The 57671-nt window shown below is 58.8% G+C and carries 52 protein-coding genes and 1 pseudogene; 23 read left to right on the forward strand and 30 right to left on the reverse strand.

Features of this window, described 5'->3' with window-relative positions:
- The 6 genes from EFD55_RS17820 to EFD55_RS17845 form a co-directional block, all read right to left on the reverse strand.
- On the reverse strand, positions 1-186 hold a 186-nt coding region (locus EFD55_RS17820), incomplete at its 3' end, for an acetyl-coenzyme A synthetase N-terminal domain-containing protein (RefSeq protein ID WP_148102907.1).
- Positions 187-345: 159 nt separating this feature from the next.
- Positions 346-1680, reverse strand: a complete 1335-nt coding sequence (locus tag EFD55_RS17825; protein WP_125846384.1) for an NAD(P)/FAD-dependent oxidoreductase — start codon at positions 1678-1680, stop codon at positions 346-348.
- Between the two features lie 184 nt (positions 1681-1864).
- The gene (locus tag EFD55_RS17830; RefSeq protein ID WP_125846385.1) at positions 1865-2743 is read right to left on the reverse strand and encodes an ABC transporter permease; all 879 of its coding nucleotides are present in this window, start codon (positions 2741-2743) and stop codon (positions 1865-1867) included.
- 32 nt (positions 2744-2775) lie between these two features.
- Positions 2776-3726: an ABC transporter permease gene (locus tag EFD55_RS17835; protein WP_125846386.1), complete on the reverse strand. Its 951-nt coding sequence runs from the start codon at positions 3724-3726 to the stop codon at positions 2776-2778.
- 72 nt (positions 3727-3798) lie between these two features.
- Complete coding sequence (locus tag EFD55_RS17840; protein WP_125846387.1) at positions 3799-5469, reverse strand: peptide ABC transporter substrate-binding protein; 1671 nt, start codon at positions 5467-5469, stop codon at positions 3799-3801.
- A gap of 57 nt (positions 5470-5526) precedes the next feature.
- The gene (locus tag EFD55_RS17845) at positions 5527-7170 is read right to left on the reverse strand and encodes an ABC transporter ATP-binding protein (RefSeq protein ID WP_125846388.1); all 1644 of its coding nucleotides are present in this window, start codon (positions 7168-7170) and stop codon (positions 5527-5529) included.
- Between the two features lie 204 nt (positions 7171-7374).
- Here EFD55_RS17845 and EFD55_RS17850 point away from each other — a divergent pair, with 204 nt between their 5' ends.
- Positions 7375-8043, forward strand: coding sequence for a FadR/GntR family transcriptional regulator (locus EFD55_RS17850; RefSeq protein ID WP_125846389.1), 669 nt, complete (start codon positions 7375-7377; stop codon positions 8041-8043).
- Positions 8044-8167: 124 nt separating this feature from the next.
- Here EFD55_RS17850 and EFD55_RS17855 read toward each other — a convergent pair whose 3' ends face one another.
- Positions 8168-9142 (reverse strand): LysR substrate-binding domain-containing protein, encoded by a 975-nt coding sequence (locus EFD55_RS17855; protein ID WP_245438486.1) that lies wholly within the window; start codon positions 9140-9142, stop codon positions 8168-8170.
- Here EFD55_RS17855 and EFD55_RS17860 point away from each other — a divergent pair.
- The 6 genes from EFD55_RS17860 (at position 9136) to EFD55_RS17885 (ending at position 15091) form a co-directional block, all read left to right on the forward strand.
- A complete protein-coding gene (locus EFD55_RS17860; protein WP_245438487.1) occupies positions 9136-10356 on the forward strand; it encodes a four-carbon acid sugar kinase family protein in 1221 nt (406 codons plus the stop codon). The two genes, EFD55_RS17855 and EFD55_RS17860, sit on opposite strands and share 7 nt — an antisense overlap.
- Positions 10353-11327, forward strand: coding sequence for a 4-hydroxythreonine-4-phosphate dehydrogenase PdxA (gene pdxA, locus EFD55_RS17865; RefSeq protein WP_125846391.1), 975 nt, complete (start codon positions 10353-10355; stop codon positions 11325-11327). The genes EFD55_RS17860 and pdxA overlap by 4 nt, the downstream gene beginning before the upstream one ends.
- An 11-nt stretch (positions 11328-11338) precedes the next feature.
- Positions 11339-12067, forward strand: a complete 729-nt coding sequence (locus tag EFD55_RS17870; protein WP_125846392.1) for a nitronate monooxygenase family protein — start codon at positions 11339-11341, stop codon at positions 12065-12067.
- A 78-nt stretch (positions 12068-12145) separates the two neighbouring features.
- Entirely contained in the window at positions 12146-13324 is a 1179-nt protein-coding gene (locus EFD55_RS17875) for an alanine racemase (protein ID WP_125846393.1), read from the forward strand.
- Positions 13324-13749, forward strand: a complete 426-nt coding sequence (locus EFD55_RS17880; RefSeq protein ID WP_125846394.1) for a RidA family protein — start codon at positions 13324-13326, stop codon at positions 13747-13749. Before EFD55_RS17875 ends, EFD55_RS17880 begins: the two co-directional genes overlap by 1 nt.
- A 19-nt stretch (positions 13750-13768) precedes the next feature.
- Positions 13769-15091, forward strand: coding sequence for an NAD(P)/FAD-dependent oxidoreductase (locus EFD55_RS17885; RefSeq protein ID WP_125846395.1), 1323 nt, complete (start codon positions 13769-13771; stop codon positions 15089-15091).
- A gap of 35 nt (positions 15092-15126) precedes the next feature.
- On the opposite strand, the pseudogene EFD55_RS17890 reads toward EFD55_RS17885, so the two are convergent.
- A pseudogene (locus EFD55_RS17890) lies at positions 15127-15525 on the reverse strand (NAD(P)/FAD-dependent oxidoreductase); the annotation flags it as partial.
- Between the two features lie 82 nt (positions 15526-15607).
- A complete protein-coding gene (locus tag EFD55_RS17895) occupies positions 15608-16276 on the reverse strand; it encodes a haloacid dehalogenase type II (RefSeq protein WP_125846396.1) in 669 nt (222 codons plus the stop codon).
- Between the two features lie 459 nt (positions 16277-16735).
- Between EFD55_RS17895 and EFD55_RS17900 the strand changes: the two genes are divergently transcribed.
- The 3 genes from EFD55_RS17900 (at position 16736) to EFD55_RS17910 (ending at position 20288) form a co-directional block, all read left to right on the forward strand.
- Entirely contained in the window at positions 16736-17731 is a 996-nt protein-coding gene (locus tag EFD55_RS17900) for an ornithine cyclodeaminase family protein (RefSeq protein ID WP_125846397.1), read from the forward strand.
- A 2-nt stretch (positions 17732-17733) separates the two neighbouring features.
- Positions 17734-18705 carry a threonine/serine dehydratase family protein gene (locus EFD55_RS17905; RefSeq protein WP_125846398.1) on the forward strand — a complete coding sequence of 324 codons (972 nt, stop codon included), beginning with the start codon at positions 17734-17736 and terminating at the stop codon, positions 18703-18705.
- Positions 18706-18860: 155 nt separating this feature from the next.
- Positions 18861-20288 (forward strand): aldehyde dehydrogenase family protein, encoded by a 1428-nt coding sequence (locus EFD55_RS17910; protein ID WP_125846399.1) that lies wholly within the window; start codon positions 18861-18863, stop codon positions 20286-20288.
- A gap of 633 nt (positions 20289-20921) precedes the next feature.
- Here EFD55_RS17910 and EFD55_RS17920 read toward each other — a convergent pair.
- Positions 20922-21611: a haloacid dehalogenase type II gene (locus tag EFD55_RS17920; protein ID WP_125846400.1), complete on the reverse strand. Its 690-nt coding sequence runs from the start codon at positions 21609-21611 to the stop codon at positions 20922-20924.
- A gap of 483 nt (positions 21612-22094) precedes the next feature.
- Here EFD55_RS17920 and EFD55_RS17925 point away from each other — a divergent pair, with 483 nt between their 5' ends.
- The 5 genes from EFD55_RS17925 to EFD55_RS17945 all read left to right on the forward strand — a co-directional run bounded on the left by EFD55_RS17925 (position 22095) and on the right by EFD55_RS17945 (position 27210).
- Positions 22095-23171 carry a phosphotransferase gene (locus EFD55_RS17925; protein ID WP_165504872.1) on the forward strand — a complete coding sequence of 359 codons (1077 nt, stop codon included), beginning with the start codon at positions 22095-22097 and terminating at the stop codon, positions 23169-23171.
- Between the two features lie 8 nt (positions 23172-23179).
- Positions 23180-24550 carry an aspartate aminotransferase family protein gene (locus tag EFD55_RS17930; protein WP_125846401.1) on the forward strand — a complete coding sequence of 457 codons (1371 nt, stop codon included), beginning with the start codon at positions 23180-23182 and terminating at the stop codon, positions 24548-24550.
- A gap of 104 nt (positions 24551-24654) precedes the next feature.
- Complete coding sequence (locus EFD55_RS17935) at positions 24655-25338, forward strand: GntR family transcriptional regulator (protein ID WP_125846402.1); 684 nt, start codon at positions 24655-24657, stop codon at positions 25336-25338.
- 235 nt (positions 25339-25573) lie between these two features.
- The gene (locus EFD55_RS17940; protein WP_125846403.1) at positions 25574-26647 is read left to right on the forward strand and encodes a tartrate dehydrogenase; all 1074 of its coding nucleotides are present in this window, start codon (positions 25574-25576) and stop codon (positions 26645-26647) included.
- 86 nt (positions 26648-26733) lie between these two features.
- Complete coding sequence (locus tag EFD55_RS17945; RefSeq protein ID WP_125846404.1) at positions 26734-27210, forward strand: Lrp/AsnC family transcriptional regulator; 477 nt, start codon at positions 26734-26736, stop codon at positions 27208-27210.
- A gap of 334 nt (positions 27211-27544) precedes the next feature.
- On the opposite strand, the gene EFD55_RS17950 is transcribed toward EFD55_RS17945, so the two are convergent.
- The 10 genes from EFD55_RS17950 to EFD55_RS17995 form a co-directional block, all read right to left on the reverse strand.
- The gene (locus tag EFD55_RS17950; protein WP_125846405.1) at positions 27545-28393 is read right to left on the reverse strand and encodes a GNAT family N-acetyltransferase; all 849 of its coding nucleotides are present in this window, start codon (positions 28391-28393) and stop codon (positions 27545-27547) included.
- A 238-nt stretch (positions 28394-28631) separates the two neighbouring features.
- A complete protein-coding gene (locus EFD55_RS17955) occupies positions 28632-28985 on the reverse strand; it encodes a cupin domain-containing protein (RefSeq protein WP_125846406.1) in 354 nt (117 codons plus the stop codon).
- A gap of 110 nt (positions 28986-29095) precedes the next feature.
- Positions 29096-30598 (reverse strand): NAD-dependent succinate-semialdehyde dehydrogenase, encoded by a 1503-nt coding sequence (locus EFD55_RS17960; RefSeq protein WP_125846407.1) that lies wholly within the window; start codon positions 30596-30598, stop codon positions 29096-29098.
- A gap of 423 nt (positions 30599-31021) precedes the next feature.
- Positions 31022-32341, reverse strand: a complete 1320-nt coding sequence (locus EFD55_RS17965) for an NAD(P)/FAD-dependent oxidoreductase (RefSeq protein ID WP_165504871.1) — start codon at positions 32339-32341, stop codon at positions 31022-31024.
- A 42-nt stretch (positions 32342-32383) separates the two neighbouring features.
- Positions 32384-32737: a cupin domain-containing protein gene (locus tag EFD55_RS17970; protein WP_125846408.1), complete on the reverse strand. Its 354-nt coding sequence runs from the start codon at positions 32735-32737 to the stop codon at positions 32384-32386.
- A gap of 23 nt (positions 32738-32760) precedes the next feature.
- Positions 32761-33441 carry an ABC transporter permease gene (locus tag EFD55_RS17975; protein ID WP_125846571.1) on the reverse strand — a complete coding sequence of 227 codons (681 nt, stop codon included), beginning with the start codon at positions 33439-33441 and terminating at the stop codon, positions 32761-32763.
- 1 nt (position 33442) lies between these two features.
- Positions 33443-34156 carry an ABC transporter permease subunit gene (locus EFD55_RS17980; RefSeq protein WP_125846409.1) on the reverse strand — a complete coding sequence of 238 codons (714 nt, stop codon included), beginning with the start codon at positions 34154-34156 and terminating at the stop codon, positions 33443-33445.
- A gap of 60 nt (positions 34157-34216) precedes the next feature.
- Positions 34217-35035, reverse strand: a complete 819-nt coding sequence (locus tag EFD55_RS17985) for a transporter substrate-binding domain-containing protein (RefSeq protein ID WP_125846410.1) — start codon at positions 35033-35035, stop codon at positions 34217-34219.
- Between the two features lie 37 nt (positions 35036-35072).
- Positions 35073-35849: an amino acid ABC transporter ATP-binding protein gene (locus tag EFD55_RS17990; protein ID WP_125846411.1), complete on the reverse strand. Its 777-nt coding sequence runs from the start codon at positions 35847-35849 to the stop codon at positions 35073-35075.
- Between the two features lie 29 nt (positions 35850-35878).
- On the reverse strand, positions 35879-37279 hold the full coding sequence (locus EFD55_RS17995) for an aspartate aminotransferase family protein (RefSeq protein ID WP_125846412.1): 1401 nt from the start codon (positions 37277-37279) through the stop codon (positions 35879-35881).
- A gap of 172 nt (positions 37280-37451) precedes the next feature.
- Between EFD55_RS17995 and EFD55_RS18000 the strand changes: the two genes are divergently transcribed.
- From EFD55_RS18000 to EFD55_RS18030, 7 genes are all read left to right on the forward strand, one after another.
- Entirely contained in the window at positions 37452-37928 is a 477-nt protein-coding gene (locus tag EFD55_RS18000; protein ID WP_125846413.1) for an Lrp/AsnC family transcriptional regulator, read from the forward strand.
- Positions 37929-38177: 249 nt separating this feature from the next.
- On the forward strand, positions 38178-39239 hold the full coding sequence (locus tag EFD55_RS18005; RefSeq protein ID WP_125846414.1) for a homoserine dehydrogenase: 1062 nt from the start codon (positions 38178-38180) through the stop codon (positions 39237-39239).
- The gene (locus tag EFD55_RS18010; protein ID WP_125846415.1) at positions 39239-40651 is read left to right on the forward strand and encodes an aldehyde dehydrogenase family protein; all 1413 of its coding nucleotides are present in this window, start codon (positions 39239-39241) and stop codon (positions 40649-40651) included. Before EFD55_RS18005 ends, EFD55_RS18010 begins: the two co-directional genes overlap by 1 nt.
- A gap of 50 nt (positions 40652-40701) precedes the next feature.
- Positions 40702-41580, forward strand: coding sequence for a 4-hydroxy-tetrahydrodipicolinate synthase (gene dapA, locus EFD55_RS18015; RefSeq protein ID WP_125846416.1), 879 nt, complete (start codon positions 40702-40704; stop codon positions 41578-41580).
- Positions 41581-41592: 12 nt separating this feature from the next.
- A complete protein-coding gene (locus EFD55_RS18020) occupies positions 41593-42990 on the forward strand; it encodes an aspartate ammonia-lyase (protein ID WP_125846417.1) in 1398 nt (465 codons plus the stop codon).
- Between the two features lie 29 nt (positions 42991-43019).
- Positions 43020-43805 carry a homoserine kinase gene (locus EFD55_RS18025; protein WP_125846418.1) on the forward strand — a complete coding sequence of 262 codons (786 nt, stop codon included), beginning with the start codon at positions 43020-43022 and terminating at the stop codon, positions 43803-43805.
- 19 nt (positions 43806-43824) lie between these two features.
- Positions 43825-44268, forward strand: a complete 444-nt coding sequence (locus tag EFD55_RS18030; RefSeq protein ID WP_125846419.1) for an Lrp/AsnC family transcriptional regulator — start codon at positions 43825-43827, stop codon at positions 44266-44268.
- A gap of 391 nt (positions 44269-44659) precedes the next feature.
- Here the strand turns inward: EFD55_RS18030 and EFD55_RS18035 are convergent, their stop codons facing one another.
- The 3 genes from EFD55_RS18035 to argE are packed head-to-tail and all read right to left on the reverse strand — an operon-like array spanning position 44660 to position 47100.
- Positions 44660-45013, reverse strand: coding sequence for a cupin domain-containing protein (locus tag EFD55_RS18035; protein WP_125846420.1), 354 nt, complete (start codon positions 45011-45013; stop codon positions 44660-44662).
- 29 nt (positions 45014-45042) lie between these two features.
- Positions 45043-45966, reverse strand: coding sequence for a 2-hydroxyacid dehydrogenase (locus tag EFD55_RS18040; protein ID WP_125846421.1), 924 nt, complete (start codon positions 45964-45966; stop codon positions 45043-45045).
- 9 nt (positions 45967-45975) lie between these two features.
- Positions 45976-47100, reverse strand: coding sequence for an acetylornithine deacetylase (gene argE, locus EFD55_RS18045; protein WP_125846572.1), 1125 nt, complete (start codon positions 47098-47100; stop codon positions 45976-45978).
- Between the two features lie 299 nt (positions 47101-47399).
- Between argE and EFD55_RS18050 the strand changes: the two genes are divergently transcribed.
- Positions 47400-48329, forward strand: a complete 930-nt coding sequence (locus EFD55_RS18050; RefSeq protein WP_125846422.1) for a LysR family transcriptional regulator — start codon at positions 47400-47402, stop codon at positions 48327-48329.
- Here EFD55_RS18050 and EFD55_RS18055 read toward each other — a convergent pair.
- The 7 genes from EFD55_RS18055 to EFD55_RS18085 all read right to left on the reverse strand — a co-directional run bounded on the left by EFD55_RS18055 (position 48323) and on the right by EFD55_RS18085 (position 57611).
- Entirely contained in the window at positions 48323-49750 is a 1428-nt protein-coding gene (locus EFD55_RS18055; protein ID WP_125846423.1) for an aldehyde dehydrogenase family protein, read from the reverse strand. The genes EFD55_RS18050 and EFD55_RS18055 overlap by 7 nt on opposite strands.
- Before the next feature lie 309 nt (positions 49751-50059).
- A complete protein-coding gene (locus tag EFD55_RS18060) occupies positions 50060-51031 on the reverse strand; it encodes an acetylxylan esterase (protein WP_125846424.1) in 972 nt (323 codons plus the stop codon).
- Between the two features lie 62 nt (positions 51032-51093).
- On the reverse strand, positions 51094-53508 hold the full coding sequence (locus EFD55_RS18065) for an aminotransferase class III-fold pyridoxal phosphate-dependent enzyme (RefSeq protein ID WP_125846425.1): 2415 nt from the start codon (positions 53506-53508) through the stop codon (positions 51094-51096).
- Positions 53509-53708: 200 nt separating this feature from the next.
- Positions 53709-54512 carry an ABC transporter permease gene (locus EFD55_RS18070; RefSeq protein WP_125846426.1) on the reverse strand — a complete coding sequence of 268 codons (804 nt, stop codon included), beginning with the start codon at positions 54510-54512 and terminating at the stop codon, positions 53709-53711.
- Positions 54513-54514: 2 nt separating this feature from the next.
- The gene (locus tag EFD55_RS18075; protein WP_125846427.1) at positions 54515-55405 is read right to left on the reverse strand and encodes an ABC transporter permease; all 891 of its coding nucleotides are present in this window, start codon (positions 55403-55405) and stop codon (positions 54515-54517) included.
- 5 nt (positions 55406-55410) lie between these two features.
- Positions 55411-56481 carry an ABC transporter ATP-binding protein gene (locus EFD55_RS18080; protein WP_125846428.1) on the reverse strand — a complete coding sequence of 357 codons (1071 nt, stop codon included), beginning with the start codon at positions 56479-56481 and terminating at the stop codon, positions 55411-55413.
- Positions 56482-56507: 26 nt separating this feature from the next.
- Positions 56508-57611: a polyamine ABC transporter substrate-binding protein gene (locus tag EFD55_RS18085; protein ID WP_125846429.1), complete on the reverse strand. Its 1104-nt coding sequence runs from the start codon at positions 57609-57611 to the stop codon at positions 56508-56510.
- Between the last annotated feature and the right edge of the window lie 60 nt (positions 57612-57671).

A 57671-nucleotide genomic window follows, 5' to 3' on the forward strand; every position in this document is an offset into this window, starting at 1 on the left:
CTTGCCGGTAAAGGAGGTATTCTTGACTTTGGTATAGGGCTTGAACCAGTCGATCCGCTTGCCGTGCTTGCCCCAGAACTTGTCCGGGTTTTCGACGCTTTCCTCGTACCATTTCAGGTACTTCTCCCGGTCTATGAATGCTTGTTCGCGGATGAGACGCGGCACGGTGTAGCGATCGAGGACCACTGATTAGCTCCCTGTGATTGGCTCCTGAAAATCGATCCCGCTCGACGAGAATCTTGAAGCCAGTTCCGTCTGATTGATGTCCCAACCCATTTGTCGGTCTGAGGCCGGTATATAGGCACACTGACAGCAGCATCTTGGACTGCAAACTTGCGTCGACCGTTACATCATTTCCGGCCGTCTGATTGCCGAACCGTCGCTGAAGCGGCTCAGCCTGTAGGGTGAGATGTCTGTGATCGGGGTCTCGTTCATCACAATCTCGCTGACCAACCGTCCGGCACCCGGTCCAATGGCAAAGCCGTGTCCGCTGAACCCCGCCGCTATCACGTAACCAGGCAGGTGCTCCACTCTCGAAATGACAGGGACGAGATCTGGCGAAGTATCGATGAGTCCTCCCCACGCGCGCTCGACCCCGATTCCCTTGAGCGCCGGGTATTCGCGTTCGAGGTTCTTCAATGCGAGCTTCACGAGCTTCCGGTCGGGCGCAGGATCCAGAATGCGGTTCTTTTCGAACGGCGAGACTTCATCGTTTTCCCAGCTGCTGATAGCATCAGGCCCATTCCAGAAGCTGCTGTTCAGACGGTACTTCAACTTCTTGCCGATCTTGCTGCGGTACATCTGGTAGAATTTCACCGCATATCGCATCCCCTGCGGCGTGATGTCGAGCGTGCCACGTCCCGGTACGGCGATCGTGTAGGCGCCGTCTGTCCGGCGCCGCAACACGAAGTTTGACGCCGAGAGACATCCTGCTTGAATGATCTCGGGCGCGGGAGTCGTCTTAATTGCAGTCCCGGAGATGTTTGCGACGGGAAGCTCAATGCCGTATCGATGAGAAAACCGGGAAGCCCATGCCCCGCCGGCGCAAACAACGGTACCGGCTTTCACGAGTCCCCGCTCTGTCCACACGCCTGTTACCCGGCCGTTGCTAATGTCGAGGCCTCGAACGGCGCAGTTTTGATGGAGCGATACGCCGTTTTCCTTCGCGGCCTCAGCGATGGCCGGTACGGCAAGGCTGGGCTCCGCTCGCCCATCCGTCGGAGACCAAACGCCGCCAATCCATGAGGACGTACCGCCCGACGCTCGCTGATTGGCCTCGGAAGCACTGAGGATCTGGCTGTGAAATCCTTGAAGGCGCGCAGCCTGGCCCCACTTCCCCCAGCGGGCTAAATCGGCTTCGTTTTTGGTGCAGTAAAGAATCCCGGTTCGGCGGAAGCCGAGATCGCGACCCGTCTCAGTGCTCAGTTCCTCCCAGCGCCGCAGACTGTACATGGCTAGCGCAAGTTCATAGAGATCGCGGTTTTGCTGGCGAACCCATCCCCAGTTGCGGCTCGACTGCTCTCCCCCGACGATGCCTTTTTCGAGCAAAGCAACCGATACTCCTTTGCGGGCGAGCTCATAGGCCGTGCAGGTACCGACGATCCCCGCCCCGATGACGACGACGTCGACCTCGGTTGGAAAAGACGCGCTATCACTTACCTTCTGAACCTGTACTGGCATAGTCTCTATTCCTCTGGCATCGTGCTCCTGTCATCTCCGACAGGAACGATAAAGCTCACTAATTGGTCGTCGCGAGCACCGAACTTTCCCGACGCTCGGCGGCGGCGATGACGCCGAGCTTGTTCCGCCGACCACGTGCGCATCAGCTGACGTCTTTTTTCGTCGCGCCCGAGACGGAATTTTCTCAGCTGTGATCACCGCGGACATCGAACGCATCGCGCAGCCCGTCGCCGATGAAATTGAAGCTTGTGACAGCGATCGTTATGGCCGCGCCGGGAATGATCGCCAGCCAAGGTGCCGTCCCAAGATATTGCTGTGCGCCGTTCAGCATATTGCCCCAGCTGGGCAGCGGCGGCTGAATTCCATAGCCGAGGAAGCTGATATAAGCCTCCATCAGGATCGCCCGGGCGACGGTAAGGGTGGCCGCTACGATGATCGGACCTATGGCATTGGGAAGGATCTCGCGGAACATGATGTGCGTTGCGCTCAGTCCAAGCATGCGGCCGGCCAGCACGAATTCACGCTCGCGCAGGGAACGGACCTCGGCCTCGACGATGCGGGCGACTTCCATCCAGCTCGTGGCGGCGATGACGACGGTGATCATGATCGGGCTTGGCTTCAGTGCAGCGGCAAGAGCAAGCACGAGGAAGATGGACGGGAAGGAAAGGAAGCCATCCACGGCACGCATCAGCACCGTGCCGACCAGGCCACCCCTATATCCCGCCACCACGCCGACAAAGGTTCCGATCAGCGTCGACAAGAGCATTGCCGAGAAACCGACCAAGAGCGAAATCCGCCCCGCCATGAACAGGCGGGCGGCCAGATCTCGTCCCAGCGGGTCCGTGCCGAGATAATGCTGGCCCGTCAGGGGCGGAGCGAAGCGGGCGCGCAGGTCGATATAGAGGGAATCGTACGGCAACAAATGGGGACCCACGACGCATGCGAGCGTCAGGAGAGTGATCATCACCATACCGATGAGGGCCAGATGGTGCTTCATGAAACGGTGCGCAGTTCGGCTGTTCCACCAGCGCTCCCGGGGCGAATTTGCTGCAATGGCAGTCATGATGGCTGACTCCTGATGAGCGTTCATGGCGCTTAACTCAGACGGATACGGGGATCGATGATGGCGACAACGATGTCGGCGGCGAGGTTGCTCACCACGACAAGGATCGCGGAGAACATGAGCAATCCCATCACCACCGGGTAGTCACTGTAGCCGAGGCTGTCGAGGAACAGGCGTCCCATGCCCGGCCAGGTAAACACCGTCTCGGTGACCAGAGCGCCGGTCAGGACGCTGGGAAGCTGCATCCCAAGAAGTGTGATCATCGGTAGGAGGGCATTGCCGATGACATGTTTCATCAGGATGCGACGCTCACTTAGTCCTTTGGCGCGGGCGGTCTTGATGAATTCCTGATTGATAACGTCGAGAGTAGCCGTTCGCATGTAGCGGCTCCAGATGGCCACATGAACGAGCGCGAGCACGACGCTGGGCAGAATAAGATGGTGGAGATAGTTCAGCACGGATTCGTCGCCGATCGTGTACATGTTGCCGGCTGGCAGCCAGCCAAGTCTGAGCGAGAAGACGTAGATCCCGATCAGGCCGAACCAGAAGGTCGGGATCGAAAGGGCCACCATCGCACCGACCGTCGCCATGTAGTCGAAAACCGAATAACGCTTTATGGCGCCGCGAACGCCGATCCACGTACCTATAGCGATCGCGATCACCGTGGACGATCCCATCAGCAGCAGCGTTGCCATGAGGTGTCGTCCAATCACCTCGAGAACCGGCGCTCCGTCGCGGAATGAGTGGCCCCAGTCTCCTCTCAACAGGCGCCAGGCCCAATCCAGATACTGCAGCCACAGAGGACGGTTTAGGCCCAACTGCTCCGCCAGTCGGTTCAAGTCGTCCTGCGTCATGCTCGCATCGAGCCCGAATTGTGCCAGGGGCCCGCCCGGAATCAGGTTGAGGACCACGAAGCCGATGACGGAAACGATCAGGAGCAGTACGAGGCTTTGAGCGAACCGGTTGATTAGAAAGCTACGCATTCAGGCTCTCCCTCTGATAGCGCCAATAGAAGTCGCCGCCGCGACGCGCGGCGGCGACGGCGGGAGGAAAACTCAGCTCTTCCAACGCCAGCCGGCAGCATGCCAGGACGCCGTGCGCGTGTTCGTATTCGGTTCCCAGCCTTCAAGGCCTTCCTTCGTGCCAACCACGTAGGTGGCGGCAAACAGTGGAAGGAATGGAAGGTCCTGACGCACGATTTCCTGAATACGGTAGTAGATTTCTCGACGGGCTTCCTGATCGAAGGTCTGTGCACCCTTCTTGAGCAGTGCATCCACTTCCGGATTCGAATACTGGCCGACGTTCGACCCCTTTCCGCCCTTCGCGGCAATCGCGCTGCTCGCCAGGCGGTTGGTTGCATCGGGGTCCGCGGCAATCAGATGCGTAACGCCCGAGATTGCCGTGTCGAATTGTGACTTCAGCCAGAACTCGCCAAACATGACGGCAGCCGGCAAATTCGAGATCGTCATCTGGACACCAATTTCGGCGAATGTCTGCTGCAGGAACTGCTGCACCTGCTCGCGGAGGTTATTGCCGGATGTCGTCGAGTTGTTGAATGCCAGCTTCACGCCGTTCTTCTCACGGATCCCGTCCGAACCCGGCACCCAGCCGGCCTCGTCGAGGAGCTTGCGTGCGGCGTCGAGATTGAATTCCTGCGCCGGAAGGTTCGGATTGAAATAATACGACTCCTTCGGCATGAAGGTTTCCGTCGTTGTCACCACGCCGAAATAGAGGGCGTCGATGATCGCCTTTCTGTCCATTGCAGCATAGAGTGCCTGACGCACCGCAAGTTCCTTGAACTGCGGCCGCTCGAGGTTGAGATAGAACGACTCGACGGATGCACCAGGCACCAGGCTCACCACACGGCCCGGCAACTTGCTGGCCTCGTCGTAGTGGTCGGGTGTGATGTACGCCTGGTCTGTGAGGTCGATGTCACCGCTCTTGAACTGGGTGTAGAGCACCGTCTGGTCAGGAATGTATTTGAATATGACCTGTTCGACATACGGACCGTCCCCAAAATAATCCGGGTTCGCCGCCAGTTCGAGATGGTCGCCGGCGACACGCTGGCTCCACTTGAAGGCGCCAGTGCCAACGGGTGCCTGATTGAAGGCTGCTGCGTTCGGATCAGCTTCCTTCTCGAGAAGGTGCTTCGGCACGATGAAGGTTTCGGTGAGAAACGACAGGTAAGGAGCGAAAACCTGCTCCATGCGCCAGGTGATTTCGGTTGGCGAGACCACCGTGAGGTCACGCACCAGCGAATGGCCGCCCGTACGCCAGGCGCGGAATTTCGGATTGGTGATCAGTTCAAGGGTGAACTTCACGTCCTCAGCGGTAAACGGCTGGCCGTCATGCCAGCGCACATCGTCACGCAAGCGAACGCGCCAGTTCAGGCCATCCGCCGAGATGCCGCCGTTCTTTTGCGTGGGCACCTCTAGCGCAAGATTGGGCTGGAGCACACCGCCCGGATCCATGCGAAAGAGGGCGTCGAAGAGTGAGAAGTGGACCGCATCATCTGTTTCGATGTGGGCCATCAGCGGATTGAAGACGGTCGGTTCCTGCGAAAGCCCGACCACGACGCGACCCGCAGGCTTCTTGTCGGCGGCCCGGGCAATGTCAGGCTTGCCGATCAGGTTGGGAGCGGCAAAGCATGCAATGCCGCCGGCTGCCATCAGGCGCAGTGCGTCGCGCCGAGAAATGTTGCTTTTGGTCCTAGACTCTTTTGTCATTTCATTCCCTCTCTTTTGCTCATTAGGAAGCCACTGCCAGGAGTTAATTGAACTTTCTCAAGTGTCTCTGCCTCGTTCTCCCGGAATTGCAGCCACAAGTTCCCGCGTGTAATCCGATTGCGGTTTCAGGAAGATCTGAGACGGCGGGCCGCGCTCGACGACCCGGCCTTTCTGCATCACTGCAATTTCGTCACAGATCTGACTGGCAACACGCAGATCATGGGTGATGAAGATCATTGACACGCCCGTCTCGCGCTGGATTTGGTCGAGCAGCTTGAGGATCTGGGCCTGGATCGACACGTCAAGCGCGGAGACTGCTTCGTCGGCAATCAGCAGCTTAGGCTTGAACATCAGCGCTCGAGCGATGCCGATGCGCTGGCGCTGACCACCCGAGAATTCGTGCGGGTAGCGGCCGAAGGCGCCTGCATCGAGGCCGACGTGGGAAAGCAACGCCCGGGCCTCTTCGCGCGCCTGTGCATAGGGCATACCATGTGCGACGGGGCCGACGGTTAGTATTTGACCGATTGTGGAGCGGGGATTGAGCGAGGCGAAAGGATCCTGGAAGATCATTTGAATTCGAGGGCGCAGGGGCCGGAACTCGGATTCAGAGAGCTTGACGATGTCCTTGCCCTCAAACAGGATCTGACCGCTGTCGCTGTCCTGAAGCTTGATCAGGAGTCGCCCCAACGACGATTTTCCGGAACCACTTTCGCCGACAATGCCAAGGGTTCGGCCTGCGGCCAAGATGAATGAGGCGTCCTGTACCGCAGGCACGACACGCTGGCTACCGAACAGTGCGCTGCCGCTGCGATAGGTTTTGCACAAGCCATTGACAGTAAGGATTGCCTCGTCGCTCGTCGGCACCTTGAGCTTTCTGTCCACGCCCGTGAGGCGCGGAACGGCGGCGATCAAGCGTTTGGTGTAGGGGTGGCTGGGGGATTTGAGAACCTGATCGGCGGTGCCCTGCTCCACAATCCGCCCTTTCTCCATAACCACGACGCTGTCGGCAATTTCTGCGACCACGCCGAAGTCGTGGGTGATGAACATGACGCTCATATCCTTGCGGCGCTGAATGTCGCGGATCAGCTTCAGGATCTGCGCCTGGGTGGTTACGTCCAGGGCTGTCGTTGGTTCGTCTGCGATCAGAACGGTCGGCTCGAGGGCCAGCGCCATCGCGATCATGACGCGTTGGCGCTGACCACCTGAAAGCCTGAACGGATACTGGTGGTACATGAGTGCCGGATCGGGAAGGCCCACCTCGGCCAGCAACTCAAGCGCGCGGTCACGCCGCGAGGCCTTGGTGCCCACTCCATGGGCCGCCATCACTTCGGTAACCTGCTCGCCGACCGTCATCAGCGGGTTAAGCGCCGAAAGCGGATCCTGAAAGATCATGGACACGACGCGGCCACGCAGCTGGCGCAACTTTTTTGCCGGCGCGCCGACGATGGCCGTTCCATCGAGATTGATCGCACCCGACGAGACTGGAATAATCTTGGGCAAGAGCCCCATGATCGTGTTTGCCGTTACCGACTTGCCCGACCCTGACTCGCCGATAATGCAAAGGATCTGGCCGCGCTTGAGCTCGAATGAGACGTTTTCGACGGCATGAACCCGTTCCATGCCTTTCGGGAGGTCGACTGTCAGGGCACGCACCGAAAGCGCTGCATCGTCCGCTGTAACGGCCTCTGTCATAACGGCCATCGGTTCATCTCCTCGTTTGAAATTTTGGCGCCGATCTATGCATGCTGCCGCATAACCTCTTCGAGCAGTGCGCAGCTTGTCACCGGCCTTGAGCACTATTCGCAACCAATCGGCACTGGTTCGATGATCAATATAAGATTGGTATTGCCATTGGTGTCAATATAGATCAAATTGGTTTCGCAAAATAATTGTTGTGGAGGTCACATGAGCGTGGTGTTGAAGGATTTCATTGAGGCGGAAGGTCTGGAACCAGGCGATCGCCTGCCTCCCGAGCGTGATTTGGCGCTGAAACTGGGGCTGCCGCGTACCGCCCTCAGAAGGATGCTCAGTTCGTTGGAGAAGGAAGGCCGCCTTATCAGGCACGTCGGCAGAGGCACCTTTATCGCCGGCAGCGGCGTAAGCTCTAGCGCGCTTCGCCGGCCGGCATCCAATGAAGGAGACACTTTGCGTACCTATCCGGCGGAAGTTTTCGAGGCGCGGCTGATCATTGAACCCAAGATCGCGGCCTTGGCAGCGTTGCGGGCGACAAGGCAGGAAGTCGAAGAAATGCAGAAATCAATAGCGCGAGGCAGCACGTCGGAAACACTGGTTGAATTCGAGAAATGGGACGCCGTCTTTCATCGCATCATCGTCCAAGCCGCTCGTAACGGTCTTCTTGCCTCGCTCTATGAAGGTATTCACGCAGTACGGGCGGGAAACCTCTGGGGGAAAATGAAAGAACAGTCGCTGACCTCTGAGCGCATGGCGACCTATATCGTCAGCCATCAGGCGATTCTCGACGCAATCAAAGACCGCGACAGCAGAGCGGCTGAGCGAAACATGTACGACCATATCATCGAAGCCAGAACCAATATCCTCGGTCCGAGCATCTGAGACTTGGTTTGACAATTGGTATTGAGGCGCAATGCGTGTCCACTGTATTGGCTGCGATCCTCGCTAAGTCGCCGATCGGGTCGATAATCCGTGTCGGCTTCGCAGTGTTGTAAAACTGCGGCCTTTAGGGACCAAACTGTCGTCGAAGCCAGGAGAGGAAATTTCGTTTTCTGGAATCGCCTTCGAAAGGAAGTCGGCTCAACAGGATGTAACTATAGCCGTTGCTGGAGAACCCCCGCGGCGCCACCAGTTGCCCGCTTTCCACAGCGTCGGCGACCAGCGGCTCTGGGCCGATCGCGGCACCTATCCCAGCGATTGCGGCCTCGATACTCAAATAGAAGTGTTCGAACACTTGGCTGCCGGGTGGATTTGGGTCTCCGATCTGGTTATCGGCGATGTAACGCGTCCACGCATCTCGACGCGTGGCCGAATGAATGCGAGGCAGGCAGAAGACTTCATCGCTGCCGGAAGCCAACAGCCGTGGCGCACATACTGGGCCGACACGTTCTTCGACGACCGTTTCCACAAACAGTTCCGGCGGCCAGCTAAAATCGCTTCTCCGTAAAGCCAAATCAATATGGCTCCTGTCGAAGCTTACGGGGCCGCCAGCGGCCAGTACGTGAACCTCAATCTCCGGATGAAGTGCATTAAATAGCGGAAGGCGTGGGATCAGCCAGCGTTGCGTGAATGTCGGTTCACACGAGAGTACAAGCGGTGCCGAACCGCCACCTTTGATTTCGTCGCAACACTCGCTGATCTGGCGAAACACTTCGCTCATCGTCACAAGCAGACGCCGTCCAGGGTCGGTTAGGAAAACGGCCCTGTTTCGTCGTTCGAAAAGGGCTACTCCCAAGTCTTCCTCAAGCAAGCGGATCTGCTTGCTGACGGCGCTGTGCGTGACGAACAATTCGTCGCCGGCACGCCCAAAATTCAAATGCCGTGCAGCTGATTCAAACGCTCGAAGCGCTGATAAAGATGGGAATCGTGTGGCCATATCTGTGAGATAAAGTGACGGATTTCGGTCAGAATTGATCGTTTTTTCGGCAAAAGCAATAGCGCTAATATCCTCGTCATCACATAAAAACCGAAAGGATGGCAATCTTGAAGGTGGGAATCCTGGCCGATGATTTGACGAGCGCGACGGATGGCGCCGGACCATTTGTGAGCATGGGGCACAGGTGCCTTGTCTTCACTGACTACCGGCGATCGTCCCCTGAAAATGTGGCGATCATCTCCGTCAACAAGGCAAGTCGGGCCGCATCCGTGAAGGATGCTGCCGATCGGGCGAGGCAGGCAGCAAAAAGCCTGGCGTCCGCGGAACTCCTTTACAATACCGTTGATTCTACCATTCGCGGCCACGTCGGAGCTGAGATAACAGCCGCGCTCGCGGCGTCTGGTCGGACCACCGCAATCGTCGCCCCGGCTTTCCCCGCCGGTGGAAGAACTACTGAAGGAGGACGTCAGCTTCTTCATGGCGTGCCATTAGAAGAAACCGAGTTTGCAAAGGACCCGCTCCACCCCATAGCGGACTCGAACCTTCGGGCTTTGTTTCGGGATATCCCAGAGGCGGAAATCCGTCACCTTGGGCTTGCGCAAATCCGTGTATTGAAGTCCGGCGAACTGATCGCGGATCAACATAAGTTGTTGATCGCCGATGCAACAACGCAGGAGGATCTGGCCCGGCTGGTGAAATCGGCGGCAGATCCGAAGTCCATCCTTTGGTGTGGGTCTCCAGGACTGGCCATCGCACTGGCAGACTATGTGGGTCGCCCCGATGACACCACATTGTTGCCCCTCGCGGCGGCGCTCAATCTCTTCGTTGTTGGGAGCGTCAACCTCCTGAGCCGCGAGCAATGCTCACGGCTGATGAGCACTGGCAACGTCCGGCAGATCGTCATCGACGCCGAGGTGGCGTCTCGCTCTGCCGACCTCGCGGCCAAAAACGCCGCTGACGAATACAGACAATCCGGAACCAGCGCTGACGTTATTCTAACCACGTCGGACCGTGGCACCTCCGCCGATCCTCGGTTCATCGCAATCGCTCTTGGCAAGACTGTCCGCGCGATTATGGAGTATCATCCGGTGACGGGACTCTTCCTGACTGGCGGTGACACCGCCGAATCCGTGCTGAGCGAACTTGAGATCGCCTCTGTGAATCTTCTCGGCGAGGTCGAGCCCGGCATCCCGGTGGGCCGCACGACCGGCCCCGATCCTGTTCACATCATCACAAAGGCGGGCGGCTTCGGCTCGTCCAATATCCTGCTGAAATCAGCCGAGGTGCTTCGGGGCCTCTGGCTTGGAGATAGGAAATGAAGAAACCTGTTGGCATAACAATGGGCGATCCCTGTGGAATCGGCCCGGAAATCATCGCCCGCGTTTTCGCGGACGGATTGCCGGAGCAAGCGGTGGTGATTGGTGACGCCAAAGTGATGGAACGCGCGGTTCGGGCCTTGGCTCTTCCTCTTCAAGTGCAGCCCATCGCGTCGGTCGACGAGGCGGTCCGAGACGCGACGCTCATACCCGTTCTCAACGTCTCGGATCTGCCGGGCGATATGCCGATCGGTCAGGTGGACGCTCGCGCTGGGCGAGCGAGCTACGACTATGTCGTGAGAGCGATCGACGAAGCGCTGGCAGGAAACATCGGGGCGATCGTTACCGCGCCGATCAATAAGGAAGCGATGAAGAAGGGCGGGCTCAATTACCCCGGCCACACCGAAATCCTTGCTGAACGGTCGGGGACCGACAAGTTCGCAATGATGCTGGCAAACGACGAGTTGCGTGTCATCCTGGTGACGATCCACGTGTCGTTGCGCGACGCAATCGACCTCGTGACGCAGCAATCTGTGCTCAGAACGATCGAATTGGCGCACAGGGCAGGCAAGGCTTATGGCATTGCTTCGCCCCGTGTTGCGGTCGCCGGCCTCAATCCCCATGCCGGTGAAAACGGCATGTTCGGACGCGAAGATCTCGACATCATCGCGCCGGCGATCATGCGCGCTCAGGAACTGGGAATAAACGCGTCCGGCCCGTGGCCCGGAGACACAATTTTTATGCGAGCCCGCATGGGCGAGTTCGATATCGTCGTTGCGCAATATCACGACCAGGGCCTCATTCCGGTCAAATATCTCGGCATCGACAACGGTGTCAATGTCACCATCGGCTTGCCCTTCATTCGAACCAGTGTCGATCACGGCACCGCATTCGACATCGCGGGCCAGGGCACGGCCGACCATTCCTCACTTCGCTACGCCTTCGATCAGGCGCTGCTTCTCAACGCAATCTAGGAGCGCTTTCTTTGCCCCAGACTTCTCCCGACTTCATATTTATGTTGACCAACCAGGATCGGACCGTTGCCGACGCGGCTGAGCGCCTCAAGGATGTGCTTGCCGCAGGCATCACGCATGTGGGGTTCAAGGATATTGGCCTCCCGTTCGGTGAACTCTTGGGCCTTGCTTCGGCAATCAAGGCGGCGGGTGCGACGCTCTATTTGGAAGTTGTTAGCCTCGACGAGGAGAGCGAGCGCCGGTCCGGGCAGGCCGCGGTCGACCTTGGCGTCGACATCCTAATGGGTGGAACCCGACCGAATGTCGTTCTGCCAATTATCGCTGGGAGGAACATCCAATACTATCCCTTCCCCGGCAAGATCGTTGGTCATCCGAGCAAGCTCGATGGGACGATCGAAACAATTGTGGACAGTGCTCGGCAATTGGCTGCGATCGACGGTGTCAGCGGTCTCGATCTGCTCGCCTATCGCTTCAACGGAGATGTCGAAGCGTTGATGACGCGCGTGTGCGAGGCCGTCGAGAAGCCTGTAGTGGTTGCCGGATCGATCGACAGTCCTGAAAGGATGGCGGCCGTCGTACGATCTGGCGCCGCAGGGTTTACCATTGGCACGGCGGCTTTCAATGGCGCATTTTCAGGCAGTTCCAATCTGCGGTTGGAGATCGAGAAGGAGATCGACGTGCTCATGCGGATTAAGGCTGACGCGGGTGATATTGCGCTTTCACCATTAACATCAGGCTGAACCGACCGTTCACAAACCATTAATTTCGATCTTTATGATTTTGCGAGAAGGTGAATTTTGAATTTGGAGATCGGATTCATGAATCTAGCGACGTTCGACCCGCCCACGCGCTTGGCGGCCACGACCACTCTTGAGGGGCTGGAAACGCCCTGTCTGGTTCTGGACGCGGACCGGATGGACCGGAATATTGCGCGGCTCAGGAACCGGCTCGATGGCCTGGGGGTGTCGCTTCGACCGCATTTGAAGACCGCGAAATCGATTGACGTGGCCCGGCGGGTCATGAGTGCGCCCGAGGGGCCGGCGACTGTCTCCACGCTGAAGGAAGCCGAGCAGTTCGCGACCGATGGCGTTCGCGACATGATCTATGCGGTCGGCATCGCGCCGGAGAAGCTCGCACGTATCGTCGAACTGCGTGCCAAGGGCGTCGATCTCGTGGTGGTAGTCGATGCCGTTGAGCAGGCGGAGGCGGTTGCCGCGGCATCCCGAAACGCCGGAATGCGGATCCCAGCCATGATCGAGATCGACTGCGATGGCCACCGCTCGGGTGTGGTGCCCATCAACCACGCCCAGTTGCTGGAGATCGGGAAGGTCCTGGCCGCAGGGGCGGAGCTGCGTGGCGTTCTGACCCATGCCGGCGACAGCTACAAAGGTGGAGGCGACGAGGCGCAGCAGCACTATGCAGAAGCGGAGCGGTTGGCGGTTGTTGGAGCCGCGCAACTTCTTCGCGGTGCAGGTCTGCCATGCCCGGTCGTCAGCGTCGGTTCGACGCCGACGGCCCATCACGCAAAGGATCTGACCGGGGTGACTGAAGTCCGCGCCGGCGTGTTCGTGTTCTTCGATCTGGTGATGGCAGGCATCGGCATTTGCCAAGTTGATGACATCGCGCTCAGCGTTCTGGCGACGGTTATCGGACACCAGCGCGAGAAGGGTTGGATCATAACTGATGGCGGATGGATGTCGCTGTCGCGCGACCGTGGAACCGGCAAGCAAGCCGTCGACCAGGGATATGGCCTCGTCTGTGATATCGACGGAAGTGCCTACGAGGACATTATCGTTGCCGATGCGAACCAGGAGCACGGTATCATCGCCGTGCGGCCCGACTCGGACGCTCGCCTGCCCGTTCTGGCGATCGGAGACCGGGTGAGGATCCTGCCGAACCACGCATGCGCGACCGCGGCGCAGCACGCAGTCTATCATGTTGTCCGTAGTGGCTCGCATGCCGTTGAAGCTTGCTGGCCGCGCTTCGGAGGCTGGTGATGTCGAACATCATAACCCTAAATACCGTTCGTGCGCCCAGCCCTGCCGGTCATTATGTCCAGGCGAAGCTGGCGGGCCAGCATCTTTACATATCAGGGCAGCTCCCGATCCGGCCGGATGGGGCGCCGCTTCCCGACGATAGGTTCGAGACGCAGGCGGGGCAGGCCATCGAGAACATGCTGGCGGTTCTGCAAGCCGCGGGCGGAACCCCGGACAATCTCGTCAGGGTGACCGCCTACATCGTTGGCGTCAGCAACTGGCCGCGCTTCAACCAGGTTTATGCAGCGCGGCTGGGAGAGGCGCGCCCGGCGCGCACCGTGGTTCCGGTATCCGAACTCCACTACGGCTATCTCGTCGAGATCGACGCGATCGCCGTGCTCGCGCAAGACACTCCCGCGCGGCAGGCAGAAAACAGCTCCGACTAATCAATTCAGGTCAGCCACGATGTCACCACTCCTCAAACGCATACGGAGCGATCAAGCGCTTCCCGCTAAGGCCGACGTCGTCGTCATTGGCGGCGGCATCGTTGGCGCGTCGGCGGCATTTTTTCTCGCGGAGCGGGGGCTCTCCGTCGCTTTGATCGAAAAGGGGTATGTCGGCGGTGAGCAGTCAAGCCGAAACTGGGGCTGGTGCCGCCGGCAAAACCGGGATGAGCGCGAACTGTCACTCTCAGGGATTTCCATGCAGGCGTGGGACCAGTTTTCTGCCAAAATCGACGAGGACGTCGGCTTCCGCCAATGCGGTCTATTCTATGCGACAGACGATCCGCTGCAGCTGGCGGAATGGGAACAATGGCTTGATCTTGCCCGGCAATTCAACGTCAATACGAAGATGCTGTCTGCCCGGGAGGCGCATGACAGAATTCCCGCGCAAGGTCGCCGCTGGCTCGGCGGCGTCCATTCAGTCGATGATGCCAAGGGTGAGCCTGCCATTGCGGCGCCAACGATCGCGAATGGTGCCCGCAAGTTCGGAGCGACTATCCACCAGGAATGCGCTGCACGAGGTCTTGATATCGTCAATGGTGCAGTTGCGGGCGTCATCACCGAAAAAGGGATCATCAGCTCGCAGGCTGTTTTGAACGCCGGCGGTGCGTGGGCCTCCCTGTTCTGTCGCCAGTACGGCGTACAGTTCCCGCAGGCAAGCGTGCGCCAGACCGCAATTCGTACACGGCCTACAACCAGTCTCGGCGAGGCGATATATACACCGGAGTGCTCGCTGACCCGCAGATTGGATGGCAGTTACACGCTTGCTATCAGCGGCAGGGCGACCTTGGATATCACGCCGCAAGGCCTCCGCTATGCGCGCTGGTTCATGCCGATGTTTCTGAAGCGACTGAAAGCGGTCCAGATCGGCATCGGGAGATCGATGTTTCACGGACCGGAAGCTTTGGCAAGCTGGAACGAGAATAGGGTTTCGCCGTTCGAGCGGATCCGCGTTCTCGATCCAAGACCGAGCCGCCGGACGATCGCGGCGATTCTGAAGGGCGTCACCGAACAGTTCCCCGCGCTAGGGGGCATTGAGATCGCCGACAGCTGGGGCGCCTATGTGGATTGCACACCGGACGCGGTACCCGTTATCTCGGCGTGCGATCATGTGAAAGGCCTCTATTTGGCCGCCGGCGGTTCCGGCCATGGCTTCGGCATCGGCCCGGGCATCGGCCGCCTGGCAGCCGACCTGGTTGCGAACGATAGGCCTTGTGTTGATCCCACACCCTTCCGCCTGTCGCGCTTCTTTGACGGTTCCAGAGTGGAGGTAGGCAGTCTCTGATCGTGCCGGAAGGGCGAATTTGGGACAATTCGCTCCTATCCGATAGGGTCTAGCATCTTGTAATACATGCCGACCAGCGGCAGGAACCAGGGCGTTCCGAAGTGCCCTGGGACCGCCGGCCATTCGAACCCCTTCATCGGATTGCGGTCCTGTCGGCCGAGGATCGCGTCGGCGACCAGCATTCCGAGATGGGTCGAAAGCTGGGCCCCATGGCCGGAGTAACCCATGGCGTGCCAGACGCCGTCATGAGAGCCTGCGCGCGGGAGCCGGTCCTTGGTTATGTCGACGAGCCCGCCCCAGCAATAGTCGATCTCGACACCGGCGAGTTGCGGGAAGATCTCCGCGAGGCTTGCCTTTAGGATCGCTCCGAACTTGGCGTCAGAACCGTGGTCGGAATTTGCCGAGAAGCGCGCGCGCCCTCCGAAATTCAGCCTCCGCCCCCCGCCCCGATCCCACGGCAAACCGAGACTGGTTGTCGGTCCGGCGAGATCGGATTTTCGGATCTATCTTCGCACCTTAAAGCCCGACGACGCCGGGCAATCCAGAGATGCCTGCGATTTCGGTGTATCCGTAATGGGGATTGGCCGGCTCGTGAGCGCGATTGACCCAAACCTTGTTCTTGATCCCGAGGTCACGTGCGGACATCAGATCGTAACGGAACGAGGAGGAGCAATGCAGTATGTCCTCCGGGCCGCAACCAAGCATATCGAGCATGTATTCGAACGCCCGGAAGTGCGGCTTGTAGGCGCCGGCCTGTTCGGCGGTGTAGACGGCGTGGAAAGGCGCGCCGAGCTTCTCGACGTTGGACATGATCTGCGAGTTCATCGCATTTGACAGAATGACCAGTGGAATTTCCTTGGCCACCTTGGCAAGACCCCCCGGGACGTCTGGATGCGGCCCCCAAGTGGGAACGCGTTCGTAGACCATCTGCGCGTCTTCGTCCTTGAAGTCGATGCCGTTGCGTTTGCAGGTCCTTGCCAGTGCGTTATGGATCACTTCCGCATAAGGCTTCCAGTCGGCCATGACTTCATCAAGGCGGTACGCAGAAAAATCGGCGATAAATTGCAGCATTTTCTGCTCGCGCATTCGGTCGCCGTAAAGATCGCGTGCGGCCTCCGCCATCTGGAAGTTGATTAGCGTGCCATGGCAGTCGAAGGTGATGTATTTCGGGCGGAAAGTGGTCATGCGCTTCGTCCTTGCTTTGGGGAGGATTGTTTAAGTCATGACCAATCATAGCCCGGCGCTCGCATCTGAATTGCCCGAAGATAGCGGAACGTCAGCACAAAATGCTGGAGGGAAACATCATTTGCCCTTGTGAGGGCTGCTGGGTCACAGCGGTCGAGGTGCCGGACGCGGGAAACTTGTCATTCGGTACCCGTGCGCGACAGCGAGTAAGATCGACTGCGTCAGCTCCCAATCATTCGCCGGTGTTAGCGTTGGAAGTGGCGGGATAGTTTCAGCACTCCGCCCAAGCTCCAAAGGACGCCGTCGGAACTCTCTGCCAAAATCGCCTTGAGACATAAAACAATCTGCCTGAGATCGCGCGAATACGGCCAATAGACTCACATTGGGCCTGATAGGATCAATGCAGGTTAGGTCGCAATGCGCCGACGCATCCGATGAGCTGAACGAGAGAGGTCACGCATGAAAACGCTGCTGCTCAAGAAGCATGACGTAGGGCGGCTCATCAGCATGGCGGAAGTCATCGGCGCGGTCGAAGAGGCTTACAAGGCCTTCAGCAGCGATCAAGTGGAACAGCCCGATTATATAGGGATTCATCTGCCCTCGCTGCGTGGCGAGATCGACTTCAAGCTTGGCTACGATAAAGTCGCTGAAATCATCTCCATGAAGGCGCATTCCGGAGGGTTCACCAACAACCCGGTAGAACACGGCGTGCCGAACAGCATGGGCACCATTCTCCTGTTCGATGCCAGAAGCTGTGCGTTGATTTGTATCATGGATGGAAGCTTGATCACTGGCCTCAGAACCGGGGCGGCGGGAGCCGTCTCCGTCAAAGCATTGGCGAGAAAGAGCGCCAGGACGATCTCGTCGATCGGCACAGGTAACCAGGCGAGGATGCAAATCCGGGCGATCAATGAGATCATGACGATCGAAGAGATCCACGCCTGGGACAGCACCTACGAAACAAGTTCCAAATACAAGGCAGATATCGAGCGCGAATTCGGCATTCCCGTCACGGTCGCAAGCTCGAAGAAGGAGGCGGTCGAGCGGGCCGACATCTTGATCACAACGACCCGAGGGAAAGGGTCGCTTGTGGAAGCGGAATGGGTGAAACCCGGTACGCACATCGTTGCAATCGGCACGGATCAGCGCGGCAAACAGGAGCTGGATCCGGAGCTTTTCCGAAACGCCAAAATCATCGTCGACTCGCTTTCACAATGCACGGAAAAGGGCGAGACCTGGCACCCGCTGGATAGAAACATCATAGCCAAAGACGACATCCACGGCGAAATCGGCGAGGTATTATTGGGGAGGAAGCCGGGACGAGAAAGTGATGACGAAATCACGATTTTCGATTCCACGGGGATGGCCATACAAGACAATACGACAGCCAACAAAATTTATCAGAACGCACTAGCCAACAACGTCGGCACTTTCTTCCAGTTTTTTGAGGAATAACCATGCGCAACTATCCCACCATTCAGGACATCCGTGAAGCTCAGCAACGACTAAAGCCGCACGTCAGGCACACGCCGCTGTTGCGTGCCGACAAAATCGAGAAAGCGGCTGGTTGTCAGCTCTACCTCAAGCCGGAAACCCTGCAGATCACTGGCGCATTCAAGATCCGCGGCGCCCTGAACAAGGCTCTCTCGCTCCCCCGAGAAGAGATCGCAAATGGGATCATTGCGACCTCGTCGGGGAACCACGCCCAGGCGCTTGCTTACGCAGCCAAGATGCTCGGCGTAAAAGTGATGTTGGTGCTGCCGGTCACCACACCCAAAATCAAGATCGCTAATACGGAAGCACTTGGCGCGGAAGTCATTCTTTTTGATGGCGATAATGCTGCTAGATGGAGAAAAGTCTACGAGATCGCTGAAGGAAACAATTATGCGGTCATTCACGGCTTCGAGGACCCCGTCGTAATGGCTGGTCAGGGAACGATCGGGTGCGAGATCCTCGAAGACTTGGAAGATGTGGACACGGTCATCGTACCCCTGGGCGGTGGAGGGCTGATTTCGGGCATCGCCACTGCGATCAAAGAAACGAAGCCATCGGTGCGTGTTATCGCGGCAGAGCCTGCCTTGACGCCGAAATATTTCTACAGCCGTAAAAACAAGGAGCGCACATCGCTTCCATTAAAGAACACGATCGCGGATGGTCTGAGGTTAAGCGTTCCGGGTCAAAATCCGTACCCGATTATCGAAAAGTATGTCGACGAGATTGTTCTTGTTGAAGACGAACACATCATTGCCGGAATGCGCGCCCTTGCCAAGGATGCAAAATTGATCGCGGAACCAGCCGCCTCCATCGGAATAGGAGCCCTGTTGGCAGGCAGCATACACGTGAAGCCAGATGAGAAAGTGTGTGCGGTTTTGTCTGGCGGGAATTGGGATCTAAGCGACCTTGCCGAGATTTACAATTTGGCGCTGTGATCGGTCTCAGCGTCGGTCTGGACACTACCCCGATCGCCGTTCGACGTCTGCGATTCTCATATCCTCTCTCACAATTGCAAACAGTCCGACCGCGGGGCGGATCGGGATTTCATTCGGCAGGGAAGATAGATCAGAGCCATTCAAGGGAGCCACCAGTGAAACATAGCCACAGCTTCTATATCGACGGTCAATGGGTTGAGCCGTCCGTTTCTAAAACTCTTGAGGTCATCGATCCCTCGACCGAAGAGCCGATGGGTACGATCGCCCTCGGCAGTGCCGCCGACGCTGAAAAGGCGGTCGCGGCCGCACGGCAAGCCTTTGCCTCCTTCTCGCAGACATCCAAGGAAGAGCGCGTCGAACTGCTGAGGCGCATTGTAACGATCCTGAAGCGCCGCAATGACGAGCTCGGCGAAATCATCTCGCGGGAAATGGGCGCGCCGCTCGCCATGGCCCGGGCCGAGCAGGCCGGTATCGGCGCTACCCATTTCGAACAGACGATCAAAGCCTTCGAGAGCTTTGCCTTCGACTACATGCAGGGGACCACCTGCATCATGCACGAGCCGATCGGGGTCGTCGCGATGATCACGCCGTGGAACTGGCCGATCAACCAGATCGCCTGCAAGGTCGCTCCGGCGCTCGCCACGGGATGCACCATGGTCCTGAAGCCTTCGGAGATCGCTCCGTTCAACGCCGTGCTCTTCGCCGAGATCATGGATGAGGCCGGCGTGCCGAAGGGGGTGTTCAACCTCGTTCAGGGCGACGGGCCTACGGTTGGTGCGGCGCTGGCCAGCCACCCGGATGTGGATATGGTGTCCTTCACCGGGTCGACGCGCGCCGGCATTGCCGTGGCCCAGGCGGCGGCACCAACCGTCAAGCGAGTGCATCAGGAGCTCGGCGGCAAGTCGCCGAACATCATCCTCCGCAGCGCCGACTTCTCTGCCGCGGTCGCCGCCGGCGTACGCCGGTGCTTCGGCAATTCCGGCCAGACCTGTACTTCGCCAACACGAATGCTGGTGCCTGCGGAGCGAATGGACGAAGCAAGCTCGATCGCCGCGCGGGAGGCGGATGCTCTGGTTGTCGGCCCCCCACATGACCCTCGCACCGATCTCGGACCGGTCGCAAGCGCGGCCCAGTTCGACAAGATCCAGGCGTTGATCGAACGCGGCATCGCGGAAGGAGCGGAGCTTGTCACCGGCGGCACTGGTCGCCCTTCGCATCTCAATTCCGGCTATTACGTGCGCCCGACGGTGTTTGCCCGCGTCACCAACCAGATGACGATTGCGCGAGAGGAAATCTTCGGCCCGGTGCTGTCGATCATCGGTTATGACAACGAAGAAGAAGCCGTGGCGATCGCCAACGATACGCCCTACGGTTTGGCAGCCTACATTCAGGGCGATCCAAAGGAAGCGCGAGCTCTCGCAGGCAGGCTGCGCGCCGGCAGCGTTCGCCTCAATAGCTCCACCTGGGACAGTGCCGCCCCTTTCGGCGGCTACAAGCAATCCGGCAACGGTCGGGAATACGGGAAGTTCGGACTGCACGAGTTTACCGAGATCAAGGGCATAGCCGGCTTCTCGAACGAGTGAATGGTCAAAGTCGGTGTAGCCGTTTCGGATGCCTGCACAATGGGCTGTGATTACAATCAAACGCGAGATCCAAGGGTACGCGTGATCACGGGTGATCGCGTGGATCGACCGCTCTGAAGATGCCGTCGCGCGTGAAACGCCATCCCCGCGTCAGCATAAGCCGGACGGGTCAAAATTGAATGTGACCTCAGGCGACGTTTTCACTCATTCAGGAGAAGATCAGCCGACCCGTGCAGTTCGAACTGACCGATCAAACACGGAAGGCTGTCGCTGCATCGATGGAACGTCGAAAGGTCGGTGAACGGGATTCCCTGTTTGACGAACCCGACCGTAAAGATCGGCCCGGTCCAGTCATTCCGCACCCTTCACGGACGACCGCTGTGCGCCCCCAAAAGCGGTTATTGAGGAACGGCCCCGGTTACTCGCAAGCGGACATCGATAGCGGCCGCGCAACAAACGCGCCCTATGTCCGACGTGCCGTTGCGTCAAGCTCATATCACACCTCTCACCCCAGCAGGTCGCGCGTGCGGAAGGGATCTCCGAAAGGCCTTGTCTGGTCCCCTTCGAACGCAAAGAGAAGGGGCGAACGGACCGCCCCGGTCTCATCATCGTAACAGCGCTTGAGCTGGCTTTTCAGGCGCGCTTGAGGGCTGGCTCCAGGCCAACGGCGGCGGCTAGCCCACCGATATCCTTGATCTCGGTGTATTCGTAATAGGGATTGGCCGGCTCATGGCCGCGGTTGACCCAGACCTTGCTCTTGATGCCAAGGTCATAGGCAGTCATCAGGTCGTAGCGGAAGGATGAGGACACATGAGTAATGTCTTCCGGTCCGCAGCCGAGCTTGTCGAGCATGTATTCGAAACCCTTCATCAGAGGTTTATATGCGCCGACTTCTTCTGCCGTGATTACCATATGGATGGGCGCGCCCAGTTTTTCCACGTTCGACATGATCAGGCTGTTCATGGAGTTCGAGAGGATGACCAGCGGAATTTCGTTGGCCACCCTGGACAGGCCAGCCGGGACGTCCTGGTGCGGCCCCCAGGTTGGCACCTCGTCGTAGATGTGTTGCGCGTCTTCGGGTTTGAACGGGATACCGATGCGTTTGCAGCTGCGTTCGATTGAATTCTGCACCACTTCGAGGAACGGTTTCCATGGGCCCAGCACCTCGTCAAGGCGATAGCCCCTGAAAGCCTCGACGAAGGCCGCCATCGCTTCGGGGGAGAGGCGCTCGCCGTAGACGCGTCGCGCAGCGCCGGCCATGTCGAAATTAGTCAGCGTGCCGTAGCAGTCGAAGGTCACGTACTTCGGTCGAGATTGAGTCATGGCGTATATTCCTTCCAATTTTCATGGCACGGTGTGCCTATCCAAGGTCATTTTAGCGGGCATGCCGCCTGTCCAAAGGGGTCGCTATTCCGACAGACCGCAATACGGTCGAGGCAGGTACCTTTGCGAATCTGGTCATTTGCTCTCCTTTTCAGATACCGGGCCAACCCACCAAAGCGGATCTCTCCGAGTTGTTCGCTGCATTCCGACCAGCGGCAGAACACTGGCATAATTTTGTGGCGATAGCAACTGATTGTCCAACAATCTTTGAATCTCCTCCTGCAGTTCTCCATTGTCGGCATATGTGTGTCGCTACAAAGCAATAACCTCCAGTCCGTTATCCGTTGGTTTTATTTCATTTTTTCTAAAAAAGATCAAAAACGCTAAACTCGGTCACATTCGTCATCGAAATAAATTGTTGTACAATTATTTAAGCATGAGATACTGAAGTCATCGAACTGCCCATTCCGAGGCAGGATATAAATGAGTTTGAAGATGGGTCATGAGCATCAGTGCGGGCCAGCCCGCGTCCCTGAGCTTTCCGAGGCGTGCCATACCGTGGGCACTGCGGAAGCCGAACGAATCGCCGAGCGGCTATATGGCACGCGCGGCTCGGCATCGCGATTTGAAACAGAAAAGGACGACACGTTCCTCCTCGACTGCGCGGCCCAGGGGAAGTTTGTATTGAAGATCGCTCATCCTTCTGAGCGGATCGAGGAACTCGATTTCCAGGTCTCGCTGATGCGGCATTTGGAGCGGCGAGCCCCTGATCTACCAATCCCCCGCACACTTCGCGATGTCGACGGGGCGGATTTGCCCATCGTCACTACGAGTGGCGGCGAGCGGCGAGTGGTGCGCCTTATTACCTTCCTTGCCGGCACCCCGCTCGACCGGACATCTTGCACAGCCCCACAGCGTGAACGGATCGGCGAAATCCTGGCAAAGCTGCGTCATTCCATGGCCGATTTCTCGCACCCCGCAGACGGCCGGACGGTGGCGTGGGACGTCACCCATCTGCTCGACCTCACCAATCTTTTGAGATGCATCCCGGAGGGCAGCAAGCGAACCTGGACCGTCCGCGCGCTCGAGCGGTTTACCGAAGTCAAGCCGAAGCTCGATTTATGCCGGCGGCAAGTGCTCCACAACGACTTCAATACGTCGAACCTGGTCGTCGATCATGCCAGTCCGCAGTTCCTGTCCGGCGTCATCGACTTCGGCGATGCGGTTCGTACCGCCATCGCCGTTGATGTCTCCACGGCATTGATGAACCAGATGCCAAAAACCTTCGACCATGGGAACCGGCGTGACCTGTTTGACGAGCCGCGCGACGTTCTGCGCGGTTATCTCCGCCACGCCGAACTGACGGAGGAGGAGATCCGACTCATCCCCTTCCTATCGATGGGACGTCTTGCTGTCCGTGCGCTGCTGACGTGCTGGCGCGCCGAGATCTTCCCCGAGAATAGCCGCTACATCCTGCGCAACACCGAAGCCGGCTGGGCTCACCTCGAGTGGTTCCACTCGATTTCCACCGCACAGATTTCTGATCTTCTGACACGATAGGAACCGCAATGTCCAAACAAGCGACTACGCTGCCCAAGGGCTTCCGTGGCGACATGCCAAATGGCTTCAACCCTCAGGACACGTCTCATCTCACAAGTGAAGATCTGGCGCATGTCGCAAGGCGGCAAAGGCTGCTCGGGCCTGCTTATCGGCTTTTCTACAAGTCGCCGGTTGAGATCTCCCGTGCCAAGGGCGTCTTCCTTTATGACAAGCACGGCAACGAATATCTCGATGCCTACAACAACGTGGTGTCGCTGGGTCACTCTCATCCGCGTGTCATCGAGGCCATCCAAAAGCAGCTCGAGGTACTTTGTACACACACGCGTTACATGCAGGAGCCGCTGCTGGACTATGCCGAAGCCCTGATCAATACGTTCGGTGGCGAACTCGGCCGGACCGGATGCGCGATGTTCACATGCACGGGTTCGGAAGCCAACGATCTCGCCTTGCGAATCGCGCGTTACCACACACGCAAGACCGGCGTCATCGTCACGGCCGAAGCCTATCACGGCAACAGCGGCGCGGTGGCGGCAATATCGCCGTCGCTCGGCAGGAAGTCGGCTCTGGATCCCTATCTTCGCACGGTCGCGGCGCCCGATTCCTATCGGCTGCCCATCCAGGAAATCGGCCGGCGGATGGCAGAGGATGTCGCGCGGCAGATCGCCGACATGGAGCGGCACGGCGGCGGCCTAGCGGCATTCATCGCCGACTCCGTCTTCTCCTCCGATGGTCTTTACGTCGATCCGACGGACGTATTGGCGCCCGTGGCGGAAGTGGTGCGCAAGGCGGGCGGCCTGTTCATTGCCGACGAGGTGCAATCCGGATTCGGGCGGACCGGCACCCATCTTTGGGGTCACCGTCGTCACAAGATCGATCCGGACATCGTCACCATGGGCAAGCCCATGGGCAACGGCTATCCCGTAGCCGGCGTAGTGCTGCGGCCCGAACTCGTCGCCGAATTCGGTTCCAGCTTGCGCTACTTCAACACGTTTGGCGGCAACTCGGTCGCTATCGCCGCCGCAAGAGCCGTGCTCGACACGATCCTCGAAGAAGGCCTGATGGACAATGCTGTCAAGGTCGGCGGCGAAATCCTCGACGGCCTCCGGGATCTACAGAAGAAATATGAATTCGTCGGCGATGTTCGCGGCGCCGGACTCTATTTCGCCGTCGAACTCGTCAAGGATAGAGATCGGAAGACGCCGGACATGGACCGTGCGCTTGCAGCCGTCAATGCCTTGCGCGACCGGCGCATTCTCATTTCCGCGACGGGAGCGGACGCGCATATCCTGAAGATCAGGCCCCCGCTCATCTTCACACCGGCCAATGCGGCACGTCTGCTCGAGGGCATCGACGAGGCGCTTCGGTCCGTGCATACCTAGGACCCGCCACCAGGCAGCCAGGAGGCACAAATCATCTAGCCTTGCCCTGCGCCGCCTCGTGTGGCGTAGGTACACGAACATGATCAACGAGCAAAGCCAAAACCATGCCGCCGCTGTCCGCCAAGAATCAAGCCGAAGATCCAAAGATGAAGGTCGAGCCCTTGCCCGCCAGCGCGGTGGAAATCCTGACTCACGCCTTGCGACGGCGCATCTTGTCAGGGGATTTCCGACCGGGCGAGTTCCTCCGTGACGTGAAGATGTGCGAAGAGCATTCGACCTCGCGGCACACATTCCGTACAGCAGCTCAGGTGCTCGTCACGCAGGGCCTGCTGCGTCAGATACCGAACCGGGGCTTTGTGGTGCCCGAATTCGGGCCAGACGATATCGTCGATATCACACGCGTGCGCGGCGCCATCGAGGGCGAGGCCATTCGTCTGATTGTGCTGACCGGCGTCATCCCATCTCAGGCGCTGGAGGCGGTGGACGTGATGCACAGGTCGACTCTATCCTCCGACAGATCTGCATTGGTTGCTGCGGACCGTGACTTCCATCGCGCGATCATCGCCGCCAGCGGGAGCGTTCGGCTGAAGCGGACTTATTCAGACCTCGAGGGCGAGATCGAGCTCCTCCTCGCACAGCGGCAGGATTTCTACGCCACCGCCGAAGAAATGGCGGAAGAACACGAGCGGCTCATCAACAGTTTGAGAAGCCGCCACTACGATACGGCGCGGGACGCGTTCCAGGAGCATTGGGAAGATCTCCAGATCAAATTGCTCGATCAACGCTGACCCCAGCGCTCCCCTGCGGAATTCGACCGCTCGGAAAGGATAACCTGCCAGGCGGCACAGAGGATGCCGGTCCCGCGCGTTCGACGCGGAGCAAGCACCATCTCTGATGCTTCCTCTCTGACTTCGGGAGGCCCTGCTTCTCGGCTCGCGGCTTCGACGCTAAGCGTATGGCACCGAATACGCAGTTGCGGCCGCTGCTGGCCAACTCGATCGAATAACGGTACGGAGAAGTTTCATGCGTGAATACTCCATCGCAGCCATACCTGCCGACGGCATCGGACCTGAGGTGATCGCTGCCGGCCAGACTGTTCTTGCAAGCCTGGAGATGCGACTCGGCGACGTAAAATTCACCTTCGAAAATTTCAACTGGGGATCTGACTACTACAGGAAACATGGTGTGATGATGCCGTCGGACGGGCTGGAGCAGCTCAAGAAATTCGACGCTATCTATTTCGGCGCGGTCGGAGCACCCAATGTTCCGGACCATGTCACCCTGTGGGGGCTCAGATTGCCGATCTGCCAGAGCTTCGACCAATACGCCAATGTCCGGCCAACCAAGATCCTGCCTGGCATAACCTCGCCGCTGCGCAATTGCGGCGCCGGCGACCTCGACTGGGTGATTGTGCGTGAGAACTCCGAAGGTGAATATTCCGGCCATGGCGGACGCGCTCACCGCGGCCTGCCCGAAGAGGTCGGCACTGAGGTCGCCATCTTTACCCGCGTCGGCGTCACCCGCATCATGCGCTACGCCTTCAGGTTGGCCCAATCCCGACCGCGCAAGTTGCTCACGGTCGTTACGAAGTCCAATGCCCAGCGGCATGGTATGGTCATGTGGGACGAGATTGCTTGTGAAGTGGCGGAGCAATTCCCCGCGGTTACGTGGGACAAGATGCTGGTCGATGCCATGACGGTGCGGATGACGCTCAAGCCACGGAGCCTCGACACCATTGTGGCAACGAACCTGCACGCCGATATTCTTTCCGATCTCGCTGGTGCTCTTGCCGGTAGTCTAGGGGTTGCACCGACGGCGAACATCGATCCGGAGCGCCGCTTTCCCTCGATGTTTGAGCCGATCCACGGCTCCGCCTTCGACATTGCCGGCAAAGGCATCGCTAACCCGGTTGCCGCCTTCTGGACTGCTGCCCAGATGCTCGACCACCTCGGCGAGCGGGAAGGCTCGTCCCGCCTCATGCGCGCTGTCGAGCGGGTGACCGGTGCCGGAATCCTTACCCCCGACGTGGGCGGTTCAGCCACTACCTTGGATGTTACCGAGGCCGTCTGCGACGCGCTCCACTCCTCGAATTTCTAGGGACACGCGGCTGACCATGACCTGGAACGATCACAAAGCAAGGAAGGCATTTCGCCGGCGCCCTCCTCATCAGCGGGAACTAGCCAATGAAACTTGATAGGATTGACGTCAAGATACTGAACGCATTGCAGACGAATGGCCGAATGACGAATGTCGAGCTTTCGGAAGTGGTCAATCTCTCGCCAAGCCCCTGTTTGCTGCGCGTGAAAAAGCTGCAGGCGGAGGGCTATATCCAAGGCTACTCTGCGCGGATCGATATGGCAAAACTGGGCCAGGCGCTGACGGTGTTCACCGAAATCACTCTGAAGAACCACCGTCAACTTGACTTCGCGAGATTCATTACGGCGATTGAGAAGATCGATCAGGTTATCGAGTGCCATTTGGTTTCGGGAGGCTACGATTATCTCGTAAAATTTGTAACCGCCGGAATCGACGAGTACCAGACGATCATGGAACGGCTCCTGGATTTGGATATCGGCATTGACAAGTACTTCACCTTCGTCGTCCTGAAATCACCCCTGATCAAAGTGCATTTGCCGCTTGCAAGCCTGCTCCAGCAGTAACCTCGTACCGGACCTCGGTAGTCGGCATCTCGTGCCGCTGGGATGATGAGAGACGACAGCTGAAGAACCATTTCAAAGCGGCGGAGCAGTGGATGTTGCAATAGGGGACCGCCATGCTGACGAAGGGCTACTGCATTTTGGCAGGCAGCGTACACGTAAACGACGATGAAAAGTGTGTGAGTCTGGCGGGAATTGGGATTAATCGACCTGGCCGGAGGTTTCAGTGGATCTTTCTGACCGCCAGTCGCGTGGACGCCTCTGGGGCGAGACGCTCTTCTGTCCCGGAGGAAGTCAGAGGTATTCAATGCCGCCGCCTCGCACTTCGGACGTCACGTCAGCCAATAGCTTGGCTCGCAAGGCAAAAAGTTTGAACAGCCGGTGTTTCAGAGTGGTCCGCGGCGCCGCGAACCATCGCAACGACGGTGCCCTCCCGAGGCAGCCCCCAGTCTTGGAGCGGTGACGAAAGGCTGGTCTGTTTGGGGATGTCGACTCGCACAGTGCGACCTTCCTTGCCGGAGAGGATGAAGGCAAGCAGGTCCCTCGCCTGTTCCGAGTTTTCCGCAACGACAGGCCCGACGACTTCACCCTTTCCGAACAACCGCGTTGCCGCAAATGCGACGATACGATCACCTTGCCGGATGGCGGCGAAACTCCCCTCCTTCGCCAGAGCATTGTATATCGCGTCACGGTCGGCCCCGAATGCCGTACGATCAAGCGCTTTGATTGCCGGCAGCGCGTCAGGCCCGGCCCAGTCAGCATTTTCAGGGGCAACGACGTGGCTGACGACCCCTTGGTGGCGGACGATTTGGTGCGTCGCGACGAATCCCAGTTTTTCATAAAGAGGCAAGCCGTCATTCGTCGCCGTCAATCGGCATTCACGATCACCAGCGAGTTCCAACACGGCGGTGGTCAGTTTTCTTCCCAATCCCCGGCCACGCTGGCTTTCGTCGACAATAATCATGTTAATGGCTGAGCAAGTGTGGCCGAAGGGAGTCATGAGTGCGGTACCCACAACCCGGTCGCCGGCGAGCGCAACGCGTCCTTCGCTCAGAGACCGTATGATTTCCCAGTCTTCCCTCCTGTGCGCCCAACCCGCTGCACGGGACAGTGCGAGCGCTCCGTCCACATGGTGAGCCTCGAAAGGCGCAAAAACGATCGATTCCGTTTGCATGAGTTCATCCATTCGTGGGTCTCCAGCTCACCAGCGATAAAGAGCGACGGGTCTATGAAACCGCGGCCAGAATCGAGATTCCTGGCCGGACGGGCGACATGGGTACATAAGCCGCGCAAAGAGGGCGGGCGGACTAACCCCCCCATCCGATTTCAAGAGGCGCTGACCGAAACGGCTTGCCTGCCGCCTCGCTCCGTCTCGCCTGCAGATGCGACGATGCACGTTAAAATGGCATCGGTTGTTCGAATGATCAGGTGACGGTGACGAAAATCTTCCGCACCGTCTCGATTGTCTTCCAGACCCCGACGTAGCCCGGCTTCATCACGAAGCTGTCGCCGGCGCGATAAATCACGGGGTCCTTGCCCCGCTCCGTCAGTTCGATCACACCGTGCACGAGGTGGCAAAATTCAAACGTCTCGCCCTTGATGGAGTGCGTTTCGCCGGGCGTCGCCTCGAAAACACCGGTATTGACCTTGCCGTCCTTGGCGATGTCCTGCAGCCACGTCTTGAAGGCGGGGCTGCCCGAAATCAGGCGATCCGGCTCGGCAGTTCTATGCTTCGGCTCGAAGGACGGATTGGAGTCGATGGTCTTCAGTAGGGACATTCATCTTTCCTATTCTTGCTGCGGTCACTGAGGTCATTGTTCGGTGATTCGAGCATGCCTGACGTTCTGCACGCGATCGCCAACACGTATCCGGCGTTGCTCGCGACGACCTACCAAGTGACAGCGATGTACTTGGTTTCGAGGTATTCGAGCATGCCGTGATGGCTGCCTTCGCGTCCGAGGCCACTCTGCTTCGTGCCGCCGAATGGCGCCGCAGCGTCGGAAACGACACCGCGGTTAATTCCTACCATGCCGCTCTCCAGCCTGCCGGCGACTGCAAGCACATGCTTGAGGTCTCGGCTGAAGATATAGGATACAAGCCCGTATTCGGTGTCGTTGGCCAGATCAACGACCTCGTCCTCGGTATCAAACACAATCACCGGCGCAACCGGACCGAAGATTTCTTCGCGAAGTATCTCGGCGTCCGGAGAGACATTGGCGAGAACGGTTGGCAAATAATAGAAGCCCTCGCCGCTCAACCTGCTACCTCCTGTCACCAGCCGGGCTCCCTTGGAGATCGCGTCATCTACCAGGCGCTCCACCTTGGTCACCGCAGCATCGGTGATCAGTGGGCCAAGCTGCGTATCCGGTGCCAGTCCTGGCCCGACGTTGAGCGCTGCCATCTCCTCCGCGAAGCGGCGTATGAAGTCAGCGGAAATCCCCCTTTGGACGTAGAAGCGGTTCGCGGCCGTACAAGCCTCACCGCCGTTGCGCATCTTTGCAACCATTGCGCCAGCGACCGCCGCTTCCAGGTCGGCATCATCGAATACGATGAAAGGCGCGTTGCCGCCCAATTCCATTGAGCAACTGACGACCTGGTCTGCGGCTTCGCGCAGCAGCATCCTGCCAACGCCGGTCGAGCCGGTGAACGACAGCTTCCGGACCCGTTTGTCGTGCAGCATTGCACTCACCACAGGACCGGCTTTTTTCGTGGGAACGATGTTGACCACTCCGGCAGGAACACCTGCCTGCTGCATCAGTTCTCCTATGGCGAGCGCAGTCAGAGGCGTCTCGGCTGCCGGCTTCAGGATGCAAGTGCAGCCTGCAGCCAATGCCGGGGCAATTTTTCGGGTCGCCATCGCTGCCGGGAAATTCCAAGGCGTTACCAATACGGCGATACCAATCGGCTCATGGCTGACAATGATCTGGTTTGCGCCGGAAGGTGCTAATCCAAATTCTCCCGGAGCCCTCACAGCCTCCTCGGCATACCAGCGAAAAAACTCGGCCGCGTAGGCGACCTCCGATCTCGCGTCGGGAAGCGCCTTGCCATTTTCCACCGTGATCAGTTGCGCCAGCCACTCGGCTTGTTCGAGTAGAAGGTGAAAACACTTCATCAGGACATCCGCGCGCCGCCGTGGCGAAGTTGCTTTCCAGGCCGCAGCCGCCTTTTCTGCGGCGTCGACGGCCGCCGTCGCATCCGGGATATCGCCGTCACAAACTGTGGCGATTGCTTTCGCAGTCGAAGGATCGATCACATCGAAGGTCCGGCCACCTTTTGCCGAAACCCATTCGCCACCGATGAACAGTTGCGTGGGAGCTTCGCATGCTACAGCCGCCTGCGAAGGCGCGCGGCTTCTTTCAAGTGTCGGAGTTGCTTTCACGTTCACCACCATTCGCTACCAATTAGGATATTTGTGCGATCAATATAGAATTGGTTTAGTGATTGGTGTCAACATAGATCAAATTGGTCTCACGGATTATTTTCGATCTTCTGAAATAGGAGTGCTCTGCGGTAAACAGAACAGCTCGAAAACTGGCGTTCTCCCACCTGCGCAAAGGGAGAACGCTAGCGAAAGGAGCTTTCTTGGTCGACGTGAATTAGCGTCACGCCGGCCTTTCGGAAGCGCTCGTACGCCACTTGATGAGCCGCTTCTCGGCTTCTTCATTTCCAGACTAATCATGTCTGTTCACCTTAGCTCCGGCCTTTGCTAGTTGTTGTCTGCTGCGCGTGTGCCAACGCAGGGACTTGATTGCACGTGGACGGCACGAACCTTGGCGCCGTGGCGGACTTGCAGAAACGAATAGGGCATCTGAACTCAGCCCTTCAGGCGTCTGAGGAGCATCTTCCTGTCGTGCCGCGCGTACATCGAGTAAACAATAGGAATGAACCAGGGTTTGCCGTTGAAAAATGGGAGGGCTTTTGGAGCAGCGTCGAAATCGAATGCGGAGCGCGATTGTTCCACGTCACCGAGGATCTTGAACGCCGCCTTCTTGCCCAGCCATCTGGCCCACACGACACCGGAGCCGCAATAGCCGGTCGCATAGACTGTATTTCCGCGGGAGAACATGCGCGGGATCATGTCGCGGTTCATGGCGACATAGCCAAACCAGCTGTGCGTAAGACCTATTCTTGCGAGTTCGGGAAAAAGCCGCGCAAGTTCACTTTGCAGATGTGCAATCGGAGCTGCCGGGTCTCCGGCAGTCGTGCCATCGCGTCCGCCGAACAAGATCCGCGAGCCGTCGTGCGACGGCCGGTAATAGTAGCTGAGCTTACGCAGGTCGCCATACATCATGCGTGGCGGCATCAGCCGATCCATCAACCCTTTGTCTAGGGCTTCAGTTGCGATGATCCTGCTGCGCACAGGAACAATGCGTCGACGCAGCCACGGGTCGAAACCGTCGGTATAGCCATCAGTGCAGACAAGAAGTTTTCTGGCGAACACCTCGCCGCGTTCCGTTTGAATTTGCACGCCTCCGGCCTCGCTAGTCGAGCCAAGGACTGCGGTATTGTCATGAATGACCGCCGTCGATGTGTTCACCAGATTGATCATGGCCGCAAGAAGCTTGGCCGGTTGTAGCCCACCGATGTCTTTGCGCACGAGGCCTCCGACATAAAGGTCGGTTCCGATGAACTTAGGGACATCAGCCCTTTGCACGGGATATGCCTCGATGCCGAGATTCTCTTGCAGAAAGACTGCCTGACGACGGAGTTCGTCGGCTTCGTCATCCGTCATGGCCCCGCTGAAAGCGCCAGACAACGAGAAATCGCATTCGATATTCTCGTCTTTGAGGAAGCGCCAGAGATCCTCTCGCGCCGCCTTGCCTTCCAGGAGTATGGCTTGTGCCCTCTCCTGCCCGAACCTTCTGACCAGATCCTTGCGCCCCGGGCGGATGCTTCCGCTGGCCATGCCCCCATTGCGGCCCGAGGCCGCCAAGCCAAGGGTCTGACGGTCAAACAGCTGGACATGCTTGCCGGCACGCGCAAGTTCAAGCGCCGCCGACAAACCCGTGTACCCTCCGCCAACGATCGCAACGTCGCATGTCTTCTCGACGTTCCGTGCTGGCAGGGAAGGAAATGTGCTGTCCTCCCACCAGTAAGGTGTCAATTTGATAGAATGTCGTTGAGCTTGGATCATCAGAGCTTAAGTTCCGGAAAAATGGTGTGAAGTTATGATGGCTTAGTCTCGGCAAACCCAGAGCTTGCGCGTCGTTTCGATGACCCTCCAGGTGCCGACGAAACCCGGATGCATGGCGAAAGCGTCGCCGGCAGCAATCCGCCGTGGCTCACAGCCATCCTCGATTAGTTCGGACACGCCCGAAAGAATGACACAAAATTCAAAAGTTTCGCCCTTGATCGAGCGGTAGGCGCCGGGCGACGCTTCCCAAATGCCGGAGCGAACGACGCCGTCAGACGTCTGCGCGATGTCCCAGGCGAGAAACTGCGGGTTACCCTCGACAAGCCTTTCGGGCACGGGTTGCCCTTTACGCGGCTGAGGCAGGTTGTCGTAGTCGATGAAAGTGAGTTTGGACATTGGAAGACCTTTCTTGGATCTGTTTATCGGACGAACGACAGGCGCCGCTCGAGGAGTTTCAGGGCCGTCAAAACGACGATGTTTATGGCGAGATAGAACGCCGCGGTGACGATGAAGATGTCCATGATCGCGAAAGTCTCGCTCATGAGCCGCTTCGCATATCCGGTAATTTCCAGAACGGTAATCGTTGATGCGAGGCTGGATTCCTTCACGATGATCGCCGCCTCGCTGCTATAGGCGGGAAGTGCCTGGCGCACGGCAAGCGGGAACTTCACCCTCTTAAAGACGTGCCACGGGTGCATGCCACAGGCTTCTGCCGCTTCGATAAGTCCTTTCGGCAGGGAGAGGAAAGCCGTGCGGAAAATCTCCGCAGTGTAGGCACCGGTGTTGAGCACCACGGCAAGGATTGCAGCATTCAGCCCGTCTCCGATCATCCACCATAGAGCAGGGTTCTGACGAATAAAGCTCACCTGGGCCAAGCCGTAATAGATGACGAAGACCTGGACCAGCATAGGCGTTCCGCGGAAGATCGCGCAGTAGGCGTCGCATAAGCGGCGCAACGCCCGGCTCCTCGAGCAGCGCGCGAGCCCGACGGCGACACCAAAGGGAAGCCCGATACCGAGGCCAAACACGGCGATCAGCAACGTTGTCCTGGCACCTATGACAAGGAACGGAACGGCATATGCAATTATCCCGAAATCCATGTCATCGTCCTCGGAAGCCGCGGTCGAGCGCACGTTCTACGCTGGAAAACACGGTTTGACTGACTGCGGTCATGCAGAAGAAGAGCGCCGCAGCGATGCAGTAGAAAAGCAGCGGGGATCGCGTGATTCCTGCACCGATGGCAGCCGTCCTCATCAATTCCTGTAAGCCGACGACCGAGACGAGCGACGTATCCTTGATCGTCATCTGCCAGACGTTGTTGATCCCGCCAAGCGCCAGCCGCAGTGCCAGCGGGAACGTGATGCGCATAAACGTTACCCCTCTTGGCAAGGCGAGCGACTGAGCGGCTTCCAGCAGGCCGTAAGGCACCGCCTGAAGCGCACCCCGGATGACTTCGATCGAATAGGCACACGAGATGACGGCAATCGCGATTACTCCGACGATATAGGGGTATGCGTTATCAGCCGAGTCCTGGTAGCCGAACGTAGCCGTAATCGCCTTCACCCACTCGATCGACCCGAAAAAGAGGAGATAGATGACCAGCAAGCCGGGAATGCCGCGAACAAGAATACTGTACCCGTCGACAAGTTGCGAGACGACCATGACCTTCCGCCAGCGCATGATGGCCAAGGGTGTTGCAACCAAAAAACCGAGTGCCATTCCGATCAAGCCGATCGCGATCGTGACGACACTTCCTTTCAGCAGAGCCAGCGCCCAACTTTGCTCCACCATCAACATCCAAAGGTCATCCAACATGGACACAATCCCCGTGACCTGCCTTGGGCTGTGCCAAGGCAGGCTTCATGTTCAAAACGATCACTTCTTGCAGGGAATCGTGTAATCGTCCTGGAACCAATGCATCGAGGCTTCCTTGACCTTGCCCTCGTTGATCATCTTGCAAAGGGCGGCATCGACCTTGGTTTTGAGTTCGGTATTGCCCTTGCGCATCCCGACTCCCATGCCGTGGCCAAGAACGTCTGGGTCGTCCATGGCCATGATCTTCAGATCGATCTTCGTGAAGTTGGCGCCGTCGGGCGTTGCGAGAAAGTCCATCCACGTTGGCGAATCCGCGAAGGCGACGTCGATACGGCCGCTCGCGAGGTCGGCGGTCAGCTGGGTGGTCGCATCATATGTTTTCAGATCGGCTCCGTGCATCCGTTTCTCCATGAACCTGGCGTATGTCGTTCCCGTAACGACGCCAACACCCTTGCCCTGAACGGCCTTCTCTATTTCGGCGAGGCTTTTAAGACCTGCAAGCGGGGAGTCCTTAGCGACAGCGAAATAGAGCGGTGTTGTCGCATAGGGTATCGAGTAATCGATCTTCTTCTGACGCTCTGCAGTAATACCAAGGCCCGAAATGATGACGTCAAACCGATCGCTATCCATGGAGGGCACCAGCGAACTGAACGTTTGCACAACGAACTCACACTTCAGTTTCAGCTCGGCGCAGATCCCATTGGCGATATCGGCGTCGAAACCGGTTACCGTGCCGCTGGGATCGGCCATGCTGAACTTCGGCGCATCGCCCTCCGTTCCGATGCGCAGAACGCCGTCCTTTGCCGACGCGCCGGTTGCGAATGCGCAGACGAGAAGGCTAGTTGCGAATGCTGACTTGATGACATTGATGTTGATCATGATTGTTACCCCTTATGGTTGTCGTTGTAGCGCGCGTTCAGGCGTTGGCCGCCATCACTGTCGATAGAAACCGCTTCACCCCTTCCGTCGCGGGATTTCGAAACAATTCCTTCGGTTCGTCATCCTGCTCAAGGCGACCATTTTGCAGGAATATCATCCGGTTCGACACATCGCGTGCGAACCGCATTTCATGCGTGACGAGGAGGATCGTAGCCCCCGCTTCCGCCAGCGCCCTTATGACTTTCAGCACTTCACCCACGAGCTCGGGGTCCAGCGCCGACGTCGGCTCATCGCACAGCATCAGTTTTGGTCTCATTGCCAGAACACGTGCGATCGCGACACGTTGTTGCTGCCCGCCCGAAAGCTGTTGCGGGTAGCGGTCGCGGAAACTCGCCATGCCGACTTTCGACAAGGCCGAGAGCGCAACCTCTTCGGCGTCTTTTCTGCCGAGCTTCAGCACCCAAACGACTGCCTCGGTCACGTTGGCCAGGACGCTCAGGTGAGGCCAGAGATTGAAGTTCTGGAACACCATGCCGATCTGTCTGCGAAGGTTCCTGATATCGCGACCGTTGACGATCTGGCTTCGGCCGCGCTGGTCATTGACGACGGAGACGGACTGGCCCATGCACTCGATCCGACCTGATGTCGGCGTCTCCAGAAAATTGATGCAGCGAAGTACGGTACTTTTTCCACATCCGGACGACCCGATCAGAGAGATGACTTCACCTTCTCTCATGTCGAAACTGATACCATCCAGCACCTTCGTCGATCCAAACGTCTTAGTGAGTTCGTGAACCTTTAGAATTGCGTTCATGCGTGGAGCCTCAGACAATTGCCCATTCGTTATCCCGCCACCAGTCCTTGGGAGTCCAGTTCCCGCAGCACCTCGTCAACGGCAGCCCTTGCGATCGCAACCATTTCGTCGATTTCCGCTTCCGTCATCACAAGTGGCGGTGCAAAGCCCAAAATGTCTCCATGCGGCATCGCGCGCGCTATGAGGTTGCGATTTCGAGCGGCTTGCGAGATGCGCGCGCCGACCTTCAGGCCGGGATCGAACGAAGCCTTGGTGTCGCGATCGGAAACGAACTCGATGGCTGCAAGCATGCCAACGCCACGAACTTCCCCGACGATCGGGTTTTGCTCGAATTCTGCCTTCAGCCGCTGCAAAAGATAAGCGCCCTTGGTCGCGGACTGGGCCGCCAGGTTTTCGCGCTCGACGATATCAAGCACTGCGTTCGCCGCGGCGGCGCCAATCGGATGGCCAGAATAGGTGTAGCCGTGTGAGAAGGAGCCCACCCGCGGCGTCGCCTCCTCCATGACCTCATAGACTTTCTGCGAAACGATGGCCGCCGATAGTGGCACATAGGCTGACGTCAAGCCCTTGGCGACGGTGACCAAATCGGGTTCCATGCCGTAGAGATCCGAACCGAACATGGCGCCGGTGCGGCCAAACCCGCAGACCACCTCGTCGGCAATCAGCAGCACGTCGTACTTCTTCAGCACAGCTTGGATTTTCGGCCAGTATCCTGCCGGCGGCGGTGTAATGCCTCCCGTTCCAAGGACCGGCTCCGCGATGAAGGCGCCGACAGTGTCGGGCCCTTCGGCGAGAATAAGCGCTTCCAGTTCATCAGCGCGACGCTGTGAAAAGATTTCTTCGGTCTCACCAGGCATCGCACCGCGATAGAAATGCGGCACGCCGGTACGCAGAATCCCCGAAACCGGGAGATCCATATGATCGTGGTAAAAGCTCAAGCCTGTCATCGAACCGGAAACCACAGAACATCCATGGTAGCCACGCTCACGCGAGATGATCTTCTTCTTTTGCGCTTTCCCGCGGAGATTGTTGTAATACCAGACGATCTTCGCCTGCGTCTCGTTCGCGTCCGAACCGGACAGCCCGTAGAAGACCTTCGACATGTTGCCTGGCGCCATTCGCACCAGTCGATCCGAAAGTCGTGCGAGCTCCTCGGTCGTATGTGCGGCGTAAGAATGATAATAGGCAAGCTTGTAGGCCTGCCGGGCGATCGCTTCGGCGACTTCAGTGCGGCCGTAGCCGACATTCACGCAGTAGAGACCCGCAAACCCGTCCAAATATTCTCTGCCGGACGCGTCCCTAATACGAACGCCCTTTCCCGTCTCGACGATGGTAGGATCGGTCTCCCCGGCTGCGTAATTCTTAAGGTAGGTGAACGGATGCAGAACGGTCCTGCGGTCCATGTCAGCTATTTCAGCAATGTTGGTCATTTCTAAATTCCTCATGCAGCGAGGTCATCGTCGGGCTGAACGTTTCTGCCGCCTCTCTCTTGTCCATTCAGCGTAGAAGCATTGAGGCGATGAATTCCGGCGTAAGTATTGCTGAGACGAGGAATTCCTGCTTTCTATGGCTACAAAACGATGAAATCCTGCGGAGTTTCCAATGCAGCTCGACCGCCTAGATGCTCGCCTTCTCAGTATCGTGCAGGTTCATAACAGACACAGCAGCGAGGAGCTCGGTGCGATGGTTGGTCTTTCGGCCACTGCGGTGCAGCGCCGCCTCAAGCGGCTTCGTGAGGCTGGAGTGATTGAGGCGGAGGTTGCGGTTGTGAAACCTAAATCTGTCGGCCGACCGATCGCAATGCTGGTACTGGTCACGCTCGAGCGCGAAAGAGCCGACATCGTCGACCGGTTCAAGCAATCGATCCGGCAGACGCCAGAAGTGATGAACGGCTACTATGTAACGGGAGATGCGGATTTCGTCTTGATTGTCACTGCCGAGAGCATGGAGGACTATGAGGTCTTTACCCGCAAGTTCTTCTATGAAAATCCCGACATCAAGGGGTTCAAGACAATGGTGGTCATGGACCGCGTCAAGACAGGCTTTTCAGTTCCGATCGACTTTGATCACTTCTCCTGAGATTGCCGCCGACGGCCGCTCAGACGCGTCGACTTTGCGCAAAGATTGACACATTGAGGGATTGCATGGGCGAGTGGGCTTCTTGCCCGACCACTTGTCCGTCCGAGCGCTGGAGCCGGACGACGAACAAGCGGCAAGCGACCAGCATCATGAGCAAAATGCACGGCAGATTGGTCTGTTTGTGCCGTTCCGACTGAGCGATTTGCATCGCATGGTATGCGCACAAATCGCTTCATCGGAGGAAACCACATGAAGATCTACAATATTGCCCTAATCGGATTTGGCGGCGTCAACCGTGCCTTGACCGAGCTCATCGCGACAAAGAGCCCGCTTTGGGAACGGGACCTTGGTTTCCGCCTGAACATCGTTGCGGTCAGCGATCTCCATCTGGGCTCCGTCATTTCGCCCAACGGTCTGGATGCCAAGACCCTCGTGGAGGCGAATTTCGCGAAAGGCGGTTTTGGCCAGCTCTCCGGCGGCAGCGCCGAGGCCGACAACGAAGCCATTATCAAGACGGCGCCCGCCGATATCGTCGTGGAGGCGACTTTTACGAACCCGAAGGACGGCGAGCCCGCGGTTTCACACTGCCGCTGGGCTCTCAACTCGGGCAAGCACGTCGTCACCACGAACAAGGGGCCAATAGCGATTGCTGGTCGCGAACTGAAGGCACTTGCCAAGGCGAACACTGTTCACTTCGAGTATGAGGGCTCCGTGATGAGCGGCACGCCCGTCATAAGGATGGCATGGAAGACCCTTGCCGGAGCAGAGGTGAAAGGGTTTGAAGGGATCCTCAACGGCACGTCGAACTTCGTCCTCGGTCGCATGGAGGACGGTCTCGACTTCGCCAGCGCTGTTGCGGAAGCGCAGGCCCTGGGCTATGCCGAAGCCGATCCGACCGCCGACGTCGAAGGTTTCGACGTTCGCCTGAAAGTCGTGATCCTGGCAAATGAGCTGCTGGGAGCAAATCTCAAGCCGGAGGATGTCTCCTGCCGCGGCATCTCCGAGCTTTCCCCTTCCGACATTCAAGCAGCTGCCAAGGTTGAAAGCCGTTGGAAACTGATCGGGTCCGCAGTTCGCAATGCCGACGGGACGATAACCGGCAGTGTCGCGCCCAAACAGCTTGCTCTCGGACATACGCTCGCCGGCGTCAACGGCGCTACCAACGCAGTATCGCTGAACACAGAGCTTCTCGGCCCCGTTACGGTTAGTGGCCCAGGCGCCGGTCGAATCGAAACCGCCTACGCACTGCTGTCCGACATCGTGGCTATACACAATGCCCAGTCGGCCAGTTTCGCGAAGGAGGCAGCGTGATGCCCGGTCTAGCCTTGAAGCCCGCCTCTTCCAACGAGATCATCGTCAGTAATCCTTTCGACGGCAGTTTTGTCGGCGCCATCCGAGAGACCAGTGCCGACGCTGTGGACCTGTTGCTCGAACGCGCCAGGCGCGGCGCGCAGATTGCCCGATCGCTCCCCCGCCACCAGCGCTCTGCGATTCTCGAAAGGGCCGCAGCCGCCATCGAAGAACGTAAGGAGGAGTTTGCGCTCCTGATCGTGCGGGAGGCGGGGAAGACAATTGCCCAGGCCCGCAAGGAGGCGACACGTTGCGTCAACACGCTGAAACTCTCTGCGGAAGAGGCCAAGCGGAATGCTGGCGAAGTCATTCCATTCGATGCCTATGCTGGATCGGAAACTCGCCAGGGCTGGTTCACCCGGGAGCCGCTAGGGATCATCGCGGCGATCACGCCGTACAATGACCCGCTCAATCTCGTGGCGCACAAGCTTGGCCCCGCCATCGCCGGCGCAAATGCAGTAGTCCTGAAACCGTCGGAACTTGCCCCTCTCTCAGCCCTCAAGCTGGTGGACGTGTTAATCGAAAGCGGTTTGCCGGACGAGGTCATCACGGTCGCTGTTGGCGGCGCCGACCTGGGCAAGGCGATTGTTTCGGCAAAAGACGTTCGCATGATCTCCTTTACAGGGGGCTTTGTCACGGGCGAGGCCATCGCACGATCTGCAGGCATCAAGAAGCTCGCAATGGATCTCGGTGGCAATGCGCCGGTTATCGTGATGGAAAATTGCGAAGTTAACGCCGCCGTGGAAGATTGCGTGTCAGGTGCCTTCTGGGCGGCTGGCCAGAACTGCATCGGAACGCAACGAATTCTGGTACAGCGCTCGATCTATGAACGCTTCAAGACCGAGTTCGTGGCCCAGACCACCCGGATAAAAACCGGCGACCCGATGAACTCCGAGACTGACATGGGCCCGATGATCTCCGAAAACGCGGTGAACCGAGCCGCCGCTATGGTGGAACGAGCAATCGCTGCCGGCGCGATGCTGCTTTGCGGTCACAAGCCAGCCGGCACCCTCTATCCTCCGACCGTCCTGGAAAACGTACCGGCCGCTTGCGACGTACTGAATGAGGAAGTCTTCGCCCCGGTCGTCATACTGCAGCCGTTCGATGACCTTGAAGAGGCAATAGAGCTGGCTAACAAGCCGGAATACAGCCTCCATGCCGGGATCTTTACCAACGATCTTGCCAGTGCCCTGGAGGCAGCAAAGCGGATCGACGCCGGCGGCGTCATGATCAACCAGTCGTCGGACTATCGGTTCGACGCAATGCCGTTTGGCGGATTCAAATACGGCAGCATGGGACGCGAAGGGGTTCGCTTTGCTTATGAGGACATGACCCAGCCTAAGGTCGTCTGCATCACGTCGCTCCAGCACTGATCGCCGGCGCCGGCGCCAGTTTGAACCCATCGTCGTTTTTGGAAGTCAAGATGTTCAAAGGATCCATCACTGCCCTTGTCACCCCATTTGACGATGGGAAAATCGATGAGGTCGCGCTTCGCACCCTCATCGAATGGCAGATCGCCGAGGGCACGTCAGGGCTTGTCCCCTGCGGAACGACGGGGGAAAGCCCGACCCTCACTCATGCCGAACACAAGCGAGTCGTGGAAATCACGATCGAGGCAGCGGATGGCCGCGTTCCGGTCATCGCCGGCGCCGGCTCCAATAGCACCGAGGAAGCAATCGGCTTCGCGCGGCACGCTCAGGAGGCCGGCGCGGACGGTTTACTGATCGTCTCACCGTACTACAATAAACCCACCCAGGAGGGGATCTATCAGCACTTTAGGGCGATCGACGCTGCAGCTACGATTCCGATCATCGTCTACAATATTCCGGGCCGGAGTGTGATCGATATTCAAGTCGAAACGCTAACCCGCATTTTTATGGATTGTCCGAACGTCAAGGGCGTCAAGGACGCGACAGGCAATCTCTTGCGACCGTCGTTGGAGCGGATGGCCTGCGGTAATGAGTTCAATCTTCTCACCGGCGAAGATGGCACGGCGCTGGGGTACATGGCCCATGGCGGCCACGGTTGCATCTCGGTGACCGCAAATGTTGCTCCCCGGCTATGTGCAGACTTCCAGCGGGCATGCCTGGGAGGCGACTTTACGGCGGCACTGGCTCTTCAAGATCGACTGATGCCCCTGCATCGCGCGCTATTCCTCGAGACCAGTCCGGCTGGCGTGAAATTCGCGCTGGCGCAACTCTCAAAGATCCGAGGTGACCTGCGCCTTCCTCTCGTGGAGGTGAGCGATCCTGTTAAAGAGGTTATTACTCATGCCATGCGCCACGCCGGAATTCTGGACTAGGAGGAACGGCAAATGGGAACTGAACGCATAGAGACCGATTTGATCGGCCCCCTCCCAATCCCTGGTGACGTTCTCTACGGTGTGCATACGCGTCGAGCCGAGCTTAACTTCACCGTTTCCGGCCTTCGCCTGAAAGACTTCCCCGAACTCATTCAGTCCATGGCTATGGTCAAGAAGGCGGCCGCGTATGCAAACGCCGAGCTTGGCCTGCTTTCAGCGGAAAAAGTGTCGGCGATCTCAGCGGCTTGCGATGAGCTCATCGAGTTGAAATGCGTTGATGAGAACTTCCCGGTCGATATGATGCAGGGTGGTGCGGGAACGTCCACCAACATGAACGTGAATGAAGTTGTCGCGAACCTGGCGCTCTGGAAGCTCGGTGCGAATGTGGGCGACTATGACAAGCTTCATCCGAATGATGATGTGAACCTGTCGCAATCGACAAACGATGTCTATCCGACCGCACTGCGTCTGACCATTCTTCGTGCTTGCGAAGGGCTGATCGAGTCCCAGGTCGGGCTGCGCGACGCATTCCGCGCCAAAGCCCGTGAATATGCGACTGCGCTGAAGGTCGGCCGCACTCAGTTGCAGGACGCCGTCCCAATGACAGTCGGGCAGGAGTTTGATGCGTTCGCCGAGCTGATCGACGAAGATATCAACCAACTGCAATTCGCTTCCAGGCTGTTGAAAGAGGTTAATCTCGGCGGATCTGCGATCGGAACTTCGATCAACGTCCCCGGCGGCTTTCCAGCCGCGGCTTGCATCCACCTCACACAGATTTCTGGTATCCAGCTCATCCGAGCTCGAAATCTGATTGAGGCCACCTCCGACACCGGTGGTTTCGTTTCCATCTCCAGTGTCCTCAAGCGAATTGCTGTGAAGCTGACAAAGGTCTGCAACGATCTGCGGCTCTTGAGCAGTGGGCCGAGGGGCGGCCTCGGGGAAATCCGACTTCCGCCCGTCCAGGCCGGTTCCTCGATCATGCCCGGCAAAGTCAACGCCGTCATTCCGGAAATGATGAACCAAATCGCATTTCAGGTTATCGGAAATGATCTCACGGTCACCCTGGCGGCAAGCGCGGGGCAGTTGCAACTCAATGCGATGGAGCCCGTAATCATCCTCAACATCCTACAGTCCATGCGGATGTTGACGCGGGGTATGGACATTTTTAAGCAGCGGTGCGTCGCCGGCATTGAAGTCGATGTCGACCGTTGCAAGGACCTCCTCGATCAGTCTCTTGTCCTTGCGACACCGTTGGCGATGCTTATCGGCTACAGTAAGGCAGCGCAGCTTGCCAAGAAAGCGCTGGCCGAAAAGCGGGGGCTGCGGCAGGTCGTGGAAGAGGAAGGCATCTTAGCCTCCAGTCAAGTTGAAGAGCTCTTTGAAGGTAGCGCGACCTTCGCAAATTTCTGATGGGTTCATCGTCCGCATAAGGGTGGGAAATGGCTGTTTTTACCGAGCTTTCTGACGAAGATCGCCAACTCATTACCGCGGCTTATGGTTTTACGTCGCTTCTGTCGGTGATTGGCATTGCGGACGGCGACTCTGAGACGACCTATCTATTTCGGACTGGGGAAGGTGAATTCATCGTTACCCTTTTCGAGAACGGAGCCCAACCTTCAGATCTGGAAAGGGCCTTCGAAACCATGGAGGCTCTTTATCGACATGGCGTCCCCTGCCCGAAGCCGCTGCGCACTGTCGCCGGCCACGCCACGTCTCGGGCCGCAGGTCGATTGGTTGCCATCGTTAGCTTCGTACCCGGCGCCTCACCCACATTTGCAAACCCGGCAAAATGCCTCAGCCTGGGCCGCGTGATGGCTGAAATACACACCGTCCTGGAACGAAAAGCGAAGTGCAAATCGACGGATCTTCCCATTGGCGCAATTCATGGCGCATTGGTCCATGAGAACGTCTTTTTCCTCGGAGAAGAAGTCAGCGGGGTCATCAACTTCAGGCTTCGGCACGAGGATGCGCTCGTGTCGGAGCTTGCTGATGCGCTTGTCGGGTGGGCGGGCGAAATCGACGGAGATCTGAACAAAGAGCGGGCGCGAGCGATGTTGCAGGGTTATCAGGGAGTCCGCGGCCTGACTGATGCGGAAAAGAAGGCGCTGCCAGGGTTCATAATGGCTTCGACATCAAAGCGATTTGCGAGCAGAAAGGAAAGTATATTACTACCGGAAATCGCCGTGTTAGCTTATCGGTCCGTAACCCCCGACATTTTAGGTTAAGCGACCCGGCTCAATCTCCATGAAATATCTTCTTGATCGAACTGACGAACAGATCCTTGTCGAATTGAAGGCTAATGCCCGTATCTCGCACGCGGATTTGTCGGCAAAGGTGAACCTTTCTCGCAACGCCGTGCGGGTGCGAATCGAACGTCTCGAACGAGAAGGCTTCATCAAGGGATATACGATCCTCACCGGGGATGGTGGGAATAGCCAAAACGTCACAACCGCATTGATTTTCGTCTATCGTCACGATCGCATGAGGGGCGGAGAAGTCATTCAGGCGCTACGGAAGATCCCGGAAGTCGTTGCTTGCGACGTTATGACCGGTGATTTCGATCTCCTCGTGCGGGTCGAGTCCCCCGAGGCCGACCGCATCCGGCAGATTTGGCAATTGATCGCCGAAATGCCCGGCGTGCGCGATACACTGACCGCGTTCGCCCTCTCCTCCGTAATCCGGAGATAATTCGGTGTGAATGGGGGCGGGGCAGGTGTCCGCCGCACAATAACCGCCGGTCGGAACTCGATTGGCGAACGCCGCTCCTTAACGAGCATCAGCAAAATTGCGCCACCATCGCTCTATGCGAGCGCATTCTGATCGGTCCGGCGGGCAGCCCATCCGAGCGGTTCCTTACTTGGTGGAGTTTCGAATGAAGACGCTCCCAGACGGGCGCACGGCTTGACATCGTCAAGCGGACTTGTCCTTGTGGATCATGTATTGAAGCCGACGTCTTTAACTCCGGAGGTTCGTGTCGTCGCCCTCACACGGCGGAGAGTAGGTTCTCCGCCGTTTTATCGCTCGTTGTTGTCCAGGCCGGTCGGTCGCTACGCTGGCGTACCGGAGGCGGCGGAACTGGTTAGTTGACAGTGACGTAGATCTTCCGGACCGTGTCCACGGTGCGCCAGGTGCCGATGAATCCCGGTTTCATCACGAAACTATCGCCTGCTTTGTAGGTCACCGGTTCACCGCCATCCGGGGTGATTTCCACGACGCCTTGGAGGATGTGGCAGAATTCGAATGTCTCTCCCTTAACGGAGCGCGTCAGGCCCGGTGTCGCTTCCCAGACGCCGGTGTGAATCATGTCGTCCCGCGCAACGTCTTGCGGCCAGCTCTTGAAAGATGGATCGCCGGAGATCAGGCGCTCCGGCCCCGGCTTGGACTCGCGCGGCGTTTCCGTGCTGTTGGGTACTATTGTCTTGAGGAGGGACATGTTTTCTCCTTGCTCTCCTGGTTGCAGCTTCAATAACCGCGGTCGCGGTCGACGAGCCCGATCGGGTCGAAACCGTCGCGAAGGCGTTTGATGTTGTCGATAACGGCGCCGGCCGCCGTCTCTGCTTGCGTGACGCTTGCGATGTGCGGCGTCAGGATGATCTTCGGATGCCTCCAGAATCCATGCTCGGGGGGCAAGGGTTCAGGTTCGGTCACGTCGATGACCGCGCCCGACAGATGTCCGGCGTCGAGAGCTGCAATGAGCGCGTCATGATCGAGTTGCGCGCCGCGCCCCACGTGGACAAGCGCCGCACCCGGTGGGAGGGTCGCGAAGACCCCGGCGTCGAGTAGTCCTTGCGTCTCTTGGGTCAGCGGCAGGAGACAGATCAGGATGTCGGTGCGCGCGAGGAATGGCGTGAGCCCGTCCGGGCCGTGATAACAATCAACGCCATCCACTTGTCTTTCCGAGCGGCTCCAGGCGGCAAGTGGAAAGCCGAAGGGTATCAGCCGCTCAATAGCGGCCTGGGCGAGCATGCCAAGGCCAAGGATACCGATCCGCTGCTCGCCAGCTTGCCGCACAGGAAGCGGGATCCAGGCGGCTTCGGCCTGCTGTTCGATATAGGCCTTCAACTTGCGGTGCAGGGCGAGCACGGCGAGCGTGACATATTCTTGCATCATCCGCACGATACCGTCCTCGACCATGCGGACGAGCATGACGTTTGGCGGAAGCGATTCTGGCTTGAATTGATCGACGCCGGCACCGATCGAGAAGACAGCCTTCAAGTTCCTGAAACGATGGAGATCGGGCGGCGCAGTCCACGTGAGAATGTACCGGATTTCGTCCGGATCGCGCTCCGAAATATCCATCACGAAGGGCAGATCGGGCAGGTCGCGTGCAAAAGCCTCCGCGAAGACGCGGCCTCGTTCTCGATCCGAATTAAACCAGAAAACCATAAAGCTCTCCTAGTGTTGCAGCGTCTTGGCAAGCCGCAGGATCATCTCTTCGCAGGCAGCAAGTTCGTCGAGGCGGATGAACTCGTCAGCGCGGTGGGCGCGGGAGATGTCCCCGGGACCACAGATGATCGCGTCGATGCCGGCTGCCTGATAGAGTCCGGCCTCAGTGCCGTAGCTCACGGCAGCCAAGGTCTGCGCTGAGGTTAGCTCCTCCATCAGCCGAGCGAGTGACGTGTCTGCATCAAGGGAAAGCGCTGGATAGGTGCTGCTGGTTTCCCACCTGACGCGGAATCCGTCTTTCGCCAAGGCCTCGGCCGTTGCCTTGATATGTTCCAGGAGAACTGTCGGCGATACGCCGGGCACCGCACGACCTTCCAGTTCCATGATGCAGAGATCCGGGATGATGTTGACGCTGCGTCCGCCCGTGATCGTTCCGATCTGTAGCGTAGAATACGGCGGCTCGAAGTTCTGATCCAAGGCGCTGTCTCGCAAGGCATCAATGGTCTTAAGAGTCGCATTCATCACCGCAGTCATGGCGTGGATCGCGTTCAGGCCCTTATCAGGGCGCGACGAATGGCCGGTCGTGCCATGGATTTCGATGCGGGCGGCGGCCTTCCCCTTGTGGCCGCGGATCGCCACCATACTGCTTGGTTCACCGATGATTGCTCCCAAAGGAGGTGCGCACAAGTTCCCGATCTGCTGCAACATATGCGGTACGCCGCGGCAGCCGGCTTCCTCGTCATACGAAAAGGCGAAGTGAATCGGGCGCCTCAATGGCATTTTTGCTATAGCGGGAAGTCCGGCAAGCGCGGCGGCAAGAAACCCCTTCATATCGGAGGCGCCTCTACCAAAAAGCCGATCACCGTCAGCCCGCAGGCGGAAGGGATCCGACGTCCAAGTCCGTTCGGAGGCCGAAACGACATCCATGTGCCCGGAAAGAATGTAGCCGGGCTCATCTTTCGGGCCGATAGTGGCGAACAGGTTTGCCCTATCCCCTTCCGGACCCGGCAAGACAGTCACGGTGGCGCCATGACTTTCGAGATAGCTCTTCACCCATGTGACGATGTCGCCATTCGGAGTCCCGACGACGGACGGAAAACCGACCAGTTGTTCCAGTATGTCCTTAGCATTCATCGGAGGTTCTCCATCATGTGTAGGGCACAACTGCCGCATGGCAGGCTCCGTTCGGAGCAGCGGTGGCGCGGTCATCGTTCGGGGATCCCTTCCCTGTCTGGGGCGGCCAAACCGGCCGGCGCATTGTCGGTATCCGGTTCCCAACCGCACCCGCTCAATACTGCCCAGGCCAGCCCATCGGGCTGATAAGCCAACGTCGCCGGCTCCATTAATCCGATATCCAACCTAATCTCACCTTGTCGCCAAAGCCTAAAGATGGCAATTAATCCCAGATGAATAATCACTTCAGGTAGACGTTAATGCTCACGTCCGACGATCTTGCCTTCTTTTCGGTCCTCACCACCTCCAAATCCCTCGCTGAAAGCGCGAGAAAGCTGAACGTCACCCCTCCGGCGGTAACCCAGCGCCTGCGCGCGCTAGAAGAGAAAGTCGGGGTCAGGCTGATCGACCGCTCCGGGCGCCACCTGCGTCTTACCGAGGAGGGCTCACTGGTCGCTTCCCACAGCGTCATCGTCAGCGATGCCATAGACTCGCTTACCGAAGCCCTCGCTGATCGCAAGGGTGCGGTCCGCGGGCACCTCAGGGTCGCAGCACCTCACGGTTTTGGTAGGATCTACGTCGCCCCGGTCGTGGAGGCTTTCGCTCGAGAGCATCGCGGTGCCACCGCTACCCTGCAACTGTCCGACCATCCCACGGCATTGATCGTTGACAGCTATGAGGTTGTTGTTCACATCGGAGCGTCCGCGCATCTGGATCAAGTCGTGACGACGCTGGCGCCGAACAACCGGATTCTCTGCGCAAGTCCCGAATACCTAACTTCGGCTGCTCCCATTACTACGCCCGCCGATCTGGCGCGACATCGCTGCCTTGTCGTTCGCGAGAACGAGGAGGACGTAACGCTCTGGCGGTTTAAGGGATCACGGCAGGAAAGTGCGACAGTGCGCGTCAACCCCGTCATGTCGAGTAATGATGGCGCCGTTATTCGGGATTGGGCGCTGGCGGGTCAGGGCATCATGATGCGCTCCGAATGGGCCGTTGCAGAGGACCTGGCCGAGGGACGGCTGAGGCAGGTACTTCCCAACTGGAAGCTGCCGTCGGCCGATATCGTCGCCATCCTCGGATCGCGGCACGGACGAAGTGCGCGCACTGCCGCTTTCCTGACGATGCTTCGTCAGTCGCTGAAACCACTGCCCTGGAGCGCCGATCCTGCGGAGAAGCCTGGTCAATAACCGAGGATCGACTTCGTTTCGAGATACTCTTCAAGCCCATATACGCCATACTCGCGGCCGTTGCCCGACCGTTTGTAGCCGCCGAAGGCGGCCGCTCCGTCCCAAGCCGGATAATTGATATGGACCTGACCGGCACGGATGCGAGTGGCGACCCGGCGTGCACGCTCCGGGTCTGAAGACTGAACATGAGCGCCCAATCCGTAGACGGTGTCGTTAGCAATCGCGATTGCCTCTTCCTCGTCCTTGTAGGGCATGATCGAAAGGACCGGACCGAAGATTTCTTCACGAGCAATCCGCATGTGGGGCGTCACCTCGGAAAAGATTGTCGGTTGCGTGAAAAAGCCGCTATTCAGGCCAGCCGGCCGGCCCAAACCGCCGCACAGCAGCTTAGCGCCGTCATCGATACCGGCCTGGATCATGACCTGTACCCGCTCGAACTGGGCACGATTGGCTATGGGCCCCATGTTCGTCGCAGGATCAAGCGGCGCGCCGACACGAATGGCACGCACAGCCGCGCTTGCCAGTTCCTCCACTTCGCCGAGCCGATGTGCAGGTACCAGCATGCGCGTCGGCGCACTGCACGACTGGCCGACATTGCGCATTCCGGCGAGCACGCCCTTCGCTACCGCCTCGCTGAAATCGGCATCGGTGAGCAAGATGTTCGGTGACTTGCCGCCGAGTTCCTGAACCACCCGCTTCACGGTCGGGGCGGCGGCCTGCGCGACGAGTACCCCTGCGCGGGTGGAACCGGTGATCGAGATCATGTCGACGTCGCGGTGGCTGGCGAGCGCTGCGCCTACGCTCTCGCCAGTGCCGTTGACCAAATTGAATACGCCCGGCGGAGTGCCCGCATCATGCATCAGTTGGGCAAAGAGCAGAGCGCTATAAGGTGACAGCTCACTGGGCTTGAGGACGATGGTGCAGCCTGCTGCGATCGCGGGGGCGACCTTAGCCGTGATCTGGTAAAGCGGCCAATTCCACGGCGTGATCAAAGCGCAAACCCCGATCGCCTCTTTAGCGGTCGCGGTTCGCCCGTCAACCGCTACAAAACGGTACTTCTCGAGAATTTCAATTTGGACACGAATGTGCTCCGCCGCGAACGGGACCTGTGAGGCGCGCGCGAAGCTAATCGCTGCCCCCATTTCCATGACGAGGGCTTCTGCGAAAGTCTCCGCCCTTTCCTTCAAAAGCGAATACATCCTGCGGAGCAGACCAATCCTGTCGGACACAGAAGCTTGGGAAAAAGTGAGAAAGGCCTGCCGCGCAGCTGCAACCGCGACATCGACGTCTTGAGCGCCGCCCGCAGCAATATGCCCGACAACCTGCTCCGAGGCGGGATTCACGACCGGCAAACGGGTTGGATCGAGAGCGTCCTGCCATCTTCCACCAATGTAGAACTGGTGCTCGCGTTCGGTCTGCATTTCTCACCTCGCGTCAAAACATTGCGGCAATTCCGAGCCGCCCTAGAAGATGCCTGGCAAGACGCGAGCATGACAATTTACCTGTGCTGAATGGTTACTTAAGAAGCGTGTTAACGAAGGGGCTGTGTGGGTTGGCGAAAAGGGTTAAGGTTTTCGTCGCTTATCATCTCGGCCACTACTGAGGCCAGAAAAGGTTCAGAGCGACCGGCGCCCGAGCGAAAATCTTGACGAGAGAATGGCCCTTGCGGAAAACCAATCCGCTTGCCTTTTCAGAAGCGCTCTTTTTTCGAATTGGTAAGGTCCGGCCAATCAATTGGCCAAGAAAAGCCCGCCGAGCCAAGCCATCTGCTCGCGTTCCTGGTAAACTTGCCCACCCTCGTGATTGTTGAAGTGGTATTCCACCATCCGCTTTTCACCTCCATAGACATTGAACGCCGCGTATACTGTCGAGGGCGGACAGACTTCGTCCATCATGGCGACCGAAAACAGTGCGGGCGCGTTCGACAACCGCGCAAAATTGACGCAGTCAAAATAGGTTAGCGTCTCGAAGACTTTTTCCTTCTTGTCGCGATGCTGGGCCAAGAACTGCACGATCTCGGTATAGGGTTCTCGTAACGCCACCTGGACCGCGCGTGGAAAGTCACACAGAAATGGGACATCAGGCATAACCGCCTTGACGCGCGGGTCGAGACCCGCGACAGCGATCGACATCCCACCACCCTGGCTGTCGCCGCAGACAGCGATTCGCTCGGCGTCGATGAACGGCAACTCTATCAGGGCATCGATGGCGCGCACGCAGTCGGTCAGAAGCCGCCGATAATAATAGTCGTTCCTGTCGAGAATCCCGCGCGTCATGAAGCCTGGGAAGGATGCCGTGGAGCCGACCGGATCAGCCGTATCGCCGACGCTCCATGCGCTGCCCTGGCCGCGTGTGTCCATGCGGAAATAGGCATAGCCGGAAGCCGCCCAGTGCAACTGCTCGTGTGGGAGTCCCCGACCGCCGCCGTAACCGATGTATTGGAGGACCAGCGGAAGGCGTCCTTCCCGCTGCGCCGGCATGATCAGCCAACCCTTGATCGGATGGCCGCCGAAGCCCGGGAAGGTGACGTCATAAGTTTCGACAGCCTTCAGCGACGTCGCGGCTTTGACGATGGTGACTGCACCACTGGCCTTTCGGGCCTCGGCAATGGTCTCAGTCCAGAATTGGGCAAAGTCGTCTGGCATGACAACCTTGCTCGTATAGGCGCCCAGTTCGGGATGGACGAGGTCGGCAATTGGCACTTTCTTGCCTCCGTGAACAGAATTGAAGTGAATGGTGACAGACTTGAACGGACGACACCTTTCTAGACGGTTGCCGAGCGAAGATGGAAGGGCACCTCCTCGAGAGCCGTTTCAAGGGCTTCAAGACACCTCGCAGCATCGCTATCACTGAACACCAGCGGTGGCCTGATTTTGATGATGTTTCCGAAGGGACCGGTGGAGGATACGAGAACGCCGAGCGCCTTCATCCGCTCGCGTACCCAGCGCGCAGCAAGCTTCGCGGGAGCTCTCGTGTCGCGGTCGGTCACGAGTTCGACGCCGAGGAAAAGACCGCGTCCCTGAATGTGGCCGACCAGCTCGTGCCGCTTCAGAAGGTCGTCGAGCCCGGCCTTGAGAATGCCCCCGTTCTTGCGAGCGTTGCCCTGCAGGTCCTCTCCCCAGAGGACATCGAGACACGCATTGCCGACTGCGGCCGAGACGGTGTTGCCTCCAAAAGTGTTGAAATAGCCGCCCTTCATCTGCAGGGTCGCGGCAATCTCGCGCCGCGTCACGAGTGCCGCCAGTGGATGGCCGTTGCCCATCGGTTTGCCCATGGTGACGATATCTGGCTCTACGTCGAAGGCCTGGAAGCCCCACATGTGGGTGCCCGACCGGGCGAAGCCCATCTGGACTTCGTCGGCGATCGTCAGCGCACCGTGGCGCCGGGCGGCACTGTAGGCGCGCGCAAGATAGTCGTCCGGCGGGACCAGTGCGCCATTCGCATCGAAGATGGAATCGGTCAGCAGTCCCGCAAATCCCTCCCCTTTTTCTTTCAGGCGTTGCGCGGCGTCATCAATATGGCCGGCATATTTGTAGCCGGCGTCATCGTCACCGAGCCGGTAGAGACCGCGGTAGAGGTTCGGCGGCGGCACCGTTTCCACCCAGGCCGGCCGATCCCTTGCGTCGTAATCAATGAGCGAGAGCGGCGACACGACTGATGTATTGCCGTGATAGCTGTTCTCGGTGACGACGATGCCTTCCTTGCCCGTCACCGCGCGCGCCATACGCACGGCGAGATCATTGGCCTCTGAGCCGGTGCAGACAAAGATCCAGGTATCGAGATGAGACGGCAGCGTCGCAGACAGTCGCTCACCAAGCCTTACGATTTCCGCGTGGAGATAGCGCGTGTTCGTATTCAGCGTGCTTGCCTGCCGGGTAAGGGCGTCCACGACGTAAGGGTGGCAATGTCCGAGATTGGCGACATTGTTGTAGCAGTCGAGATACTCGGTGCCCAGAGCATCGTAGACCTTTGAGCCGCGGCCGCGAACGAGTTCGAGCGGTTCGTTGTAGAACGTATAGGTCTTGCCGAGCACCGCTTCGCGTTGCTTAAGCAGGGTGGGCTTGGGCACGGCCCGTGCATCCGCGGCGGCCGTGCTGAAGGGGACAACTGACGCCAGCATGCCGGCAACGAAGGCGGCATCCGTCACCTCAGCGATGCGCTCGATCGCATCCATATAGAGCGTCTGAAGATCGTCGAGCGATGTGCCGGGCACGTTGGTGACGGACTGGTAGGAGACGATGCCAACCTGCAGCAGAAGGCGGGCGAGAACAAGCTTGCGGAGCACGGCCAAATCATCGGCTTCGAGCGGCATGAAGCGCTGGTAACCCCGAGCAAGGCGGGTTGCAGCGAAGACGGGATCCGGTGTCCAGTGGATAAGTGAGGCGATTGCGACCGCGAGATCTTGCGCGACAGGCCCGTAAACCATGTCGCCGAAATCGATGACACCCTTGACGCCGAAAGCCGGATCGACCTCCGCGAGCACGTTGGACTCGTGGAAGTCGTTGTAGATCACCTGCGCGCGAAGCTTCGGCAGAGCCTGCGTCGTGACCGTCGAAAGTTCCGGTAACAGGGCAAGCGCCACCTGTTTGATCCGTTCAGGCATATGGACATGCAGCCGCTCGAGGAGCCGGGGCGCGTTCTTGAGGTCCCAAGGCATGCGCTTCGGTGCCCCACCACCGTAGAATCCCTGCAAGGCACGCGCCAGTCGTCCGCTCATCGCGCCGAGCGTCATCAGTTCCGGCGCGCCCAAGGAACGCCCGGATGCCTGGATCTGGTCGAGCAGGGTTTGCCCCGGCAGGAAGCTCATGACTCTGAGTGCATGGCTCCGGCCGGCCTCGTCTGCCACATCGGCCATCGGGGCGCCTGCTAGCGTACGCCGTACGCGCGGCACGGGAAAACCCGGATCGATCGCTGCGACATGCTCGAGGGCGTCGATCTGGAACTGGAGGCTTTCGGTGGGCTCCGCAAGCGAGGCCACCTTGACCACGAACTGCGCGCCGTCTGCGGTGACGAGACGGAAATTCTGCTCCCTCTCGCCGCCCAACCGGCGCCAGCTGCCGTTGAGGCCATAGGCTGCCGCAACGCGACCCTCCACGAGCTCCTGGGGGAGGTCCGGCGCTGCAATACTTGCGAGCAGCATCTCGATCGGATCTTGCCTGGAATGGGATTGCCTGTTCACCGGAATACCTCACGATCTTGACGGATTTGGCCCGCGCGGGCGGCGCCGCGCTTACAAGGCCGACGCAGACCAAGGCTCCTGATTGAACTGTCTGGTGAAGGGTTTCTCCAACGGAACTGCCATCCGGCATAGAATGAAATCAGATGTTGGACCTTGCTCGCCTGCAAATCTATTCGCTCCTTTGGGGCTGCCCGGCGCCCTCAGTGGCCCGGAAATCGTTGATCGGACCGGCGCGTGATAACGGAGACAACGAGAAGACCGAATGCAACAATACCGAGGATCATGGTCGAGACCGCGTTGATCTCGGGTGTCACTCCGAACTTGATCTGCGAATAGATCTTCATCGGCAGCGTCGATGCGCCCGGTCCGGTCGTGAAGCTGGAGATCACGAGATCGTCCAGAGACAGCGTGAAGGACAGCAGCCAGGCGGAGATCAGGGCTGGCAGGATATTGGGCATGGCGACCTTGAGAAAAGCCGTCGCCGGTTGGCAGCCGAGGTCTCGCGCGGCCTCCTCCAGCGAGGGATCGAGTTCCGTCAGCCGCGACTGCAGGACGACCGCCGCAAAGCACATGGTGAAGGTGGCGTGCGCCAGTATGATCGTCAACGGCCCACGATCGATGCCGAGCGTGACGAACATCAGAAGCATGGAGACGCCGAGCACCACTTCCGGCATGACCATGGGCGCCGCCAGAAGACCGAGGAAGAGCCTGCGCCCGCGGAAGCGGCGTATCCGTACCGCCACAAGCGCGGCCAGCAGGCCAAGCAGGGTCGCAACCGTTGCGGAGACGGCAGCCACGGTAAAGCTGACCCGCGCCCCGTCGATGAGGGCCGCGTTGGAAAGGGCCGACGCGTACCATTGCGTCGAGAACCCGCCCCACACGGTCACCAGCCGCGACTCGTTGAAGCTGAAGACAATCAGGATAGCGATTGGCAGATAGAGGAATGCCATGACAGTAAAGATTGACAGGCGGTTGAACCAGCTCAGGGCATTGGCGTCTGACATGGCTAGACCCTCATCTTGGACAGCCGCGATTGCAGCAAGCTGATTGGGATGACGAGAAGCAGCAGCAGGAGCACCGTAACCGCGGCAGCGACCGGCCAATCCCGGTTGTTGAAGAATTCGACCCAGATGGTGCGACCGATCATCTGCGTATCAGCACCGCCGAGCAGGTCGGGAACGACGAACTCGCCGACGACCGGAATGAAGACGAGCGCACATCCGGCCGCCACGCCAGAACGGCTTAAGGGAAAAGTGACGCGCCAAAAAGCTCCGAAGCGCGTGCATCCGAGGTCGCGGGCAGCCTCCAGAAGAGTTCGGTCGGCATCCGCCAGGCTCGAATAGATCGGCAGGATCATGAAGGGGAGATAGGTGTAGACGATGCCGACATAAACCGCCGTCTGTGTGTTCATAATCTGCAGCGGATGACCGATTATCCCCACGGCCTGCAGGGCGGCATTCAGCAGCCCGTCACTGCTGAGGATCGCCATCCACGCATAAACGCGGATGAGCAGCGAACTCCAGAACGGCACGATGACGAGAAAGACCAGGACCGAACGCCAGGAACGGCTACAACGGGAAATACCGTAGGCCAGCGGGTAGGCGATGAGAAGCGTAATGATCGTTGCGACCAGCGCGACCCTCAGGCTGTTCAGGTAGGCGCGCGCATAGAGCCCGTCGCGCAGCACGAATTGCAGGTTCTCGAAGTTCAGCTTGATCGACAGGAGCACGCCATCCCAACTGAAAAGCGGCTCGAAAGGCGGCATGCCGACCCGCGTGGACGACAGCGCGATCGCCACCACCAGAATGGTCGGGAGCAAAAACATGATGCCAAGCCACAGGAAGGGCGACAGGATCAGAATTCTTTGGCCGAGGCGAATCCGATGCGGGGCGATCATTGCGCTCACTCCCCGAGCAGGTGAGCAGCGTCATCCGCCCACCGTGCGACGACGGAAACCCCGACGGCAAGATCGTCGTCGCAGCCCAAATTGACCTTGAAGGCGTCGAGCGTCGCGTTCGTTACTAGGCGCACGCGGTAGCGCCGCTGTACGCCGGTGTATGTGATGTCCTCGATCACGCCTGGAAGGCCCGGCCCGCCGCGAACAAGCTCGATGCGCTCCGGCCGCACCGATAGCCAGAGCGGACCATCCGGCGAAACGCCGGCCGGCAGCCGGGCGCCGAACTGGCCGTCGAATCCAGACAGGGTCAGCCGCGCCTGCCCGCCTTCTGGCTTGGCGGTCGCCACCTCGAAGATGTTGGCCTCCCCGAGAAACTTCGCGACATAGCGGGAGATGGGGGCCTCATACACCGTTTCAGGTGAGCCGACCTGAAGCACCCGGCCCGACTGCATGATGGCGATGCGTGATGATACTGTCATGGCCTCGTGCTGGTCATGCGTCACGATGACGAAGGTGAGGCCTAAATCCTTCTGCAGGCGAACGAGCTCGTCCTGGGTCTCGGTTCTCAGATTCTTGTCGAGCGCTCCCAGCGGCTCGTCGAGCAGCAGTATCTTCGGGCGCTTGACCAGCGCTCGAGCCAAGGCCACGCGTTGCCGCTGGCCGCCCGAAAGCTGCGAGGGCTTCCGGTCTAGCAAGACCTTCAACTGCAGTTTGCGGGCGACATCGGCCAAGCGGCTGTCGATTTCGGCTCTAGGCAGCCGCTCCTGCACGAGGCCGAAAGCGATGTTTTTCGCGACGTCGAGATGTGGAAAGAGCGCATAGGACTGGAACATCATATTGGTCGGACGCTTGTCAGCAGGCACCGTGGTAACATCGGACTGGTCCAGCAGCACACGACCCGAGGTCGGCGTCTCAAAGCCCGCAATCATGCGCAGCAGGGTTGATTTCCCGCAGCCAGAAGGCCCGAGAAGCGAGAAGAATTCGCCTTTGCCGACATCCAGCGACACGCCGTTGACAGCAACAAAGCTTCCATAGGTCTTGCTCAGACCGTCGACCGTCAAATAAGACTGCTGCATATCCACCGCTCTCAACGATTGCGCGCTCAGTTGCCGGCGCGGAAGGTGGTCCAAACCCGGGTCCGCTCTCTATTCTGGCGGGGCGGCAGGGACCGGTCGGCGAAGAGCTTCGCCCTGACGTCGTCGGACGGGTATATGTTGGGGTCGCTGGTGATCTCGGAACTCACGAGCGGCGTGGCTTTTGCATTCGCATTGGCAAGGAAGACTGCGTTACTGATATCGGCAATTACCCGGGGATCGAGAATGTAGTCGATGAATTGGAGCGCCTGTTCGACATTGGCCGCACCGGCGGGGATCGCGAGCGTATCGAAGGAGACGATTGTGCCCTCCTTCGGGAGGGAATAGCGGACATCCTGACCCGTCTTCGCCTCCTGCGCCCGCGCGGCCGCAATCCCCGTGTCGCCACTCCACATGACGGCTAGACAGAGCTGTCCAGAGGCCATGTCCGCGATCAGCTTGCCGCTTTGCATGTGCCGCACATTCGGCCGAAGGGCCATCAGCAGGTCCTGTGCCTTCTGCAAGTCTTCCTCCCTCGCGGAATAGGGGTCGAGCCCGAGATAGTTGAGTGCCATCGGGATAATTTCATTCGGCGCATCCACGATACCGATGCCACAGTCGGCAAACTTTGCCGCAATCTTCGGGTCGAACACCATGGCGAGGCTGTTCACGGGCGCATCGGGAAGCCTCGCGTCGATCATGGCGCGATTATAGGCGATTCCCGTGGTCAGCCACATGTAGGGAACGAGATAGGTGTTCCCGCTATCATGCTCGCCAAGCATCTTCAGGAGCTCGGGATTGAGGTTGCCGTAATTCTTCAGCTTACTCTTGTCGATCGGCTGCAACGCGCCGGAGGCAATCAGGCGCTCACCGACCGTTGCGCTGGGAAAGACGACGTCGAAGCCACTGCCGCCCGCAAGCAGGCGCGTTTCCAAGACCTCGAGGGAATCGAAGAAATCAACCCGGGCATCGATGCCGGTCTTTTCGACGAACTTGGAGATGGTGTCCGGCGCGAAATAGTCCGAGAAATTGAATATGAACAACTGTGTCGCATGGACGCCTGTCACCGACAGAATGAACATGGAGCCTGCGGCGAGAAGCCGATTGAAAGTCCGACGCAGCGATCTTGCCATCAAGATTTCCTCCCGAAGAGAATGTCATCAAGCAAACCGCGATTTGCCTGACGAACAACA

The sequence above is a fragment of the Rhizobium pisi genome (assembly GCF_003938655.1).
GTDB lineage: Bacteria > Pseudomonadota > Alphaproteobacteria > Rhizobiales > Rhizobiaceae > Rhizobium > Rhizobium pisi.

Bases quoted from the DNA above. Each gene is read 5' to 3' on its own strand.
- dapA (WP_125846416.1), top strand. From the start codon at position 40,702: ATGTTCAAAGGATCCATCACTGCCCTTGTCACCCCATTTGACGATGGG.
- EFD55_RS17835 (WP_125846386.1), bottom strand. From the start codon at position 3,726: ATGCGTAGCTTTCTAATCAACCGGTTCGCTCAAAGCCTCGTACTGCTC.
- EFD55_RS17885 (WP_125846395.1), top strand. From the start codon at position 13,769: ATGTCACCACTCCTCAAACGCATACGGAGCGATCAAGCGCTTCCCGCT.
- EFD55_RS17825 (WP_125846384.1), bottom strand. From the start codon at position 1,680: ATGCCAGTACAGGTTCAGAAGGTAAGTGATAGCGCGTCTTTTCCAACC.
- EFD55_RS18025 (WP_125846418.1), top strand. From the start codon at position 43,020: ATGGCTGTTTTTACCGAGCTTTCTGACGAAGATCGCCAACTCATTACC.
- EFD55_RS18010 (WP_125846415.1), top strand. From the start codon at position 39,239: ATGCCCGGTCTAGCCTTGAAGCCCGCCTCTTCCAACGAGATCATCGTC.
- EFD55_RS17980 (WP_125846409.1), bottom strand. From the start codon at position 34,156: ATGTTGGATGACCTTTGGATGTTGATGGTGGAGCAAAGTTGGGCGCTG.
- EFD55_RS17860 (WP_245438487.1), top strand. From the start codon at position 9,136: ATGGCAATCTTGAAGGTGGGAATCCTGGCCGATGATTTGACGAGCGCG.
- EFD55_RS17830 (WP_125846385.1), bottom strand. From the start codon at position 2,743: ATGACTGCCATTGCAGCAAATTCGCCCCGGGAGCGCTGGTGGAACAGC.
- EFD55_RS17950 (WP_125846405.1), bottom strand. From the start codon at position 28,393: ATGGATGAACTCATGCAAACGGAATCGATCGTTTTTGCGCCTTTCGAG.
- EFD55_RS17845 (WP_125846388.1), bottom strand. From the start codon at position 7,170: ATGGCCGTTATGACAGAGGCCGTTACAGCGGACGATGCAGCGCTTTCG.
- EFD55_RS17905 (WP_125846398.1), top strand. From the start codon at position 17,734: ATGCGCAACTATCCCACCATTCAGGACATCCGTGAAGCTCAGCAACGA.
- argE (WP_125846572.1), bottom strand. From the start codon at position 47,100: ATGAATGCTAAGGACATACTGGAACAACTGGTCGGTTTTCCGTCCGTC.
- EFD55_RS18050 (WP_125846422.1), top strand. From the start codon at position 47,400: ATGCTCACGTCCGACGATCTTGCCTTCTTTTCGGTCCTCACCACCTCC.
- EFD55_RS17935 (WP_125846402.1), top strand. From the start codon at position 24,655: ATGCCGCCGCTGTCCGCCAAGAATCAAGCCGAAGATCCAAAGATGAAG.
- EFD55_RS17900 (WP_125846397.1), top strand. From the start codon at position 16,736: ATGAAAACGCTGCTGCTCAAGAAGCATGACGTAGGGCGGCTCATCAGC.
- EFD55_RS17995 (WP_125846412.1), bottom strand. From the start codon at position 37,279: ATGACCAACATTGCTGAAATAGCTGACATGGACCGCAGGACCGTTCTG.
- EFD55_RS17955 (WP_125846406.1), bottom strand. From the start codon at position 28,985: ATGTCCCTACTGAAGACCATCGACTCCAATCCGTCCTTCGAGCCGAAG.
- EFD55_RS17920 (WP_125846400.1), bottom strand. From the start codon at position 21,611: ATGACTCAATCTCGACCGAAGTACGTGACCTTCGACTGCTACGGCACG.
- EFD55_RS17990 (WP_125846411.1), bottom strand. From the start codon at position 35,849: ATGAACGCAATTCTAAAGGTTCACGAACTCACTAAGACGTTTGGATCG.
- EFD55_RS18080 (WP_125846428.1), bottom strand. From the start codon at position 56,481: ATGCAGCAGTCTTATTTGACGGTCGACGGTCTGAGCAAGACCTATGGA.
- EFD55_RS18070 (WP_125846426.1), bottom strand. From the start codon at position 54,512: ATGTCAGACGCCAATGCCCTGAGCTGGTTCAACCGCCTGTCAATCTTT.
- EFD55_RS17975 (WP_125846571.1), bottom strand. From the start codon at position 33,441: ATGGATTTCGGGATAATTGCATATGCCGTTCCGTTCCTTGTCATAGGT.
- EFD55_RS17875 (WP_125846393.1), top strand. From the start codon at position 12,146: ATGAATCTAGCGACGTTCGACCCGCCCACGCGCTTGGCGGCCACGACC.
- EFD55_RS18075 (WP_125846427.1), bottom strand. From the start codon at position 55,405: ATGATCGCCCCGCATCGGATTCGCCTCGGCCAAAGAATTCTGATCCTG.
- EFD55_RS18040 (WP_125846421.1), bottom strand. From the start codon at position 45,966: ATGGTTTTCTGGTTTAATTCGGATCGAGAACGAGGCCGCGTCTTCGCG.
- EFD55_RS18085 (WP_125846429.1), bottom strand. From the start codon at position 57,611: ATGGCAAGATCGCTGCGTCGGACTTTCAATCGGCTTCTCGCCGCAGGC.
- EFD55_RS17850 (WP_125846389.1), top strand. From the start codon at position 7,375: ATGAGCGTGGTGTTGAAGGATTTCATTGAGGCGGAAGGTCTGGAACCA.
- EFD55_RS17895 (WP_125846396.1), bottom strand. From the start codon at position 16,276: ATGACCACTTTCCGCCCGAAATACATCACCTTCGACTGCCATGGCACG.
- EFD55_RS18055 (WP_125846423.1), bottom strand. From the start codon at position 49,750: ATGCAGACCGAACGCGAGCACCAGTTCTACATTGGTGGAAGATGGCAG.
- EFD55_RS17945 (WP_125846404.1), top strand. From the start codon at position 26,734: ATGAAACTTGATAGGATTGACGTCAAGATACTGAACGCATTGCAGACG.
- EFD55_RS17985 (WP_125846410.1), bottom strand. From the start codon at position 35,035: ATGATCAACATCAATGTCATCAAGTCAGCATTCGCAACTAGCCTTCTC.
- EFD55_RS17965 (WP_165504871.1), bottom strand. From the start codon at position 32,341: ATGATCCAAGCTCAACGACATTCTATCAAATTGACACCTTACTGGTGG.
- EFD55_RS17930 (WP_125846401.1), top strand. From the start codon at position 23,180: ATGTCCAAACAAGCGACTACGCTGCCCAAGGGCTTCCGTGGCGACATG.
- EFD55_RS17960 (WP_125846407.1), bottom strand. From the start codon at position 30,598: ATGGTGGTGAACGTGAAAGCAACTCCGACACTTGAAAGAAGCCGCGCG.
- EFD55_RS18005 (WP_125846414.1), top strand. From the start codon at position 38,178: ATGAAGATCTACAATATTGCCCTAATCGGATTTGGCGGCGTCAACCGT.
- EFD55_RS17970 (WP_125846408.1), bottom strand. From the start codon at position 32,737: ATGTCCAAACTCACTTTCATCGACTACGACAACCTGCCTCAGCCGCGT.
- EFD55_RS17925 (WP_165504872.1), top strand. From the start codon at position 22,095: ATGAGTTTGAAGATGGGTCATGAGCATCAGTGCGGGCCAGCCCGCGTC.
- EFD55_RS18030 (WP_125846419.1), top strand. From the start codon at position 43,825: ATGAAATATCTTCTTGATCGAACTGACGAACAGATCCTTGTCGAATTG.
- EFD55_RS18035 (WP_125846420.1), bottom strand. From the start codon at position 45,013: ATGTCCCTCCTCAAGACAATAGTACCCAACAGCACGGAAACGCCGCGC.
- EFD55_RS17940 (WP_125846403.1), top strand. From the start codon at position 25,574: ATGCGTGAATACTCCATCGCAGCCATACCTGCCGACGGCATCGGACCT.
- EFD55_RS17840 (WP_125846387.1), bottom strand. From the start codon at position 5,469: ATGACAAAAGAGTCTAGGACCAAAAGCAACATTTCTCGGCGCGACGCA.
- EFD55_RS18000 (WP_125846413.1), top strand. From the start codon at position 37,452: ATGCAGCTCGACCGCCTAGATGCTCGCCTTCTCAGTATCGTGCAGGTT.
- EFD55_RS17880 (WP_125846394.1), top strand. From the start codon at position 13,324: ATGTCGAACATCATAACCCTAAATACCGTTCGTGCGCCCAGCCCTGCC.
- pdxA (WP_125846391.1), top strand. From the start codon at position 10,353: ATGAAGAAACCTGTTGGCATAACAATGGGCGATCCCTGTGGAATCGGC.
- EFD55_RS18020 (WP_125846417.1), top strand. From the start codon at position 41,593: ATGGGAACTGAACGCATAGAGACCGATTTGATCGGCCCCCTCCCAATC.